At 69.2% G+C, this 56,794-nt stretch carries 51 protein-coding genes and 3 tRNA genes (1 of these 54 cut by a window edge); 30 read left to right on the top strand and 24 right to left on the bottom strand.

Features of this window, described 5'->3' with window-relative positions; genetic code table 11:
• Window positions 1-161 carry the 3' portion of an FAD-dependent oxidoreductase gene (locus tag OKW78_RS12455; protein ID WP_281195476.1) on the top strand. Its footprint begins 1,321 nt before the window's first position, so 161 of the gene's 1,482 nt are visible here — the last part of the coding sequence; its start codon lies beyond the left edge, outside the window; it ends in the stop codon at window positions 159-161.
• Between the two features lie 66 nt (window positions 162-227).
• Here OKW78_RS12455 and OKW78_RS12450 read toward each other — a convergent pair whose 3' ends face one another.
• The gene (locus OKW78_RS12450) at window positions 228-824 is read right to left on the bottom strand and encodes a DUF6149 family protein (protein WP_281195474.1); all 597 of its coding nucleotides are present in this window, start codon (window positions 822-824) and stop codon (window positions 228-230) included.
• 162 nt (window positions 825-986) lie between these two features.
• Here OKW78_RS12450 and OKW78_RS12445 point away from each other — a divergent pair, with 162 nt between their 5' ends.
• From OKW78_RS12445 to OKW78_RS12425, 5 genes are all read left to right on the top strand, one after another.
• Window positions 987-2,228, top strand: coding sequence for an NAD(P)/FAD-dependent oxidoreductase (locus OKW78_RS12445; RefSeq protein WP_281195473.1), 1,242 nt, complete (start codon window positions 987-989; stop codon window positions 2,226-2,228).
• Window positions 2,229-2,358: 130 nt separating this feature from the next.
• A complete protein-coding gene (locus OKW78_RS12440; RefSeq protein WP_281195472.1) occupies window positions 2,359-4,557 on the top strand; it encodes a PAS domain S-box protein in 2,199 nt (732 codons plus the stop codon).
• A 69-nt stretch (window positions 4,558-4,626) separates the two neighbouring features.
• Entirely contained in the window at window positions 4,627-4,815 is a 189-nt protein-coding gene (locus OKW78_RS12435; RefSeq protein ID WP_122104522.1) for a hypothetical protein, read from the top strand.
• A 109-nt stretch (window positions 4,816-4,924) separates the two neighbouring features.
• Window positions 4,925-5,338, top strand: coding sequence for a hypothetical protein (locus tag OKW78_RS12430; RefSeq protein ID WP_281195471.1), 414 nt, complete (start codon window positions 4,925-4,927; stop codon window positions 5,336-5,338).
• 54 nt (window positions 5,339-5,392) lie between these two features.
• On the top strand, window positions 5,393-6,037 hold the full coding sequence (locus tag OKW78_RS12425) for a molybdenum cofactor biosynthesis protein B (protein WP_281195470.1): 645 nt from the start codon (window positions 5,393-5,395) through the stop codon (window positions 6,035-6,037).
• Window positions 6,038-6,091: 54 nt separating this feature from the next.
• On the opposite strand, the gene OKW78_RS12420 is transcribed toward OKW78_RS12425, so the two are convergent.
• The gene (locus OKW78_RS12420; RefSeq protein ID WP_281195469.1) at window positions 6,092-6,298 is read right to left on the bottom strand and encodes a hypothetical protein; all 207 of its coding nucleotides are present in this window, start codon (window positions 6,296-6,298) and stop codon (window positions 6,092-6,094) included.
• Window positions 6,299-6,355: 57 nt separating this feature from the next.
• A complete protein-coding gene (locus tag OKW78_RS12415; RefSeq protein WP_281195468.1) occupies window positions 6,356-6,673 on the bottom strand; it encodes a BolA family protein in 318 nt (105 codons plus the stop codon).
• Window positions 6,674-6,888: 215 nt separating this feature from the next.
• On the opposite strand from OKW78_RS12415, the gene OKW78_RS12410 reads away from it, so the two are divergent.
• Window positions 6,889-9,294 carry an amino acid permease gene (locus OKW78_RS12410; RefSeq protein WP_281195467.1) on the top strand — a complete coding sequence of 802 codons (2,406 nt, stop codon included), beginning with the start codon at window positions 6,889-6,891 and terminating at the stop codon, window positions 9,292-9,294.
• A 19-nt stretch (window positions 9,295-9,313) separates the two neighbouring features.
• Here OKW78_RS12410 and deoC read toward each other — a convergent pair whose 3' ends face one another.
• The 3 genes from deoC to OKW78_RS12395 form a co-directional block, all read right to left on the bottom strand.
• Entirely contained in the window at window positions 9,314-9,952 is a 639-nt protein-coding gene (gene deoC / locus OKW78_RS12405; protein WP_281195466.1) for a deoxyribose-phosphate aldolase, read from the bottom strand.
• A 92-nt stretch (window positions 9,953-10,044) separates the two neighbouring features.
• Complete coding sequence (locus OKW78_RS12400) at window positions 10,045-10,965, bottom strand: DMT family transporter (protein ID WP_281195465.1); 921 nt, start codon at window positions 10,963-10,965, stop codon at window positions 10,045-10,047.
• A 70-nt stretch (window positions 10,966-11,035) separates the two neighbouring features.
• Window positions 11,036-11,695 (bottom strand): ArsR family transcriptional regulator, encoded by a 660-nt coding sequence (locus OKW78_RS12395; RefSeq protein WP_281195464.1) that lies wholly within the window; start codon window positions 11,693-11,695, stop codon window positions 11,036-11,038.
• A 197-nt stretch (window positions 11,696-11,892) separates the two neighbouring features.
• On the opposite strand from OKW78_RS12395, the gene gpmI reads away from it, so the two are divergent.
• Both gpmI and OKW78_RS12385 read left to right on the top strand, forming a co-directional pair.
• A complete protein-coding gene (gene gpmI, locus OKW78_RS12390) occupies window positions 11,893-13,476 on the top strand; it encodes a 2,3-bisphosphoglycerate-independent phosphoglycerate mutase (RefSeq protein ID WP_281195463.1) in 1,584 nt (527 codons plus the stop codon).
• A gap of 63 nt (window positions 13,477-13,539) precedes the next feature.
• Window positions 13,540-14,682 (top strand): thiolase family protein, encoded by a 1,143-nt coding sequence (locus OKW78_RS12385; protein WP_281195462.1) that lies wholly within the window; start codon window positions 13,540-13,542, stop codon window positions 14,680-14,682.
• Between the two features lies 1 nt (window position 14,683).
• On the opposite strand, the gene OKW78_RS12380 is transcribed toward OKW78_RS12385, so the two are convergent.
• The 3 genes from OKW78_RS12380 to OKW78_RS12370 all read right to left on the bottom strand — a co-directional run bounded on the left by OKW78_RS12380 (window position 14,684) and on the right by OKW78_RS12370 (window position 17,184).
• On the bottom strand, window positions 14,684-15,724 hold the full coding sequence (locus OKW78_RS12380) for a dipeptide epimerase (protein ID WP_281195461.1): 1,041 nt from the start codon (window positions 15,722-15,724) through the stop codon (window positions 14,684-14,686).
• Window positions 15,721-16,776 (bottom strand): DUF1611 domain-containing protein, encoded by a 1,056-nt coding sequence (locus OKW78_RS12375; protein ID WP_281195460.1) that lies wholly within the window; start codon window positions 16,774-16,776, stop codon window positions 15,721-15,723. The genes OKW78_RS12380 and OKW78_RS12375 overlap by 4 nt, the downstream gene beginning before the upstream one ends.
• Window positions 16,777-16,866: 90 nt before the next feature.
• The gene (locus OKW78_RS12370) at window positions 16,867-17,184 is read right to left on the bottom strand and encodes a DUF5785 family protein (protein WP_122104260.1); all 318 of its coding nucleotides are present in this window, start codon (window positions 17,182-17,184) and stop codon (window positions 16,867-16,869) included.
• Between the two features lie 157 nt (window positions 17,185-17,341).
• Here OKW78_RS12370 and OKW78_RS12365 point away from each other — a divergent pair, with 157 nt between their 5' ends.
• Together OKW78_RS12365 and OKW78_RS12360 are read left to right on the top strand one after the other, a co-directional pair.
• Window positions 17,342-19,858, top strand: coding sequence for a methyl-accepting chemotaxis protein (locus tag OKW78_RS12365; protein WP_281195459.1), 2,517 nt, complete (start codon window positions 17,342-17,344; stop codon window positions 19,856-19,858).
• 129 nt (window positions 19,859-19,987) lie between these two features.
• Window positions 19,988-20,470 (top strand): hypothetical protein, encoded by a 483-nt coding sequence (locus tag OKW78_RS12360; protein ID WP_281195458.1) that lies wholly within the window; start codon window positions 19,988-19,990, stop codon window positions 20,468-20,470.
• A 33-nt stretch (window positions 20,471-20,503) separates the two neighbouring features.
• Here the strand turns inward: OKW78_RS12360 and OKW78_RS12355 are convergent, their stop codons facing one another.
• The 3 genes from OKW78_RS12355 to OKW78_RS12345 all read right to left on the bottom strand — a co-directional run bounded on the left by OKW78_RS12355 (window position 20,504) and on the right by OKW78_RS12345 (window position 23,396).
• A complete protein-coding gene (locus OKW78_RS12355; RefSeq protein WP_281195457.1) occupies window positions 20,504-22,012 on the bottom strand; it encodes a PQQ-binding-like beta-propeller repeat protein in 1,509 nt (502 codons plus the stop codon).
• Between the two features lie 125 nt (window positions 22,013-22,137).
• A tRNA-Glu gene (locus OKW78_RS12350) sits at window positions 22,138-22,212 on the bottom strand.
• A gap of 119 nt (window positions 22,213-22,331) precedes the next feature.
• Window positions 22,332-23,396, bottom strand: a complete 1,065-nt coding sequence (locus OKW78_RS12345; RefSeq protein WP_281195456.1) for a M20/M25/M40 family metallo-hydrolase — start codon at window positions 23,394-23,396, stop codon at window positions 22,332-22,334.
• A 139-nt stretch (window positions 23,397-23,535) separates the two neighbouring features.
• On the opposite strand from OKW78_RS12345, the gene OKW78_RS12340 reads away from it, so the two are divergent.
• The 3 genes from OKW78_RS12340 to OKW78_RS12330 all read left to right on the top strand — a co-directional run bounded on the left by OKW78_RS12340 (window position 23,536) and on the right by OKW78_RS12330 (window position 25,460).
• Window positions 23,536-23,832 carry a hypothetical protein gene (locus tag OKW78_RS12340; protein ID WP_281195455.1) on the top strand — a complete coding sequence of 99 codons (297 nt, stop codon included), beginning with the start codon at window positions 23,536-23,538 and terminating at the stop codon, window positions 23,830-23,832.
• A 127-nt stretch (window positions 23,833-23,959) separates the two neighbouring features.
• Window positions 23,960-24,919 (top strand): zinc-dependent metalloprotease, encoded by a 960-nt coding sequence (locus OKW78_RS12335; RefSeq protein WP_281195454.1) that lies wholly within the window; start codon window positions 23,960-23,962, stop codon window positions 24,917-24,919.
• 85 nt (window positions 24,920-25,004) lie between these two features.
• Window positions 25,005-25,460 carry a pyridoxamine 5'-phosphate oxidase family protein gene (locus OKW78_RS12330; protein WP_281195453.1) on the top strand — a complete coding sequence of 152 codons (456 nt, stop codon included), beginning with the start codon at window positions 25,005-25,007 and terminating at the stop codon, window positions 25,458-25,460.
• A gap of 4 nt (window positions 25,461-25,464) precedes the next feature.
• On the opposite strand, the gene tgtA is transcribed toward OKW78_RS12330, so the two are convergent.
• The 9 genes from tgtA to OKW78_RS12285 all read right to left on the bottom strand — a co-directional run bounded on the left by tgtA (window position 25,465) and on the right by OKW78_RS12285 (window position 33,685).
• Entirely contained in the window at window positions 25,465-26,946 is a 1,482-nt protein-coding gene (gene tgtA / locus OKW78_RS12325; protein WP_281195452.1) for a tRNA guanosine(15) transglycosylase TgtA, read from the bottom strand.
• A 112-nt stretch (window positions 26,947-27,058) separates the two neighbouring features.
• Window positions 27,059-27,829, bottom strand: coding sequence for an SIMPL domain-containing protein (locus OKW78_RS12320; protein ID WP_281195451.1), 771 nt, complete (start codon window positions 27,827-27,829; stop codon window positions 27,059-27,061).
• Window positions 27,830-27,964: 135 nt separating this feature from the next.
• Entirely contained in the window at window positions 27,965-28,729 is a 765-nt protein-coding gene (locus OKW78_RS12315) for a Nif3-like dinuclear metal center hexameric protein (RefSeq protein ID WP_281195450.1), read from the bottom strand.
• Window positions 28,730-28,805: 76 nt separating this feature from the next.
• On the bottom strand, window positions 28,806-30,161 hold the full coding sequence (gene hemA / locus OKW78_RS12310) for a glutamyl-tRNA reductase (protein WP_281195449.1): 1,356 nt from the start codon (window positions 30,159-30,161) through the stop codon (window positions 28,806-28,808).
• Window positions 30,158-30,820, bottom strand: coding sequence for a bifunctional precorrin-2 dehydrogenase/sirohydrochlorin ferrochelatase (locus OKW78_RS12305; RefSeq protein ID WP_281195448.1), 663 nt, complete (start codon window positions 30,818-30,820; stop codon window positions 30,158-30,160). Before OKW78_RS12305 ends, hemA begins: the two co-directional genes overlap by 4 nt.
• Before the next feature lie 34 nt (window positions 30,821-30,854).
• Window positions 30,855-31,940, bottom strand: coding sequence for an Lrp/AsnC family transcriptional regulator (locus OKW78_RS12300; protein WP_281195447.1), 1,086 nt, complete (start codon window positions 31,938-31,940; stop codon window positions 30,855-30,857).
• A gap of 45 nt (window positions 31,941-31,985) precedes the next feature.
• Window positions 31,986-32,453 (bottom strand): hypothetical protein, encoded by a 468-nt coding sequence (locus OKW78_RS12295; RefSeq protein ID WP_281195446.1) that lies wholly within the window; start codon window positions 32,451-32,453, stop codon window positions 31,986-31,988.
• A 9-nt stretch (window positions 32,454-32,462) separates the two neighbouring features.
• Complete coding sequence (locus OKW78_RS12290) at window positions 32,463-32,849, bottom strand: 30S ribosomal protein S6e (protein WP_281195445.1); 387 nt, start codon at window positions 32,847-32,849, stop codon at window positions 32,463-32,465.
• 116 nt (window positions 32,850-32,965) lie between these two features.
• Window positions 32,966-33,685, bottom strand: coding sequence for a lipoate--protein ligase family protein (locus OKW78_RS12285; protein ID WP_281195444.1), 720 nt, complete (start codon window positions 33,683-33,685; stop codon window positions 32,966-32,968).
• Between the two features lie 93 nt (window positions 33,686-33,778).
• On the opposite strand from OKW78_RS12285, the gene OKW78_RS12280 reads away from it, so the two are divergent.
• The 7 genes from OKW78_RS12280 (at window position 33,779) to OKW78_RS12250 (ending at window position 39,591) form a co-directional block, all read left to right on the top strand.
• Window positions 33,779-35,542 (top strand): histidine kinase N-terminal 7TM domain-containing protein, encoded by a 1,764-nt coding sequence (locus tag OKW78_RS12280; RefSeq protein ID WP_281195443.1) that lies wholly within the window; start codon window positions 33,779-33,781, stop codon window positions 35,540-35,542.
• 2 nt (window positions 35,543-35,544) lie between these two features.
• A complete protein-coding gene (locus OKW78_RS12275) occupies window positions 35,545-36,432 on the top strand; it encodes a hypothetical protein (protein WP_281195442.1) in 888 nt (295 codons plus the stop codon).
• Between the two features lie 253 nt (window positions 36,433-36,685).
• Complete coding sequence (locus OKW78_RS12270) at window positions 36,686-37,144, top strand: PaaI family thioesterase (RefSeq protein ID WP_122104243.1); 459 nt, start codon at window positions 36,686-36,688, stop codon at window positions 37,142-37,144.
• A gap of 65 nt (window positions 37,145-37,209) precedes the next feature.
• Window positions 37,210-37,293 (top strand) — tRNA-Ser (locus OKW78_RS12265).
• 256 nt (window positions 37,294-37,549) lie between these two features.
• Window positions 37,550-38,149, top strand: coding sequence for a superoxide dismutase (gene sod / locus OKW78_RS12260; RefSeq protein ID WP_142985492.1), 600 nt, complete (start codon window positions 37,550-37,552; stop codon window positions 38,147-38,149).
• A gap of 204 nt (window positions 38,150-38,353) precedes the next feature.
• Window positions 38,354-38,662: a DUF5827 family protein gene (locus OKW78_RS12255; protein WP_281195438.1), complete on the top strand. Its 309-nt coding sequence runs from the start codon at window positions 38,354-38,356 to the stop codon at window positions 38,660-38,662.
• The gene (locus OKW78_RS12250) at window positions 38,659-39,591 is read left to right on the top strand and encodes an ATPase (RefSeq protein WP_281195437.1); all 933 of its coding nucleotides are present in this window, start codon (window positions 38,659-38,661) and stop codon (window positions 39,589-39,591) included. Before OKW78_RS12255 ends, OKW78_RS12250 begins: the two co-directional genes overlap by 4 nt.
• Window positions 39,592-39,635: 44 nt before the next feature.
• On the opposite strand, the gene aspS is transcribed toward OKW78_RS12250, so the two are convergent.
• A complete protein-coding gene (aspS, locus tag OKW78_RS12245) occupies window positions 39,636-40,940 on the bottom strand; it encodes an aspartate--tRNA(Asn) ligase (protein ID WP_281195436.1) in 1,305 nt (434 codons plus the stop codon).
• Window positions 40,941-41,112: 172 nt separating this feature from the next.
• Complete coding sequence (gene larC, locus OKW78_RS12240) at window positions 41,113-42,627, bottom strand: nickel pincer cofactor biosynthesis protein LarC (RefSeq protein ID WP_281195435.1); 1,515 nt, start codon at window positions 42,625-42,627, stop codon at window positions 41,113-41,115.
• Between the two features lie 267 nt (window positions 42,628-42,894).
• Between larC and malA the strand changes: the two genes are divergently transcribed.
• From malA to pyrF, 6 genes are all read left to right on the top strand, one after another.
• Entirely contained in the window at window positions 42,895-44,883 is a 1,989-nt protein-coding gene (malA, locus tag OKW78_RS12235; RefSeq protein WP_281195434.1) for an alpha-amylase MalA, read from the top strand.
• A 220-nt stretch (window positions 44,884-45,103) separates the two neighbouring features.
• The gene (locus tag OKW78_RS12230; protein WP_281195433.1) at window positions 45,104-47,326 is read left to right on the top strand and encodes a CDC48 family AAA ATPase; all 2,223 of its coding nucleotides are present in this window, start codon (window positions 45,104-45,106) and stop codon (window positions 47,324-47,326) included.
• 84 nt (window positions 47,327-47,410) lie between these two features.
• Entirely contained in the window at window positions 47,411-47,944 is a 534-nt protein-coding gene (locus OKW78_RS12225) for a DUF5815 family protein (RefSeq protein WP_281195432.1), read from the top strand.
• A gap of 124 nt (window positions 47,945-48,068) precedes the next feature.
• The gene (locus OKW78_RS12220; protein WP_112080075.1) at window positions 48,069-48,275 is read left to right on the top strand and encodes a hypothetical protein; all 207 of its coding nucleotides are present in this window, start codon (window positions 48,069-48,071) and stop codon (window positions 48,273-48,275) included.
• A 181-nt stretch (window positions 48,276-48,456) separates the two neighbouring features.
• Window positions 48,457-51,681, top strand: a complete 3,225-nt coding sequence (gene carB, locus OKW78_RS12215) for a carbamoyl-phosphate synthase large subunit (RefSeq protein ID WP_281195431.1) — start codon at window positions 48,457-48,459, stop codon at window positions 51,679-51,681.
• A gap of 229 nt (window positions 51,682-51,910) precedes the next feature.
• Window positions 51,911-52,741 (top strand): orotidine-5'-phosphate decarboxylase, encoded by an 831-nt coding sequence (gene pyrF, locus OKW78_RS12210; RefSeq protein ID WP_281195430.1) that lies wholly within the window; start codon window positions 51,911-51,913, stop codon window positions 52,739-52,741.
• Between the two features lie 18 nt (window positions 52,742-52,759).
• Here pyrF and OKW78_RS12205 read toward each other — a convergent pair whose 3' ends face one another.
• Window positions 52,760-52,972, bottom strand: a complete 213-nt coding sequence (locus OKW78_RS12205) for a hypothetical protein (protein WP_281195429.1) — start codon at window positions 52,970-52,972, stop codon at window positions 52,760-52,762.
• Between the two features lie 50 nt (window positions 52,973-53,022).
• Between OKW78_RS12205 and trmY the strand changes: the two genes are divergently transcribed.
• The 3 genes from trmY (at window position 53,023) to OKW78_RS12190 (ending at window position 56,588) form a co-directional block, all read left to right on the top strand.
• On the top strand, window positions 53,023-53,619 hold the full coding sequence (trmY, locus tag OKW78_RS12200) for a tRNA (pseudouridine(54)-N(1))-methyltransferase TrmY (protein WP_281195428.1): 597 nt from the start codon (window positions 53,023-53,025) through the stop codon (window positions 53,617-53,619).
• An 83-nt stretch (window positions 53,620-53,702) separates the two neighbouring features.
• Window positions 53,703-53,775, top strand: a tRNA-Pro gene (locus OKW78_RS12195).
• Window positions 53,776-54,101: 326 nt separating this feature from the next.
• Entirely contained in the window at window positions 54,102-56,588 is a 2,487-nt protein-coding gene (locus tag OKW78_RS12190) for a heavy metal translocating P-type ATPase (protein ID WP_369335038.1), read from the top strand.
• Window positions 56,589-56,794 lie beyond the last annotated feature (206 nt).

Here is a 56,794-nt window from a genome sequence, read left to right as displayed (position 1 = left end):
GGGTCGCGGCCGCCGAGACGGTGATTGATTCGGGAACGTCGACGGACGCCGGAAGGGTAATGGACGCCGAAACGGCGACGAATTCCGGGACGGTGGCGGATTCCGGGACGACGGTGGATCCGGCGAGCGAGCGGGACGGATCCGGCTTCGAGTGGGGCTGAGAAGGACTAGGAGAGGGACCGTCGATTCGCCCCGAGAGTTCTGCCCGGGTGCTGGCTTCGCCCCGATCAGGCGCTGGCTTCGTCCTCGTCGAGGCCGGGCGCGGCGGCGGGGTCGACCTCCTCGGGCTCCTCGGTGTCGCCGCCGACGACCGTCTCGCCGTCGTCGGTCTCCACGTACACGTCGTCGGCGAAGCCGGCGAGCGCGTTCTCGTACTCCGGCGTCTCGAGTCGCTCCGGGGTCTCCGGCGCGTCCGAAACGCCCTCCGTCGGGCGGAACTCCCCGAGCGGGTCGTCGATCGTGATCCCGTATCTCGAGAAGAACGACTCGTACCGGCGGTAGTGCTCCTCCAGCTCGTCGCCGGGGATCTCCATCATCTCCGTCCAGCCGTGGTTGAAGAAGTCGAAGTTGGCCTGCACGTGGGTGATCTCGCGGGCCTCCGCCTCCGGGAAGCCGGCCTCGAGGGCGGCGACGTAGGCGTCCATCGTCGCGTCGAAGAAGTCGTCGAGGTGTTCCCTCCGCTCCTCGCGGCGCTCCTCGTCGGCCTTGTTGAGGAAGATGCTCGTGTGGAGGTCGACGAGCTTGTCGTTTGCGACGTCGCCGACCACCGGGGTCGTGAGCGCCTTCTTCGCGGCCCAGTGGCGGATGTTCTGCCGGATCTTCATACCGCGTGTTGGGCGGCGACGACCTTGAATCTGTGGCGACCGCGGCGGCTACGGGACGCGGCTTCCGGACGAAGGGGACGGTCGCGAGGGGCGAGCGAGGGACTGTCACGGTTCTGAACGCGGATGACAATCCACATTAACCCCCAATCCGAAACGCCGCCCATGAGCGATTCGTACGTGATCATCGGGGACGGGATCGCGGGGGCCTCCGCGGCCGAGACCCTCCGCGAGGAAGCGCCTGACGCCGAGATCACGGTCATCACCGAGGAGGGCGAGTCCCTCTACAACCGGATCCTGATAAAGGAGTTCGCGAAGGGGAAACTCCCCGAAGCGCCGATCTCGATCCACGACGAGTCGTGGTACGACGACCACGACGTCGACCTCCGGTTGAACACGCTGGTCGTCGACATCGACGTCGAGAACGATGCGGTTCGGACCCACGAGGACGAGGTCATCGAGTACGACTCGCTTCTCCTGGCGATCGGGGGAACGCCCCAGCAGCTACCGGTCGAGAACGCCGACGCCGAGGGGATCCACCACTTCTGGACGTTCCAGGACGCCCGGCGGATCAAGGAGAGCGTCGAGGGCGCCGAGCGGGGCGTCATCGTCGGCGCGGGACTGCTCGGCATCGACTTCGCGGCGATCTGCGGCGCGCAGGACGTGGAGGCGAAGTACCTGATGCGCGGCGACTCCTGGTGGCGGTACGCCCTCTCCAACGAGGGCGCGGAGATCATGCACGAGGCGATGCGCGAGCGCGGCGTGGAGCCGGTGTTCGACTCCGGCGTGGACCGCTTCGAGGTCGACGACGACGGGCGCGTCGAGGCGGCCGTGGACCCGAACGGCGAGCGCTACGAGTGCGACTTCGCGGGCGTGGCGATCGGGTTGAACATGAACACGGAGATCGTCGAGGACACGCCGATCGAGACGGACGACGGGATCGTCGTCGACGAGTACATGCGGACGAACGTCGACAACGTGTTCGCCGCCGGCGACGTCACCACCTTCGAGGACCTCGTGCTCGGCCAGCAGGCCAAGAACGGGTCGTGGGGGTCGGCGAAGGAGCAGGGGACGATCGCCGCCCGCAACATGACCGAGTACGGCAGCGCGGAGTTCGAGTGGGTCTCCTCGTACTCCATCACGCACTTCGACTTCCCCTTCCTCTCGTTCGGGCATCCGACGCTCGGCGACGACTCGGTGGAGGCGACCACCGACGAGGGGGAGTGGCGTCGCGTCGCGCTGAAGGACGGCCGGATCGTCGGCGGCGTGCTCATCGGCGACCTCTCGCCGCAGTCGGCGTTCAAACAGCTGATGCGCGAGAAACGGGACGTGAGCGACCAGACGGAGCTCTTGATGGAGCCCGGCTTCTCCGTCGACGACCTGGCCGCGTCGACGACGGAGCACTGACCGGCCGGCCGAGTACCACACTGACCGGCCGGGAGTCAGGGATCGCTCGCGAAGCGGTCTCCCGCGCCGCCTTCCCACCTTCTCGAAGGGAGCAGTACCTTTTCACGTCGTGACGACCTGCGGATCGGTAATGTCACGCCACACCCCCGATGACCGGCCGGACTCGTTCGACGACGGGTTCCTCGCGTCGTTCGTCGAGGGGAGTTCCGACCCGGTGATATCGCTCGACGACGGGGGAACGGTCGTCTACGCGAACCCGGCGGTCGAATCCGTGCTCGGGTACGTCGCCGACGACCTCCTCGGTCGGCGGATCACGTCGCTGATCCCCGACGAGACCGCCGAGCGGCGCGCGCGTTCGCTCCATGCGCGTCTCGAGAACCCCGAGCGACTCGTCGGAGCGGGTGACGTCACGATCCCGCTCGCGTCCGACGACGGGGCGGTCCACTCCTTCTCGGCCCGGTTCCACGACCACGAGGTCGACGGAGAGCGCGTGTACACCGGCACCTTTCGGGAGCACGCCGAGGGCGACAGGCGACGGACGTTTCGGACGTTTCGAAACCTGGTCGAGCAGGCGGGCCACGCGATCTACGTCACCGACGCCGACGGAACGATCGAGTACGTCAACCCGGCGTTCACCGAACACACCGGCTACGAGGCCGACGAGGCGATCGGCGAGACGCCGGCGATACTCAACTCCGCGAGGATGTCCGACGACTACTTCGAGTCGCTGTGGGAGACGATCCGAGCGGGCGAGGTGTGGGAGGAGGAGATCGTCGACCGGCGGAAGGACGGCGAGTTGTATCACGCCCACCAGACCATCGCGCCGGTCCTCGACGAGGCGGGAACGGTCTCGCGGTTCGTCGCGATCCAGACGGACATCACGGAGCGGAAGGCGGCCGTGGGACAACTGGAACGGTATCGTGCCATCGTCGAGCAGTTGGAGGAGCCCATCCTGTTACAGAACCTCGAGGGCGAGTTCGAACTGCTCAACGAGGCCGTAAGCGAGTTCGCGGGCGTCCCGCGGGAGGAGTTGTACGGGAACGACGAGTTCGCGTTCATGGATCCCGAGACGGCGACGACGATCGACGAACGTCGGAAGGACGTGCTCGAGACCGAGGAGACGGCCGAGTACGAGGTCTCTCCGACGTTCGAGCGGAGCGGGCGCGGGGCGACGTTCAGCACGCGGCGGTACCCGTACTACGACGACGGCGAGCTGACGGGGACGTTCGCGATCTGTCGGGACGTGACCGACATCAAGGCCCGTGAGCGAGAGTTGGAGCAGTTCAAACACGCCATCGACGGCGCGACGGACCTGATCGCCGCCGTCGACCGGGACGGACATTTCCTATTCGCCAACCGACAGTATCGGACGTACCACGGGATCGAGGAGACGGACGTGAGCGGCCTCACGGTCGGCGACGTCGTCGACGACGAGCAGTATCCGGACGTGAAACGTCACGTCGACCGTGCGCTTCGGGGGCATTCGATCGAGTACCGGACGACGCGAACCCACCCGGACCGGGGGACTCGCACGTTCGACGTGCGCTACTACCCGCTGGAGGGCTCCGAGGAGGGCGACGACACGGCCGGAGTCGTCGGCGTCCTCCGGGACGTGACCGACAGCGAGAACCGAAGCCGGCAGCTCCGCGTCGTCGATCGGGTGCTACAACACAACCTCCGGAACGCCCTGACCGTGATCCGCGGCCGAGCGAAACAGCTCCTCGACCGGGAGGCGGGGACGACCACCGGGACGGACGTCGCCGATCTCGCCGAGCCGGCGTCCGCCATCGTCTCTCGTGCCGACGACCTCCTGACGACGAGCGAGAAGGCCCATCACATCACCGAGGTGTTGAGCGATCCGGCGGACACGGAGCCGGTCGACGTCGGCGAGACGGTCGATCAGCTCGTCGCGGCGACGACCGCGGAGTTCCCCGCCGCGACGGTCTCGGCGTCGACGCCGGCCGAAGGCGAGGCGGTCGCGTCCGCGACCGAGTGGATCGATCGGGCGATAGAGGAACTGCTCCACAACGCGCTCGTCCATCACGACCGGGACCGACCGTCCGTCGAGGTCTCCGTGGAGACGACGGCGGAGACGGTGGTGATCGAGGTCACGGACGACGGGCCCGGACTGGACGGGATGAACCGCGACGTGTTGGAGACCGGCCGGGCGGTCGACGCGCTGTATCACGGCAGCGGACTGGGCCTGTGGCTCGTGTATTGGGTGCTCCAGCAGTCCGGCGGGTCGGCGACGGTCGCGGACGCCGACCCCCGAGGAACCGTCGTGACGGTCACGCTGCCGCGCCGCGACGTTCGCGCCGACGGATCGTGATCGTTCAAAAGAGTTAACAAACACCATGATAAATAATACCATATGGCGTTCCGAGACGAGGGACGACGGATGCGGCTGCGTCGCACCGGGAGAGTGCCACCCGACGCGCGGGTCCGTCACTACGACGAGCTCGACGAGGCGACGCAGGCGGCCGTCGCCGAGCTGGCGGGGCGGCCGCGGACCGCGCCTGAGTCGGCGGACCTCGAGGACGGCGACGTGGTGAAGTTCACCGACTACTACCGTATCCGCGCCCGGTGAGCCGGCGGCGACCGCCCCGGTCGTTCGCGTTCGTTTCTCGGTCGGAGTCCTCGACCGCGGCTCACGCGAGAAGCGAAGTCGTTTTCGCCCGCGACGCGAAACGTGAGGCATGGACAGCGGCGGATCAACCGACATGACGCTGGCGTTCGAACTCGAGGCGCTGAAGACACTCGCCGACCCGAACGCGGTGTTCAGCGGCGCCCGACAGTGGACGGAGTACGTCGGAGTCGTAAGCGAGAAGCCGACGTACGTCGTCACGAACTTCACCCGGAAACACCGCGTGCGCCAGGACTTCTTCTCCGGGCCGCGCGGCGTCGAGGAGAGCCTGGAGAACATCAAGAGTCAGTTCGACACCGACCGACACGTCTTCGTCGGCGTCGACGAGGACGACGCCGCGGTCGCCGAGGCGACCGGCTGGGAGTTCCTCGACGTCCAGGACGCCGCGGAGGCCGCGGGGTGGACCCTCGCGACGCCGGAGGAGGACGAGGAGCCGGAGACGGCCTCCCCCGACGACTGGCCCTGAGAGCCCCCGTCCGCGACGAGTGACGTTTTCACGTCCCCGGACGAACGGTCGAGCATGAGCGACGACGATCACGATGCCCACGATCACGGCGGCCACGATAGTCACGACGATCACGGCGACCACGACCATCACGCACACGACGCGGCGACGGTCGCGGTCGCCGTCGTCACGGTCTCCTCCTCCCGATCACTGGACGAGGACGCCTCCGGCGACCGGATCGTGGAGATCTTCGAGGACGCGGGCCATGCGGTCGCCGTTCGCGAACTCGTCGATGACGACTTCGACGGGGTTCAGGGGACCGTCGACCGGCTCGCGCGACGCGAGGACACCGACGCCATCGTGACGACCGGCGGCACGGGAGTGACCCCCGACGACGTCACGCCCGAGGCGGTCGACCCGCTCTTCGAGAAGGAGTTACCCGGCTTCGGCGAGCTGTTCCGCCGGCTCTCGGCCGAGGAGATCGGCACGCGAACGGTCGGATCGCGCGCGACCGCGGGCGTGGTCGACGGAACTCTGGTCTGTTGTCTCCCCGGCTCGGAGAACGCGGTTCGCCTCGGCGTCGAGGAGATCATCCTCCCGGAGGTCGGTCATCTCACTGGGTTGGCCGATCGGGGCGCGGAACCGTCCGACGGTGACGTCGACGAGGAAAGCCACGACGACGGTGATGGCGACGCCGACGCGGACGCCGCCGATCGCTGAACCGGCCTCCTCTCTTCCGGGTCGAAGATCCCCCGTCGCCCCCGAACCACGGCGTCAGTCCCGCTCCCGGCCCGCTGCCCATCCGCCGAGTGCGACGAGCCCGCCGTTCATGACGAGGAACGCGACGACGACGAGGCCGAACGCGGGATCGATCCGGCTCGCTCGGCGGTACACGCCGGCGAGAAGGAGGAGGACGAAGGGCATCACGACCGGCCAGGAGGCGTCTCGGAGCCGATCGAGCGTGGAGGGTGACGGGCTCATGAGAGGACCGACGATCGCGGGGACCGAAAGCCTCCCGGAGGTCGCACCCGCTCGACGCTATTCGACCGGGAGCAGCCCGGCCGTCCGGAGGTCGTCGTCCAGGTTCCCGTCGCCGTGTTCGGCGTACGCCTCGGGCGTGTACGTCTTGATCTCCAGCGCATGGACCGAGCGGGTCATGTGGTCGCCGACGGCGTCGTACACCCGCTGGTGTTGGTCGACGAGCGACTCGCCATCGAAGGCGGGCGAGACGACGACCGCCGCGAAGTGGGCGTCCTCGTCCTCGTCGTCGTGGATCCGCGGGGTCGACACCCGCGCGACCGCGTCCGGGATCCCCGACTCGATCAGCTCCTCGATCGTCGTCGTGTCGATGGTCATGGTTCTCCTTCCGTCGTGTACGGGCAAAAACCGACCGGGATCGCCCCGGCGGGGACGCCTCACGAGACGTCACGCCGGCTCGCTCGTCGTCCGGCCGCCGGAACGATGAACGAACCGACTAAATCCCTTGCCGAGAGAGTGTACTCCATGACCCCGCGTATCTCGAGGCGAGTCGTGTCGATCGTCGACGACGACGTCACGACGGAGGGGCGCACGTGAGCGGCGACGAGGAACTCGCGAAGGACCTCGGCCCGCTCGCGGCGCTCACGATCGGTATCGGGACCATGATCGGTGCCGGCATCTTCGTGTTGCCCGGCACCGCGGTCGCACGTGCCGGCCCGCTCGCGGCGGCCACGTTCGTCCTCGGCGGCGTGATCGCGCTGTTCACGGCGCTTTCGGCCTCGGAACTCGGCACGGCGATGCCGAAGTCCGGCGGCGCGTACTTCTACGTCAATCGAGCGCTCGGGCCGCTCTTCGGTTCGATCGCCGGCTGGGCGAACTGGCTCGGCCTCGCGTTCGCCTCCGCGTTCTACATGTACGGCTTCGGCGAGTACGTCAACGCGCTCGTCGGGCTCGGCTCGGTCGGTGTCGGCCCGCTCACGCTGGAGGCCGCCCAGGTGATCGGGCTCGTCGGCGCGCTGCTGTTCATCGCGGTCAACTACTTCGGCGCGAAGGAGACGGGCGGGCTCCAGATCGTCATCGTCATGTCGCTTCTGGGGATCCTCGCCGTCTTCACCGTCGTCGGACTGTTGAACGCCGACATGGAGTCGTTGCGACCGATCGCGCCGCCGGGCACGACGAGCCAGGTGCTCCCCGTGACGGGGATCATCTTCGTCTCGTATCTGGGGTTCGTCCAGATCACCTCGGTCGCCGAGGAGATCAAGAATCCCGGACGGAACCTCCCGCTCGCGGTCCTCGGGTCGGTCGTCATCGTCACCGTCGTGTACGCGCTGTTCCTCGTGGTGTTGCTCGCGGCGGTCCCGAACGAACTCGTCGCGAACAACGAGACCGCCGTCGTCGACGCCGCGAGGCTGCTGTTCGGTAACTACGCGGTGTTCGGCTACTCGCTCGGCGGGATCGGGGCCGCGATGCTGCTCATCGGCGGCCTGCTCGCGACCGCGTCCTCGGCCAACGCGTCGATCCTCTCGTCGTCGCGGATCAACTTCGCGATGGGTCGCGAGAAGATCGTCACCCCGAAACTCAACGAGATCCACGAGCGATTCGGGACGCCGTACAAGTCGATCGCGCTCACCGGCGGGCTCATTCTCGCGTTCCTCGTCGCCGGCGGCGTCGAGTCGCTGTCGACGATGGGGTCCGTGCTCCACCTCATCGTCTACGGGCTGTTGAACCTCGCGCTCATCGTGATGCGCGAGTCGGAGGTCGAGGGGTACGACCCCGACTTCGAGGTGCCCTTCTACCCGATCGTTCCGCTCATCGGCACGGTGTCGTCGTTCGCGCTGATCGCGTACATCAACCCCCAGATCATCCTGCTCTCGGCCGGGTTGGTCGTCTTCGCCGCCCTCTGGTACTTCGGGTACGCTCGCTCGAAGGTCGAAGCTCGCGGCGTGTTGGGAACGTGGATCCTCGACCGCTCGGAGGAACTCCCCGAAGCCGCGGTGTCGGCCGCGACCTCCCTCCAACCCAGCGGCGGCGACTACCGCGTGATGGTGCCGATCGCGAACCCGCGGACGGAGGAGCACCTGATCACGCTGGCGTCCGCGATCGCCAAGCAGCGCGACGGAACGGTCGTCGCGATCAACATCGCGAACGTGCCGGACCAGACATCGCTGGAGGCCGCCCGCGACCGCGGCGCGCACGACGCGGCCCACGACCTGCTCGACCGGGCCAAGGAGGACGCCGAGACGTTCGGCGTCGACGTGGAGACCCACGTCGTCCTCTCACACCGCGTGTTCGAGGAGGTCTTCGACGCCGCGCGGACCTACGGCGCGGACCTGACGGTGATGGGATGGGGCGAGAACTCCCACGGCGCGCCCGGCCGTGCCGAGTCGGCGGTCGACGAGCTCGCCCACTCGCTGCCCTGTGACTTCCTCGTGTTCCGGGACCGCGGGTTCGACGCCTCCCGGATCCTCGTTCCGACCGCGGGCGGCCCCGACTCGGAGCTGTCGGCGGCGGTCGCTCGAACGCTCCAGCTCGAGTTCGATTCCGAGGTCACGCTGCTTCACGTCGCCGACGACCGGGCGGCGGGCGAGGCGTTCCTCGAGTCGTGGGCGGTCGAGAACGGCCTCACCGACGCGGAACTCCGCGTCGAGTCCGGCGACGTGGAGTCGCGGATCGCCGAGGCCGCCCGCGACGCGACCCTGCTCGTGATCGGCGCGACGGAGAAGGGACTGCTCTCGCGGCTGGTCCGCGGCTCGCTCGTGCTCGACGTGCTCTACGACGTCGAGTGCTCGGTGTTGCTCGCGGAGAAGCGGCACGACCGCGGCCTCCTCGACCGGCTGTTCGGGTCCGGCTCCCGCGACCGCGACGACTCCTACGCGGAGGTCGGCGTGGAGTCCGAGCCGAACACGCCCGCGGTCGACGACGCGTCCGAGGGCGACGATGCGTCCGAGGGCGACGATGCGTCCGAGGGCGACGACGAGAACGCCCGCGACGACCGCTAGTCCCCTCCTCCTCCCGCGTTCACTCCGGTGCGCCCTCGACGATCGCGACCCCCGAGGAGGCGCCGATCCGCTCCGCGCCGGCGTCGAACATCGCCATCGCCTCCTCGTAGGAGCCGACGCCGCCGGAGGCCTTCACCGGGAGATACTCGCTCATCAACGTCACGTCGGGGACGGTCGCGCCGCCGTCTGCGAAGCCGGTCGACGTCTTCACCATGTCGGCGTCGGCGTCGACGGCGGCCTCACAGGCCCGGCGTTTCTCGGCGTCGGTCAGGAGCGCGGTCTCGATGATGACTTTCACCGGGACCGGCACGGCCGCGACGACCTCCGCGAGTTCGGCCGCGACCGCGTCGTCCTCGCCGGCCTTCAGGCGGCCGACGTTGATCACGAGGTCGATCTCGTCGGCCCCGTCGTCCCAGGCGTTGACGGCCTCGTCGCGTTTGGTGCCCATCGACGACTGCCCGTGCGGGAACCCCACGACGGTCGCGATCGTGTCCGGGGTCGCGTCGTGTTCGGTCGCCTCCGTGAGATAACACGGCGGAATACAGACGTTCATCCCGTGCGTGTCGGCCTCCCTGAGGACGCGTTCGACGTCCTCGAACGTCGTCGTCGGGCCGAGGACGGTGTGGTCGATCCGGGCGGCGATCTCCTGTCGGTTCATACCGGCGACTCGTGTGGACGCGACAAAGGCCTGCTGGGTCCCGACGGGCACGGCAGGTCGTTTCCGGTCGTCCGGCCGTCACCTCGACGGGACTACGCCACCACGCCCCGGCGCCGGAGCTCCTCGCGGATCGCCGCGCGCTTGACGAGCGCGAACCCGCAACAGATGAGCAGGAAGCCGGCGACCGTGTTCGGCGTGAGCCCCTCGTTCAACACGAGCCAGCCGGAGAGCGCCGCGAACACGGGCGCGACGTAGGAGACGAGGTTGATCTCGATCGGCCCGACCCGGTCGAGCAGGTGGAAGTAGACGAGGTAGCCGAAACCGCTGGCTACCACCGCGAGGTAGCCGAGTGCGAGCAGCGCCTCCGTCGTCCAGACGACCTCGGCCATCGACTCGCCGAGCCCGAACGCGACGACGTGCATGATCGCCGCGCCGAACAGCATCGACCACGCCTCCATGGTCTCTATCTCCATGCCCACGTCGAGCGCGCGGGTGAGCACCGACCCGAGCGCGAACGACGCGGCCGCGAGGAACACGAGGAACTTCGCGACGGTCCCGCCCGCGGCGAGGTTCGAGGGGTCGGGCGCGGCCAGCACGCCCGCGCCGGCGAGCCCGATAAGGAGGCCGAGGACGCCGAGGGCAGTCAGGCGTTCGGACGGCAGGAACGCCCGCGCGAACACCGTGGTCAACACCGGCGAGAGGCCGACGGTGACGGACGCGACCGCGCTCGTCACCTCGGGGTCCGTCTGGCCGACGAACAGGAAGGCGTGGTAGGCCGCGATGAGGAGCACCGCGCCGACGGCGACGAGCTTCCACTCGCCGCGACCGCGGGGGATCGGGTCGTCGACGACGTACGCCGCGTAGGCGAGCATCACCACGCCGGCGACGTCGTACCGAACGGCGGCGAACAGCACGGGCGGGAAGTACGCCAGCCCGGCGTTTATCGCCATGAACGCCGAGCCCCACACGGCGGCGAGGAGGAGGAACAACGAGAGGTTACGGTAGCGGCTCACGTCGGAGGTGGGTCGGCGGCCGGTCAAAAGCTTCCGAAAGCGGCCGCCGCCGCCGGCTGCCGGAACGGCCTCACCGGATCCGGAATCGCTCGCCGTCGCGGGTGACGACGCCGACGTCGGCGAGCCGCCGAAGGGCGTCGACGACGGCGTTCTCGGGTGCGCCGACCTCCTCGACGACGGCGTCGACGGAGCCGTCGGTCTCGGCCAGCGCGGCGAGCACGGCGGCGTAAAACCGGCTGTCCGCCTCGGTGCCGAGCCGTTCGTCTATCTCCGCGAGCGCGTCCTCGACGCGGCCGTGGACCCACCGCTTGGCGACCGACAGCTCCCGGTCGAGCTCGCGGAGCCGCCCGTACTCGGCGGCGAGGTCGGCGATCTCGTCCGTGCCCTCGCCGCCGTCGGGGACCTCGATCGAGAGGTGCGGACACCGTCCGGACATGTCGAGGCCCTTGCTGGCGGGGTACGCGCTCTTCGCGCCGAACCCGTAGGGAGAGACGCTCACCTCGAGCCGCAGGCTCCGGGTGATACGGAAGTACTTCCGCCGCTGGTCGTCGGTGGTCGATTCGATCAGCCCGGCCTCCTCCAGCTTGCGGAGGTGGTCGATGACGGCCTTCGGGCTCACGCCGAGGTACTCCGAGATCTCCGTGACGTAACAGGGTTTCTCGGCGAGCAGTCGGAGGATGCGTCGCCGGTTCTCGTTCCCGAGGAGATCGAGCAGTACCGCGGAGTCCATTAACGTGTGGTTAGCGTCGGACGGACAAAAGGTTGGCTTCCCGCGATCGGCCGATAGCGACGGGCCGAGCCGCCCCGAACGACGGACTCCGACCCGAAGGAGCCGTCGTGGGTCGTGGGGCGTCGTGGGGAGTGGGTCGCGTGGCGTCACCGCGTCCGGAGCGAAGGGTAATTACCGCGCGACTGGGTGGATGAGGTATGCGGACAGCACTCGTCGTACTCGACGGCTGGGGTCTCGGCCGCGACTCGCCACACCGGACCGGGCTCGAACCGGTCGACCCCCACGTCCCGGATTCACAGGGACGTGACGCGGTCGCGACCGCCGACACCCCGACGTTCGACGCCGCGGCCGAACGGGGGGCGTACGGGTCGCTCGTCGTTCACGGTCGGCGCGTGGGGCTCCCCGACGGGCAGATGGGCAACTCGGAGGTCGGCCACCTCAACATCGGCGCGGGTCGAGTCGTCAAGCAGGCGTACACCCGGATCACGGACGCGCTCGCCGAGGGGTCGTTCCTCGACAACGACGCCATCGCCTCGGCGTTCGAGCACGTCGCGGCGACCGGCGGTCGCGTCCACTTCATGGGGCTCGTCTCGGACGGCGGCGTCCACTCGCACGTCTCGCACCTCGAGGCGCTGATCGACGCGGCCGCCGAGGCGGGCGTGCCCGCGACGACTCACGCGTTCACCGACGGCCGCGACACGGCCCCGGAGATCGCGGACGAGTTCCTCGCGTCGGTGGGGGAGCACGCGGCCGAGCGCGGCACCGGGACGGTCGCGACCGTGGCCGGCCGGTATCACGCGATGGACCGAGACGAGAACTGGGAGCGGACGAGGCGAGCGTACGACGCGATCGTGAACCGCGAGGCCGACCACGAGGCGGAGTCGGCGGTCGCGGCCGCCCGGGAGGCGCACGCCCGCGGCGAGACCGACGAGTTCGTCGAGCCGACCCTCGTCGCGAGCGAACCCGCCCTTGACGACGGCGACGCCGTCGTCTTCTTCAACTTCCGCGCGGACCGCGCGCGCCAGCTGGTCCGGATGCTCACCGACACCGAACCGGCGTGGGGGTTCGAGTTGGATCAGCCGGAGATCGAACTGGTGACGATGACGGAGTACGACGAGACGTTCGCGTTCCCCGTGGCGTTCCCGCCCGAGCTCCCGGCGAACACGATCGGCGAGGTCGTCTCCGCGGCCGGCGGGACCCAGCTCCGGATCGCCGAATCGGAGAAGTACCCGCACGTCACCTACTTCCTCAACGGCGGTCGAGAGGTCGAGTTCCCCGGCGAGTCGCGTTCGATCGTCGAGAGCCCGGACGTGCCGACCTACGACCTCGAACCGGAGATGTCGGCTCGAGAGCTCACCGACGAGGCGATCCGCGTGATCGAGACGGACGACCCGGACATGGTCGTGTTGAACTACGCGAACCCGGACATGGTGGGCCACACCGGCGACTTCGAGGCGGCCGTCGAGGCGGTCGAGACGGTCGACACGCAGCTCTCCCGGCTGCTCGAGTCGGTCGCCGACGCCGGCGGCCACGCGGTCGTCACCGCCGACCACGGCAACGCCGACGACATGGGCACGCCCGAGGACCCCCACACCGCACACACCTACAACCCCGTTCCGTTCGTCTACCTCACTCCCGACGGCGACGACGGCGGTCGCACGGTTCGGGCGGGCGGCTCGCTCCGTGACGTCGCCCCGACCGTGTTGGACCTCATGGAACTCGACCGGCCGGCGGAGATGACCGGCGAGAGCCTGCTCGGATCCCGGAGTAGTAAACGATAAACTTCGGGAGGGTTCTCCACGGTTCCACGCCCATTTAAGCCCGTCACGGGTCTCCGATCCCACATGACCGACGCCACGACGCCGGTGATCGCGGCCGCGTATCGAACGCCACAGGGGAGAGACGGGGGCGTCTTCGCGGACGTTCGGAGCGAGGACCTCTCGACGCGGCTCGTCGACCACGCGCTCGCGGAGACGGGGCTCTCGAGCGGCCACGTCGACGACCTGATGTGGGGGGTCGCCCAGCAGCGGACCGAACAGGACAACAACGTGGCCCGGGTGATCGCGCTGCTCTCCGAGCTCGGCGAGTCGGTGCCGGCGACCTCGATCAACCGCTGGTGTGCCTCCTCGATGCAGGCGATCATTTCCGCGGCCGACGCGGTCGCCGCGGGCAACCGCGACTGCGTGATCGCCGGCGGCGTCGAGAACATGAGCCGCGTCCCGATGGACGGCGACTCCTACCAGCATCTCCATCCGGAGCTCTCCGAGCGGTACAACGTCTTCCAGCTCCAGATGGGGATGACCGCCGAGAAGGTCGCGGACGAATACGGCGTGAGCCGCGAGGCCCAGGACGAGTACGCCGCCCGAAGCCATCGACGCGCGGCGGAGGCGACCGACTCGGGTCGCTTCGACGACGAGATCGTTCCCGTAGAGACCGCGGACGGCCTCGTCGAGTCGGACGAGGGGATCCGACCCGACACGACTCCCGAAACGCTCGCCGAGCTTCCGCCGGCGTTCACCGGCGACGGGACCGTCACCGCCGGGAACGCCTCGCAGATCTCCGACGGCGCGGCGTTGACGGTCGTCACGAGCCGAGCGTTCGCCGAGAATCACGGACTGGACGTGCTCGCGGAGGTGGGAACGAACGCGGTCGCCGGCGTCGACCCCACCGTGATGGGGATCGGACCGGTCCCCGCGACGCGGAACCTGCTCGACCGCGCCGGGACGACGATCGAGGACTACGACCTCGTCGAGCTCAACGAGGCGTTCGCCTCCCAGTGTGAGTACGCCCGCCGCGAGCTCGGGATCGAAGAGGCGATCTACAACGTCAACGGCGGCGCGATCGCGATCGGCCACCCGCTCGGGGCCTCCGGCGCGCGGCTCCCCGTCACGCTGCTCCACGAGATGGAGAAGCGGGACGCGGAGCGCGGGCTCGCGACGCTCTGTGTCGGGTTCGGACAGGGGGCCGCGGTGGAGTTCCGGCGGTAGTTCACCGCTCGACCGCGCCGGTTCCGTCACGGTCGACGTCCGCGAGCGGGATCGCGCCGCCCGCGAGGTCCGGGCCGTCGAAGGGGTCCTCGGCGAGCAGCAGCGAGCCGTCGAGGTCGGCGTAATCCAGGAGCGGCGCGAGGTGGGTCGCGGCCGCGATCGAGGCGTTCGACTCGACCATACAGCCGAGCATGACCTCGAGCCCGTGCGATCGCGCGGTCGCGATCGCCCGTCGCGCCTCCAGCAGCCCGCCCGTCTTCATCAGCTTCAGGTTCGCGATGTCACACCGGTCGGCGATCCGTGGGATATCCGCGGCGGTGACGCACGACTCGTCGGCGGCGATCGGTAAGGCCGAGCGCTCGTAGGCGAACTTCAGTCCCTCGGGGTCCTCGGCCGGAACCGGCTGCTCGATGAACTCCACGCCCAGCTCCGCGAGCCACTCGCTCTTCGCGACGGTCTCGCGGGGCGTCCACGCCTCGTTGGCGTCGACGCGGATCGTCGCGTCGGGCGCGGCCTCCCGGACCGTCTCGACGATCTCGCGGTCGCGGTCGCCGCCGAGTTTCACCTTCAGGACCGGGTAGCCGGCGTCGGCCGCGTCGGCCGTCTTCTCGCGCATCCGCTCGACCGAATCGATCCCGATCGTGAAGGAGGAGTCCGGAGTCGACGAGGCCTCGAGCCCCCACAGCCTGTACAGGGGAACGTCGAGCCGCTTCGCGGCCAGGTCGTGGAGCGCGATCGAGACCGCACAGCGGGCGGCCGGATTGTCGCGGACGACCTCCTTCATTCGCCCTTCGATCGTCGTCAGCGCGTGCGGGTCGCCAACGTCCTCGACGACCGAGAGGAGCTCCGGGAGCACCGCGGCGACGGTGTCGGCGGTCTCGCCGTAGTGTCGAGCGGGGGCCGCCCCGCCGACGCCGGTCGTCCCCTCCTCGTCGCTCACGCGGACGATCAGGTTCTCCGCCTCGGTCTGGGTGCTCCGAGCGATGGTGAACGGCTCGTCGAGTTCCATCGAGACCCGCTCGAAGGTGGCCTCGAGGCTCATCCCTCGAGCACCTCGTCGACGATCCCGTCGACGATCCGGTCGGCCCCGTGGCGGACCGGGTCGGCGGCGGGCACGCCCACCTCCTCGCCGAACGCGTCGACCACGTCGGCCGCCTCGTCGTCGTCGCCGACGTCCTTCGTGTTGACCGCGCCGGCGACGACGGAGGTCTCGTGGACCGGCTCCGAGAGGTCCTCGTAGAGGTCGACGTAGTCGGCGAACGGCGGGAGATCGAACCCCTCGTAGCCGTGGATCGACTCGCGGCCGGCGGCGTGACAGAGCACGAGCCCGTCGGCCATCGACCCGTGGAGGATCCCGCAGGTGACCGCCGAGTAGGCGGGGTGGATGATGGTCCCCTGGCCCTCGACGACGAGCAGGTCGTGGTCGTCGCCGATCTCGAGGAGCATCTCCTCGACCGCGCCGGCGGTGAAGTCGGATACCACGCGATCGATCGGGTTCCCCCAGCCGGCGATCATGATTCCCGTCTGGCCGGTGGGAACGAGCGCGGCGTCGATACCGCGGTCGCGGGCGGCCTCGACGATCTCCAGGGAGGCGGTCATCTTTCCCACCGAGCAGTCGGTTCCGACCGTGAGCACCACGTCGGCGTCGACGTCGTCGGAGCGGCCGGTCGCGACGCCGAGGTCCTCGGGAGGCTTTCGAACGTCGCGGAGTTCGACGCCGTGTTCGGCCGCCAGCTCGACGAACTCCTCGTCCTCGTTAAGGAAGTAGTGGAGCCCGCTGACGACGTCACAGCCCGCCGCGATCGCGGCGCGAACGTCGTCGCGCCAGGTCTCGTCGAAGCCGCCGCCGATCGGCGCGATGCCGATGTAGAGCGCGTCGACGCCGCCCTCGGCCGCGGCGAGCGCCTCCTCGAAGGAGTCGACGATCGGCGCGTCGGCGAGGTCGGGTTCGTGGTCGGCGACGCGGTCGCCGGCGCGGTCGCGGTCGAGGACGGCCTCGACCGTCTGATCGCCGTACCGCATCACGCCGAGCGCGGTCTTCGCTTCGTCCGGGAACTTCTCGTGGGCGAGAACGACTATCCGTTCGCTACTCATGGCGGGTCCGTCACTCCGGGACGGCTTAAATGGGACGGAGCCGGATCGCTCGATCGAGCCGGATCGTCGGTCGGCGTATCCGTCGGCGAACTACGCGGATCCGCCGACGAACCGATCCGCGCCCTCGTAGAACCAGTAGCCGTTCTCGCGCATCGCGCGGCCGAGCTCCTGGTGGAACTCGACGAAGTCCGCGAACTCCTCCTTCTCGACGCCCTCGAAGATCTCCTCGACGGAGACGACCGTCTCGTAGTCGATCCGTATCGGATGGTCGCCGTACTCCTCGACGTAGTCGGCCGCCGAGAGCGGGAAGTCCTCCTCCTCGTCGATCTTCTTCGCGAGCACCGCGTGGCCGTACTGCCGCATGCCCTCGCTCCCCTGTTCGCCGTCGGGGTCGTGTGGCCAGTCCATGCCCGCAGGTTCGGCGAGGGCGGGGATAGTGGTTACGAAAACCGGGACGCGGTGGCATGGGACTCGCCCGGCGATCGCACACCTCGATCCGCTCCGAATATCAGTACCAATAACCAGCTGGATGGCTTTATCACCCAGTCGGAAAAACGGCGTAACAATGCCTACTGACGACGGACCGGGCGTCCTCCGACGTCTCTACGATCGGCTTCGTGGCCGCTACTTCTTCAAGATCGCGGGCGCGATACTGGTCGTCGCGGCGGTGTTGCTCGGTGCCGGCGCGCTGACGTTCGATCAGGTTCAAGCCAGCGTCGAATCCGACGCGCAGAACACGCTGATCTCCTCCGCCGAACGCGAGGCGGAGGGAATCGAGGGGTTCATCGACGAAGGGGAGGGACACGCGGCGCGGATCTCGTCGTCCCGTCAGATCCGAACGTCGAACCAGCACACCATCCAACAGGAGCTCCGAAACAACGAACGGGCCCTCCCCGAGTACGTGGTCGACGTCCACTATTACGACCTCTCGACCGACGAGATACTGGTGAGTACCTCGCCGATGAAGGAGGGAACGATACACACGATCGCCGATCGACCGTGGGCGGTGGACTCCAGCGCGTTCGAGAGCCACGAGGACGCTCGCTCGTTCGAGCCCTACGCCGTCGAGGGCGAGAAGCGCATCGGCTTCGTCACCCCGGTCACCACCGATACGGACAGGGCGATCGTGGTCACCGCCGACCTCTCACGACGCGGAGCGCTGTTGACGTCCCCGGTCGAGGGCGGAAACGTGGAGATCGTCTCGACCCGGACCGGCCGGGTCGCGCTCGCCGCCGACGGAGACGCGATCCTGAACGACTACTTCCTCGTCGAGGAGCTTTCACACCTGCGGTCGGACGTGACCGAATCGCGGGTCGACGAGGTGTCCGACGCGGAACAGGACGTCGTCGACGCGAACCGGCTCGTCGCGGCCACCGTCCCGGTCGACGGGAAGCCGTGGGCCGTCGTCGTCGCGGCACCCGAAGGGGCGGTGTACGGCACCGTCGACGACGTGACTCGGAGCGTCCTGTTGCTGATCGGAATCGCGATACTCGGACTCCTCGCCGTGGGGATCCTGATCTCGAGGGACGTGAACCGCTCCGTCGACGAGCTTCGTGGCTACGCTCGGGCGATCGAGTCGGGCGACCTCGAGGTCGACATCGACCGATCGCGCGTCGACGAGTTCGGCGAACTGTCCGGGCTCATCGACCGCATCCGTCGGACGCTGCGCGAGCAGATCGCGGCCGCCGAGGAGTCCGCCGAGGAGGCGGCCGCTACCCGCGAGGAGGCGGAGGCGTTCTCGGCGCACCTCGAGACGAAGGCGGACGACTACGGCGAGACGATCGACGCGGTCGCCGACGGCGACCTCACTCGTCGGCTCGATCCCGAAAGCGAGAGCGAGGCGATGGCCGAGATCGCCGAGTCGTTGAACGAAATGCTCGACCGGATGGAGGCGCTCGTCGTCGCCATCCAGGACGCTGCCGAGGCCGTGGGCGAGCAGAGCTCCGAGGTGACCGCCTCCAGCGAGGAGGTGGAGTCGACGAGCGTCGACGTCGCCGAGAGCGTCGAGGAGATCTCCGTCGGCACCGAACGACAGGAGCAACACCTCTCGACCGCGGCCGCCGAGCTCAACGACCTCTCGGCGACCGTCGAGGAGATCGCCTCCTCGACCGACGAGCTGGCCGGGCGGTCGGCGGAGACGGCGACGGCGGGCGAGGAGGGCCGCGAGAGGGCGAACGAGGCCATCGACCACATGGACCGGATCGAGTCGGAGATGGGCAGTACCGTCGAGGAGATGACGGCGCTTCGCGACGAGGTCGAGCGGATCGGCGAGGTGGTGGGGCTGATCGACGACATCGCCGAGCAGACCAACATCCTCGCGCTCAACGCATCGATCGAGGCCGCGCGAGCCGGCGAGGCCGGCGAAGGGTTCGCCGTCGTCACCCGCGAGGTGAAAGAGCTCGCCGAGGAGACCGCGGAGGCGACGACGGAGGTCGAGTCCCTCATCGAGGGCGTCGAGGACTCGACTCACTCCGTGGCGGACGACATGTTCGCGATGGAGGACGACGTCGAACGGGGACGCGACGTGGTCGACGAGACGGTCGACACGCTGGAGACGATAGTGGAGGAGGTCTCCGACGTCAACGCCGGGATCCAGTCGATCAACGACGCGACCGACGACCAGGCGGACTCCACGCAGGAGGCGGTCTCGATGATCGACGAGGTCGCCGAGGTGAGCGTCGAGACGGCGAGCGAGGCACAGAACGTCTCGGCCGCGGCCGAGGAACAGACCGCGGCGCTCGCACAGATCTCGACGAGTGCGGAGTCGCTCTCGACACGCGCCGACGAGCTCCGGACCCTGGCCGAGGAGTTCGAGGCCCGCGAGGAGCGGGAGGACGGCTTCGAGTTCGAGACCGACGTGGCGGGCGACGCCGGCGGTTCCTCACTCGCTGACGCCGACGACTCGGCCGGATCGGCCGCAACGCCGGGATCCGGCGGTCCTTCGAGTTCCGCGGTCGAGACCGACGGCGGCGACGACGCGTTCCGGTCGGAGGAGCGTGACGACGGTTTCAGACCGCCCGACGACTTCAGGCCGGATGACGACTTCAGACCGGACGACGCGGTCGGACCCGACGACGACTGAGCGGCGACTCGGTCGTCCCGGCGGTGGATCGGATTCGACGGTGGATCGGGTTCGACGCCGGGTCCGTTCCGATGTCGACACGGTCGATCGCACACAAGACACTTGGTCGATTCTCGCTATCTTCCGCGCATGCGACGCAGAGCCCTCCTCGCGGTCGCGGCGACCGTTCCGCTCGCCGGTTGTCCGACGCCTCCGTGGGGCGACGTCCCCGAACGGGTCGACGGAGCGGAGGTGATCCTCCGCCGCGAGCACGCCGGCGGGTTCGATCCCGAGGTGGAAAGTCCACGGGACGCCGCGGAACTGTATCGAGCGCTCGAGGCCGACCCGCCGCGTCTCGTCGTCAGGGGACGGTTGCTCGACGGCGCACGGGAGTGTTACCGCGTCGACCTCGTCGAGGCCGACCTGACGGCCGACCGACTCCTGTTGCGGCTGACGGCGGAGGACGACCCCGACTGGGAGGGAGAGGCGTGTCCGGACGTCGGCGAGGCCCATCCCTACGAGGTCGACGTCGCGTTCGTCGACGCGCCGGTCCCCGAGCGTGTGGTCGTTCGACACGGCGACGAGACGGTGCTCGACGGGACGGCGCTCGACGGGACGGCGACGAACGGGTGAGACCGAGCGCGCCGGCCACGACGTGCGATACGGTCACTTCTCGGAGCGCGCGGCGACGCGGATCGCGCCGTACAGCGCGCTCGCGAGCGACGTCGTGATCACGATGATGCTCTCGATCACGGACAGGGACGGGAGGTCCCAACCGGAGTCGTCGGTGGTCGCTCCCGACTCGTCGGTGGCCGAGGAACCTCCGTCGGTCGTCGAGCCACCGTCGTCGTCCGTGGCCGTCGATCCGCCGTCTGACCCGCCGTCCTCCGTGGACGTCTCCTCGGATGTCCCCTCCGCCGTCGAGTCCGTCTCCTCGGCGGAGCGGCCGTCGAACGCCCCGGTGGTGACCAGCCGTGAGGACGTGCCGTCGGGAACGAAGATGCCGTCGGGAACCGGCACGGGCCCGTACCCGATATTCGGGTTTTCCACGTCGAGCGAGAACCGTTCGAGGCCGTCCTCCAGGCCGACGCCGACGACCGTCCCGCTTCGCGAGCCCGTCGTCGCCACGAAGTACACCATCCCGCCGGCGATCGTCGCGCCTCCGCTTCGCCGACCCTCCTCCAGCGAGTACCGCCACCGGAGCTCGCCGGTCTCGAGGTCGTACGCGTTACAGCGAAGGGCCTCGAACGGGTCGTCGTCGACGACCGCGACGAGGCCGTTTCCGGCCGCCAGCGGGTGATGTGCCTCTCCGCGGAGGTCGACCGCCCACTGCTCGACGCCGCCGGTCGACGACACGAGCCGAAGGTGTTTCTGCGTCTTCACGACCACCCCGCCCTCCGTGACCGCCGGCGGCGACAGAACGCTGGCTTCGATCGAATGCTCCCATTCGACCTCGCCCTCGAACGAGAGCGCGACCAGGCGTGAAGGAGGTGCCTGCGAGTCGGGAACGTTGACGTACAGCGACTCCTCACCCACGGCGACCGTCGGGAGCAACAGCCCCGGGGCGTTGTTCCCGTCGGTATCGAACCGCGCGTCCAGCGCCTTCGACCACTCCAGTTCGCCGGACGACGTCGCGAACGCGTACACCGTTCCCTCCGAGTCGGCCACGTACGCCGTTTCGTCACGGATCGTCGGCGAACCCGGTTGGCCGCTCACGCCGAGCGACCACCGCTCCTCGCCGGTGTCCCGATCGACTGCCAGAACCGTCCCCTCGGTCGTGACCGCGATGACCGACTCCGCGCCGACCGCCGGCGAAGCCATGAACGGTTCCTCGCCCCTGAACGCCCAGTCGCCGGCACCGGAGGCCAGATCGGCGGCGATGAGGTCGCCGTCGCTGCCCGCGTACGCCGTCCCGTCGTCGACGACCGGCACCGTCGTCCGGTCGTTTCCGCCGAGCGAGTACGCCGACTCGGCGGTCGACTCGATACCCTCGATGGCCGTCACGCCGGCGAGTCGTCGCCCGCCGTTCAACGTCGGCCACGAGAACTCGTCGAGATCGGTCGATTCCTGCGCTGTGACCGGAGCCACGGTCCCGGCGGACGCCAACGCACCGCCCGCGACGGTCGTCGTTACCAGCCGAAGCGCGTCCCGTCGAGAAACGGACGGTCGGGACATCAACTATCCGAACGTAACGGGCAGGCACAATAAACTCCCCGGAGAGCGACGGTTTCGGATCGTCGAAGGCGTCGAGCCGTCGCTGCTGGTTCGTGGCGGCATCGGGAAAACGCGACGGAGTTGGATGCTCCGGCAGGGATTTGAACCCTGGTCCTTGCCGTGAGAGGGCAAGATGATTGGCCGGACTACACCACCAGAGCGTGCGTCCGCGTTCCGTCGCAATTCCGGGTAGGGTGTTCCACAGTAAAACAGTTCCGTTTCGACCCCGCCGTGTCTCGGTTTGTCGCGATCGAGACGGCCGATCACGCCGCTCGCGCCCTCAGAGATCGACCGCGAACGAGTCGACGTCCTCGGCCGCGTCGGCGACGGCCGCGAGCAGGTCGGCGACGCGATCCAGGTCCTCGAGGTCGACGACCTCGACGGGCGTGTGCATGTACCGGTTCGGGATCGAGACGGTGAGCGACGGGACCCCGCCGCGGGCGGTGTAGAACGCGTCGGCGTCCGTGCCGGTCCGCGTCCCGGCCGCCTGGAACTGGACGTCGATCCCGGCGTCGTCCGCGGCGTCGCGCGCGAGATCGACGAGGACCGGGTGGTTCGCGCTGCCGCGGGCGACGACCGGGCCGGACCCGAGTTCGACGGGCCCGCGATGTTCGGGGTCCACGTCGGGGTTGTCGGTCGCGTGGGTAACGTCGACGGCGACGAACGCGTCGACCGCCGCGAGGTCGTACCCGACCATCCGCGCGCCCTGGAGTCCCACCTCCTCCTGGACGGTCGAGACCGCGTAGACGGTGGCGTCGACGTCGGCCGCGGCGGCGCGGCGCAGCGCCTCGGCGGCGACCCAGATCCCGGTCCGGTCGTCGATCCCGCGGGCGGCGATCCGGGACCCGACGAGCTCCTCGACCCCGCTCGAGAAGGTGACCGGATCCCCGACAGAGACGTGTTCGCGGGCCTCCTCCGCGTCGGTCGCGCCCACGTCGACGAACTGTCCCTCGATCGCCTCGTACTCGTCGTCAGCGGGGTCACGGAGGTGGATCGCGGTCTGTCCGACGACGCCCTGGACGGGTTCGTCGGCGTGGACCGTCACGTGCTGGCCCTTCGAGACGGTGCGGTCGGAGCCGCCGACCGGCGCGATCCGGAGGAAGCCCTCCTCGAGGACGTCCCGGACGATGAATCCGATCTCGTCGGCGTGGCCCGCCAGGGCGACGGTCGGCGCGTCCGGGTCGCCCTCGTGGACCGCGACGGCGTTGCCGTACGCGTCGGTGCTGACGTCGTCGGCGAACGCCGAGACGTAGTCGATCCAGACGCGCTGGGCCGCCGTCTCGAACCCGGAGGGGCTCGGCGTCGCGAGCAGGTCGTCGAGGAACGCTCGGCGAGACTCGTCCATGCGTCCCCGTTCGTGTCGGAAGAAAAGAAGGCCGTGGTTCCGTCCGTAGATCGATCGAACGACGAGGTCCTCCTCACTCGGGAGCGCTCTCGCCCCGATCGACGCCACGGTTAAGCGGTCGGCACGAGAACGGTCGACCATGAGCGAGAAGTCACTCACGCTGCTCGAGGTCCACCTGGACGAGGGAGCGATCCGGATCGGGGAGAACGGTCTCCTCGGGGGGAGGAAACCGGACGAGAAGGCGGACGAAGCCGAAGCCGACGACGCCGACGGGAGCGGCGACGGCTCGATCCTCCGCTGTGGGTGCTCCGCGAGATCGATCGGGGCGGCCCTGGCGGTCGTCGCGCTCCTCGCGGCGCTCGGCGTCGCGGCCGCGCGCCTGCTCGGCGACGGCGACCTCGATGACGCCACGGAGATCGACGAACTCGGAGCGTGAACGCGGGCGAATCGAGGCAGGGTGAAGGTGGACGAATCGAGACAGAGTGAAGCCGGGAGAGTCGACCCGGGGCGATGAAAGGGTCGGCCGACACAAGCGACTTGAGGGCGGCGCGCTTCCCCTCCACATGGACATCCTCCGAAGCCTCCGTGCGGTCTCCGAGGCGTCCGGGACCGGCGTCGTCGACTGGACGAAGGCCGGGGAGGCCGCGAGAGCGAGCACGGAGCCGGGGACGCTCGATCTGACGCCCGCCGACCGGCGGGGCTACGCGACGGACGTGCGGGACGCGCGCGACCGGCTCCGGGAGGTCGCCGGCGTCGACTTCGCGGTCCCGGACGCCATCGAGGTCCAGAACCGACACCACTGGATCGACGCGAACCTCGAGACGTTCCGAAACGTGATGGGGCCGATCGAGTCGGCGGCGACCCCGGCGATGCCGGGACTCTCGCGGGTCGTCAACACCGGATCGATGGCGTTCGCGCTGGGATTCCTCGCGCGAAACGTGCTCGGCCAGTACGACCCCCTCCTGTTGGCCGACGAGCCCGACGTCGACCACGGACTCTACTTCGTTCACCCGAATGTCGTCGCGGTCGCCGCGGACCTCGACGTGGCGTACCCGCGGTTTCGCCGATGGATCGCCTTCCACGAGGTGACCCACGCCGCAGAGTTCGGCGCGGCCCCGTGGCTGTCGGGATACCTGGAGTCGCGCGTCGAACGCGGCATCGACGGCCTGAGCGCGAGCGGGCTCGATCCCGACGCGTTCGTCGAGCTTCAGACCGCCATGACCGCGGTCGAGGGGTACGCGGAGCTGTTGATGGACCGCGCGTTCGACGACGAGTACGCCGACCTGCGCCGAAAGGTCGACGAGCGGCGGGGCGGCGGCGGGCCGGTGACGCGGATCGCCCGGCGTCTCCTCGGGCTCGGGCTCAAACGCCGGCAGTACGAGCGCGGGGCCGCCTTCTTCGAACGGGTCGCGGACGAGCGCGGGCTGGCCGCCGCGAGCGCGGTGTGGGAGCGCCCGGAGCACCTCCCGACGGACGGGGAGATAGACGACCCGGCGGCGTGGCTGGCGCGGGTCGACCCGTGACCCGTTCGGGTCGGACGGCGGAGCGTCCGAACCGGCTCGTGCGATCGGACGGTGGTTTTAGGCCGATTCCGCCCGGATCGATCACATGAACCTCACCGGCCCGTGGGACCGGTCGCGCGTCGACGAGTTCCTCGCGGACGCGCGGATCCCGGTCCGCATCGGGTGCCGGACCCCCGCGGGCGACCCCTGGATGGTGTCGCTGTGGTTCCGGTGGGACGGGACGATCCACTGTGCGACCGGCGCGGACGCCGACGTGGTCGGGTTCCTCGAGTCCGACGACCGCGTCTCGTTCGAGATATCGACGAACGACCCGCCGTACATGGGCGTCCGCGGCCGCGGCCGGGCGACCGTGACCACCGACGGGGACAAACGGGTCCTCCGGTCGCTCCTGGAGCGGTATCTCGGCGGAACCGACAGCGAGCTCGGCGACCGGCTCCTGCGGCCGGACCGCGAGGAGGTCCACGTTCGGATCGACCCGGAGCGGCTTCACTCGTGGGACTTCACCGGACGGATGCCCGCGGGGCCGGACCGGACGGACTGAGCGCCTACCGCCCGATGTCACGGAGGTCGTCGACCTCGACGCGGTCGGGGACGCGGTCGAGCGCCGTCGCCGCCCACCCGTCGTGGCCGAGCGTGATCGCGGTCCCGGGGTTGGCCTCGGCGAGCCGGCGAACGCCCTCGGCGGCCGCGGTCTGGGCCGCGGCGTCGACCCGGTCGGGGATCTCGGCGGTAAGCGGATACGTCTCCGAGAGCGCCCGCGGGAAGGGGCCGAACGGCGGCTTCACCCGCCAGACCGCGTCGTGGTCGTGGCTCGACGGCGGCTTCGATTCCGTGAGAAGCAGATCCTCCGGGGTATCGAGACGCGCGAGACGGTCGTGGTGGCGGCCGACCTCCGGACGACGCGCGGACTCGTGGGAGGTGTAGAAGAAGGCGTCCTTCGAGACGGGGTCGGTCGCCTCGAGCTGGTCCGCGTGGTCGAGCAGGGCGCGGTACCCGTCGAGCATCGCCGGATGTCCGCGGGCGCGCCGATCGACCAGTTCGAGGAGCGAGCCGTCGCGGATGGCGGCTTTGATCCGACGGACCTCCTCGAAGGTGACGTGGAGGTTGTGCTCGGCGAGCAGCCGCTCGGCCCGGTCGTCGTCGCCCTCGCGGAGGTCCGCGGGCGTGTGCGCCGAACACACCGGACACGAACACGGGAAGTACGACAGCTCCTCGAGGTGCTCGGTCCCCGACACCGTGAGGTAGCGGCCGTCGCGCGCCATCAGCGCGTAGGCGGCCGAGTCGAACAGGTCACAGCCCATCGCGACCGCGAGCGCGAGCATCATCGGGTGGCCCGCGCCGAACAGATGGACCGGACAGTCCGGGTCGAGCCCGCGCTTCGCGGCCGTCACCGCCTCGACGACGTCGTCGTAGCGGTAGCCGTTCATGAGGGGAACCATCGCGCCGACCGGGAACACGTCGAGGTCGGTGCCCGCGGCGTGGCGGCCGGCCGCCTCCCGGAGGTCGGGGTACGTCGACCCTTGGACTGGGGCGTTAACGAGCATCTCGCCGGTGTCGGCGGCTTCCGCGTCCGCGAGCGCCCGCTCGGTCGTCTCGAGCTCGCGCTCGGCGCGGTCGCGGTCGACGTCCGGCGGGGTGGGCACGTCCACGGGCGTCGCCACGTCGCTGCCGATCCGGCGCTGGAACTCGAGGATCTCCGCCGTGGTGACGTCGATGTCGCCGTATTCGGCGAGCTGGAACGACCCCGAGTCGGTCATGATCGCGCCGTCGAACCCGAGGAAGTCGTGGAGGCCCTCCTCGAGAACGCGGTCGCGGATCCGGTCGGTGCTCCGGATGATGTAGGAGTTCGTGATCAGCATCTCCGCGCCGAACTCGGTCCGGAGCCGCTCCGGCTCGACCGTGAGCACGTTGGGGTTGACGACGGGCAGAAGCGCCGGCGTCTCGACGGTGACGTCGGCGCGAGGGACCTCGAGCCGACCGATCCGCCCGGCGGCGTCGTGGTCCCGTATCTCGAAGTGATCGCGCATACCCGGACTGCGGGCAGCCGGGCGGTAAGGGTTGCGTTCGGGCGGGAAGTGGATCGGGAAGCGGATACCTCCGCGCCGACGACTACCCGACTACTGCCCGGTCGACGTTCGCCTACGCCTGATCCGCGCCGAACACGACCCGAACGGTGACGGTGACGTCGACGTCGCCGACCTCGATCCCGGTACCGGCCCCGCCCGCGGCGTCGTCGGCCTCGGCCGCGAGGGCCGTACTCGTGTACGGGCTGGTTCGGACGTTCGTCGTCGAGATGGTGTAAACGCCCGTCACGTCGAGGTCCGCGTTGGCGGCGAGCGTGTCGGCCTCGGCGTGGGCGTTGTCCATCGCGTCGCCGAGCGCCTCCTCGCGGAGCTCATCCTCGCGTTCGTCCGAGAGCCCGAACCGGACCTGCTGGACGCTGTCCGCGCCGGCGTCGACCGCGACGTCGATGACCTCGCCGACCGCGTCCGCGTCGCCGATGCTCACGGCGTAGACGTGGACGCCGACGTACTCGCTGCGGTTCGCGTCCGGGCGCGTCTCGCGCGTCTGCCGGATGTCGTAGCGCTCGGTTCGGACGTCGTCCTCGCTCAGCCCCCAGTCGTAGAGGCCGTTCCGGAGCGCGTCGTCGCTCTCGGCGAGGTCGTTGCGGACGGCTCCCGCGTCGACCGCGGTCGACTCGACCGCGACGAACACGGTCGCGCGATCGGGCTCCGCGGACGCCTCGCCGTTCGCGGCCACCTCGATGGACCGCTCGAGGTCGTCGGCCTCCGTCATCTCCGGTCCGTCCGAGTCGGTGTCGCCCAACGTTCCCGTGACTCCCGAACAGCCGGCCAGGAGGACGAGGAGCGCTACCCCGACGCCGGCGACGAGCCGTTTCCGTCGTGTCATACAGTCGGGCACGCCGGGAGAGGGCTATAACGTAGCGAATACACAAAGAACCGTTTGTCCGATCGCTCCCCTCGAATCGTCGAACCGCCGAGACTCCTCGCGGAGACCTCCTCGTAGAGGCCTCCTCGCCGCGCCTCAGAGCCCCGTGGGATGGCTCACGTACGTCGTCTCCAGTCCCCACTCCTCGACGAGCGACTGGAGGGACCGAACCCCGAACGTCTCCGTCGCGTAGTGGCCCGCGAGGAACACCGTGACTCCGGCCTCCCGCGCGTCGTGGTAGACCTGCTGTTTCCCCTCGCCGGTGACGAGCGCGTCCGCGCCCGCCGCGGCCGCCTCGTCGAGCCAGTCGGCCCCGGAGCCGGTGACGACCGCGACGCGCTCGATCCGGTCCGGGCCGAACTCGAGGACGCGAGTACCGCCCGTGCTCCCCTCGAACCCGTCGAGACGGTCGCGGATCGTTTCGGGCGGGAGCGGCTCGCCCGTCCCGCCGAGCGTCCCGATCGTGACCGGGCCGAGCGCCCCGAACGGTTCCCGATCCGCGAGTCCGATCGCCTCCGCGACGCCGGCGGCGTTGCCGAGTTCCGCGTGTCCGTCCAGCGGGAGGTGTGAGACGTACAGTGCGAGGTCGTTCTCGACGAGCGCGGCGATCCGGTCGTACGTCATCCCGGTCACGTGGTCGATCCCGCCCCACGAGACTCCGTGGTGGGTGACGAGGACGTCCGCGCCGGCGTCGGCCGCCTCGTCGATCGTCGCCGTCGCGGCGTCGACCGCGAACCCGACGCGCTCGATCGAACCCGAGTCCGGGCCGATCTGGAGGCCGTTCGCGCTGGCGTCGACGTCGGCGTACGCGTCGGTGTCGAGTCGGTCGTCCAGTCGATCGACGAAGGTCCGAAGGTCCATGCGCGTCAGTACGGGCTCCGACCGAAAAGCGTTCCCGTCGGGTGGAAACGGTTCCGTCGGTCCGAAGGGCGTCCCGTCAGTCGTCGAGCTCCTCGGCCGCCGAGTCGGGGATCGCGCCGAACGGCGCGCCGGACGGTGCCTCCGTGGGCTCGTCCGCGGATCCACCTTCTCCGGGCGTCTCCGGGGGCGCGTCGAACTCGGGGTCGAACAGCTCGAGGGCGGTCCGGATCGTCTCCCAGTCGTCCTCGCCGGCCGCGTCCCGGAGCGACCGGGTCGGGGCCGCGAGCAGCTGGCCGACCAGCGCGTCCGCCATCGCCTCGACCGTCTCGCGCTGCTCGTCGGTCAGTCCACCCTGTGCGTCGAGCTTCGTGAGCGCGCGGTCGAGCTCGCGGGCCTTGACCCGGTCCGCGCCGGCGTACATCGCCGAGATGGCGTCGTCGGCGCGCTTCCGCTTGTACGACCGGAGGATCCGGTCCAGCTCCTCGTCGATGATCGACTCGACCTCGCGGGCCTCCGTCTCCCGCCGCTTCCGGGTCTCGTGCGTGACGTCCTCCAGGGCGTCGATGTCGTACAGGGAGACGCCCGACAGGTCGCCGGTTTCGGGGTCGACGTCGCGCGGCTGGGCGATGTCGATACAGACGACCCGGTCCGCATCCGTGAAGGCCGTCGGGTCGAGCACGGGCTCCGGGCTGCCGGTCGCCGTGATCACGAGGTCGGCCTCGGGAACCACGGCCGGCAGGTCGCTCAGGTGGACGACCGACGACTCGGTGTCCACCTCCTCGGCGACGAACGCCGCGTTCGGCACCGTCCGGTTCGCGACGACGATCTCCGAGACGGCGGTGTCGTCGAGCGTCCGCGCCGCGAGCGTCCCCATCTCGCCGGCCCCGACGACGACCGCGGTACCGTCGGTCAGGTCGATCTCGCCGGCCGCGAGTCGGACCGCCGCGGAGCCGAGCGAGACGACGCCCTCGTTGATCGCCGTCTCCGTGCGGGCGCGCTCGCCGACGTGAAGCGCCTTCGTGACGGCGTCCTCCAGGACCGGGCCGATCCCGCCGGCCGACCGTGACTCCTCGTAGGCCTCACGCATCTGGCCGATGATCTGGTCCTCGCCGAGCACGAGCGACTCGAGTCCGGATGCGACTCGCATCAGGTGTTCCAGGCTCCCCTCGTGGTCGAGCCGCCGAACGGCCGCCCCGCGAACCGACGGCGCGAACGACTCGAGCGCCTCACGGCCCTCGGTGGTCCGGTCGGTGACGACGTACGCCTCCGCGCGGTTGCAGGTCCGGACGGCGAACGCCTCCTCGACCCCGTCGCGCGCGAGGAGGTCCGAGACGGTTCCTCGAACGCTCTCGCCGCCCGCCGACTCGATCTCGTCGATCGTCGCGGCGCCGTGGGCGACGCTCACGCCCGTGATGGCACCCGGCTCCTTCATCGGTCGACGACCTCCTCGATCACGTTTTCTGCCTCTCTGCGAGCGTTGGATCTCCCCTTTTGTAAACCCTTCCAAACCCCCTCGGACCGCACGACTCGACGGATCGCCTCCCGTCGAAGCATCGGGTCGACGCCGGCCTCCGAGAGCTCTTCGCGAAGCTCTCCGGAGAGCTCGGCCATCGCGCCCGCTCCCTCGATCTCCGCGCCGATCCGCTCGCGGAGCGCCTTCGAGAGCGCGGGGCTCCGCCCCCCCGTGGAGACCGCCACCCGGACCGGGTCGTCCGCGACCGTCGCCGGAACGACGACGCTTTCCGGGTCTCGGCCGCCGGAGACGTCGGTTCGGTTCACGAGGACGCCCGCATCGAGCGCCGCCGCCTCCGCGGCCGCGTTCACCGCCCGGTCGTCGGTCGCGGCGACCACGAGCGCGGGGGAGACGCGGTCGATCCACTCCGGAACCGTCGCCGCGTCCGGGGCGGCCCGGACCAGTTCGACCGAGGTGTCGCCCTCGGCGACCGCCTCGCACAGGCGGTCGTCGAACGCCGGACTGACGACGACGACGCGCGCCTCCTCGGCGAAGCCGAGCGCCTTCCGTCGGCCGACCGCCCCGCCGCCGACGACGAGAACGGTCTCGTCGGAGAGGTCGTGATACAGTGGGATCATCTGATCGCCCTCGTAGACGCGCGTCCCATGCGTCTCATGCCGTGTTGCTGTCGGCGCGCTCGGCGATCCGGATCCCGGTCTTCTTCAGGATCCGCGTCGAGAACAGCGTGTCCCAGTCGTCGGAGCCGACGTCCCAGTAGTCCGCCATCGTCTCTCTCACCTCCGCGACCCGACGTTCGCTTTCGGCCTCGGTTCGGCCGTGAGTCATCGCGAAGAAGTTGTACTCCCAGACGCCGGCGTGGCGGGGACGCTGGTAACAGTGGGTGACGAACTCGAGGTCGGCCACGGCGGGTCCGACCTCCGCTAAGACCTCCTCGGGCACGTCCCAGACCGTCATTCCGTTCTCGGTGTACCCGAGCGCGTAGTGGTTGGGGATGACGCCGACCCGGCGAACCTTCCCCTCGAGTCGGAACCGCTCTATCGTCTCGATCACCCAGTCGACGTCGGCGTCGAGCGCGGCCGCCACGTCCGCGTACGGCGTCTCGGTGATCGGCAGCCCGCCCTGGATCTCGACGACGAGGTCGCGCTCGTCGGGGGTCAGCGTCGACCGACCGGACGGCTCGACGTCGGGGGCCACCCCCGAGAGGTCCACGTCGCCGTCGGCGACCGGACCGTCGACGAGGAACCTCGCGCCGACGTGGAACTCCCGGAGCTTGGGGAGGTTGTACGTTTCCTGGCCGGTGGCCGCCTCGATCTCCGCGAGCACCTCCTCCACCCGGTCGTTCCCGTCCTTGTCGGGGTCGGGGTGATCGGCGACGCTCACGACGAACCACATGTTGAGGTGGGGGTGCTCCCGCTCGTAGTTGTGTGCCACCGCGGTGAAGTCGTTGACCGTCTCCGCGATCTCCTCGTAGCGGTCCTCCGGCGCGTGCATCGCGACGAGCGACGCCGCGCCGCCGATCTCCTCGGCGTTGACGAGCGCGCCGAACCGCGAGAGCACGCCCGACTCGTCGAGCTCCCGGACCCGCTCGCGGAGCTCGGGACCGGACACCGCCAGGCCGTGCTCGCGAAGCGCGGCCGCGGCGGGCTCGAACGGGCGCGTCGTCACGGGAAATCCTCCCTGGAACGCGTTGATGATGCCCCGGTCGAGCGCCGTCAGGTCCGCGTCGACCTCCTTCATGTCCGGAGATCGGGGTCGCGAGAGAATAAGGGATCCGGCCCGCACTCAGCCGTCGAGGTCCTCGGCGATGTCCGCGAGCGACGACCGGGGGCCGCGACGGGCGTCGTAGACGGTCCGCTCTCCGGGGATCCGGAGCCCGTACTGGTCGCCGGGGACGACCACGTCGAGGACGACGCTGTCTCCCGGCTCACGGTCGTGTTCGGCGAGCCACTCGACCAGCCGGTTCTCCCCGTCTCCGGGCGTCCGTGCCAGCCGCCGGGAGTCGAACGTCCCGCGGATAAGCCGGCCCGTCGCGTCCCCGACGATCCGCGTGTGGTACTCCTCGCGGTCGACGACGATCCGGATTACGTCCCCGCCCGCAAGCGAGAGCGACGCGCACGACCCCGACTCGACTCGTCCCTCGAGATCGTCGTCGTCCGGGAGACGGACGCAGGGGCGCCGGGTACCGCCGCTGCGGGCGACGTCGACGCGAACGGACGCGACGCTATCGTCGTCGGAGGGAACCCGGACCATGAAGGGGGATTACTCGTCGTCGTCCTCGAACGCGGCGGCGACGTCGCCCTCGCCGTCGACGACGGAGACGTTGATCTGGGCCACGTCGTCGGCGATCTCGCGACCGCGGACGGTGATCCGCTTGCGCTCGCCCTCGCGCGAGGGCTGGAACCCGACGCCGCCCTCGAGGAGCAGCTCCTTCAGACGGGTTCCGGAGACGTCCTCGCGCATCGGACGGCCCGTCTCGTCGGAGCCGCCGGTGATCTCGACGGTGAACTCGGAGAGACCGACGGCGTCCCCGCCGATCTCGTCGCCCACGTCTCGACCGAGGAACCGGTTCGCGTCCTGTCCGTCGATCTCTCGCTGGAACGTCTCGCCGGTCTCGGGATCGGCGACGACGACTTTGAATTCGGCCATGGGCGGACCGAGACGCCCGCGAATAAAAAGCACGTCGAAAGCACGACACGCCGATAGTGCGGGGAACCACCGACTCACACCCGTCGGCGACCGGCCCGGTTCGGGATCCCGCCGGATCACCACGGCTCGGGACCCACGCGCTCGACCCGATAGGAGCCGCCGGCACGCCGCTCGACCAGCGCGTGTTCGACCGCGCGGGCGATCCGACGGGCGTCGCTCGGTCCGCCGGCCGCCGCGACGCTTCCGACCGAGCCCGGGTCGAACGGGACGTCGAGAGCGTCGTACACCGGATCGAGGACGGTCGCGATCGCGTGCGCATCGTGCCGTGAGACCACGACACAGCCCGCGACGAGCGCGGCGTCGGAACGAACCCGCTGGGCGATCCCTGCCAGTTTTCCGCCCTCCGACTCCCCGCCGCCGACCCGGAGGGAATGGTCTCCCGGACAGAACGAATCCGGCGGCTCGCCGGACGAGATCCCGGCTCCACTCTCCTCGAGTGCCGATCGAACTGCGCGAGTGACCGTCGCGTAGCGCTCGTCGATGCTCCCTCGGTCGCCGTCGATCGGGAGCGCGACCGCGAACGCGAGGGTATCGCCGGTGTACGCGACCGCCCGCCCGCCGACGTCCCGCCGGATCGGATCGAACCCCGCCGTCCCGGCGGCCCGGCGAGCCCGATCGTGTCCCGGCTCCCGCACGTCACGCCGGCCGAACGCGACGTGCCTGGGAGGTGCCCAGACCCGAACGCCGGCGAGACCCTCGGCCGCATTGGCGAGAAGCCGGACCGTGTGGTTGCGGTCGGTCCGGGGAGACGCGTCACGACCCCGGAGCACCTGCATGGTTCCCGGGAGGGGGTCGACGACCAAACCGCTTGTGCCCGGGACCGGAACGGCGCAAAGGTTTTGCCGGTCCTACGGTTCGTTCCGGTATCGATGAGTGACCCGTCCGTACTGCCGGTTCAGGCGTACCTCCTCGCCTGTCTGCTCGCCGGGGTCATCGGACTCCTCCTCGGTCGCGTCGCGTGGATCGAGCGCGACGAGCCGGGCGGACTCGAGGTCTCGCTCTACCTGGGCTGTGCGGGCGTCCTCGCCCTCCTGTACGCGATCAGAGTCGCGAGCGCCGATCCGCTCGTGATGATCGGGGCGCTCCAGATCGCGACCCCATTTCTCGCCGCGATGCCCGTCCTCTGGATCGCCTTCGCGTTCGCGTACGCCGGGGTGGACGAGTGGCGGACCGAGCGCCGGCTGATCGGGCTCGCGACGCCGGCGTTCCTCTGGGTGCTTCTGGCGTGGTCGAGCCGGACCCACGGGCTGGCACGGGTGTCCTTCGAACCGATCGTCGAGGGCCCGTTCACGCTCGTGGAGACCGGGATCGGTCCCGTGGGGCTCGCCTTCGTCCTGTACGCCTATGGATTGTACGCCGCGGGAATACTCGTGATCGTCGACCTCTACCGCCGGACCGGAAACCGGTACCGACTCCAGACGTTCGTCGCCCTCCTCGGAACGCTGTTCCCGCTTCTCGCCGGAGTTGCGACGGTCGTCGACCTCGGGAGCTACTCGACGGTCGACTGGACGCCGGCGGCGTTCGTCGTCCACGGCGTGTTCCTCTACGGCGTGGTGTTCTGGCTCGGCACTCTCGACGCCGCGGTGGTCGCACGGGACACGGCAGTCGAGGTCATGCAGGACCCCGTGATCGTGGCCGGCTCAGACGGCCGGATCCGCGATCTCAACCCCGCCGCGGAGCGGATCCTCTCCGACGACGCGGTCGGTGAATCGCTGTCGACGTCGTTTCCCCGCTTGGAGTCCGGCGACGAGCATCCGATAACCATCGACGGCCGGCAGTTCGACATCCAGGAGGACCCGATCACCGACCCCCGCGGGACGGACCGCGGCCACGTCTTCCTCCTGCGGGACGTGACGGCACGGGAGCGTCGGCAGGCGGCTTTGGAGCGAAGAGAGACACAACTCGAACGCCAGAACGAACGGCTCGAGGACTTCGCGGGCGTCGTCAGCCACGACCTCCGGAATCCGCTCGCGGCCGCGACCGCGGCCGTCGAACTGGCGCGTCACGGCGACGGCGACGCCGACGCGCTGGAACGGGCCGCGGACGCCCACGAACGGATGGACGAGCTGATCGAGGGACTCCTCTCGCTCGCGACCGCCGGGAAGGCGGTCGACGCCGTGGAGCCGGTTTCGATCGAGGCGGCGGTCCGGACGGTCTGGTCGCGCCTCGAGACCGGATCGGCGACGCTGGTCGTCGAGGACGCCGACGAGACGGTGCTGGCCGACGAAGACCGGCTCCGTCAGCTCGTCGCGAACCTGTTTCGGAACAGCGTGGAACACGGTTCCACGAGCAACCGGACGGGGCCCGGTGACAGCGTGGAACACGGTTCCACGATCAGTCGGCCACAGGCCGACGACGACGTGGCACACGCTGGCGATGGCGTGACCGTCAGCGTCGGGATCGAACGAATTGACGGCCACGTTACCCTCCGGATCGCCGACGACGGCCCCGGGATCCCGGGCGAGGATCGAGAGCGCGTCTTCGAACGCGGCGTCTCGCTCGAGGACGGAACCGGACTCGGGCTCGCGATCGTCGGCGACGTCGTCGAGGCACACGGTTGGTCCGTTCGGGCCGTCGACGGCCCGAACGGCGGCGCGTGTTTCGAGATCGAAGGGATCGAGGTCGCGGAGTGACGATGTCGATCCGACTCCCACCCGGGATCGTCTCCCGGTACCGTCGGTTCTCACGGTTCAACTCCCCGTATCCGGCACACGACGCGGGACACGCGATCGACCTCTATCCGGCCGGCGAGGAGGGGATCTCGCCCGTTTCCGGCGTCGTCCGGGAGACGCATACCGTCGGCTGTCCGGACCGCTCGTACGCCGCGTCGGAGGACCACCTGATCGTCGTCGACCTCGACGAGGAGTGGTGTCGCCGCACGGGAGCGGAACCGGGAACGGTCGCGCGCGTCCTTCACGTGATCCCGAGCGTGGATCCGGGCGATCGCGTCGCCGTCGGCGACTCGCTGGGGCCGATGACGCGTTCCGGCTTCTTCGGCCGGTGGGTCGACGACCACGTCCATCTCGGCTTCCGGTCGCCGGGGGCGAACGCGCTCCGGGCGAGCGGTTCCCTCCCGGTCGACGCGGACGTGAGCGTCGCGAGCGTTCCCTGGGACGGAACCGGGACCGTCGTCGAGCGCGGACCGAGCCACGTCGTGTTGGACGCGCCGACTCACCCGGCTCCCGGCCAGCGGTTCGCGGCGATCGCGAGCGACGAGGGCGTTCCCCTCGACGGCGGACTGGCCCACTACGCGGGCGGCGGCTCGTTCACGGCCGTCGACCCCGACGACGCCGTCTCGTTGTGGGGAACTCGCGTCGGCAGCGCGACCGACCGGGGGATCGAGTGGGAGCCGATCGACGTGACCGTGAACGGAACGCGCGTCACGGGGCTGTCGCTGTTCGCGGCCCGCGACGGCGACTACGGCGCGAAGGTCGTCCATCCGGGCCACGAGTTCGCGGTGGGCGACGCCGTCAGCGTCGGGATCGAGCGGAGCGACGATCCGATCCGACTCGGCGTCGGATGAGCGTCCGACGCCCGGCCTTGGACGGTCGAGGGTAGGGAAGGGGACTCGGCGGTCGACGGTCGAGACGGTGAGACACGTCTGGCGAACAGCCGACACTCGCTGTCCCGCTCCGCGGCGGCGTGTCGGACGCCGGCCTCGACCGCCGCGGACGGCTCGTCAGGTCACGGGGTGACTGCCGCGGCATCACGGATGAATCGACGGATGGTTTGCGGGGATCCCCGGGATACAAACGGGTCGGCGGCGACCTCGGGACATGGACGAAGAGGACGTTGCGGACATGGAGCCGCTTCCCGCGGAGGCGGTATCGCTCATCGAACGCCGGATCGAGGAGGAACACGGCTATCTCTCGTGGCTGAACACGTCGGTCGACGTCGTCGAGCGCGGGCGAATGGTGCTGTCGATCCCGTTCGATCGGAAGCTGACGAACGCCGACGGGCGGACGATCCACGGCGGCGTCGCGGCGACGCTGATCGACACCGCGGGGGGGCTCGCCCAGCGGACCGCGTTCGAGGACCCGCTCTCGGGTGGGGTGGCGACGGTGAACCTCAACACGAACTACCTCCGGCCCGCGAACGGCGACCTCGAGGCGGAGGCCACGGTCGTCCGGTCGGGCGGCTCCATCGGCGTCAGCGAGATGTCGGTGACGAGCACGACCGAGAACGGCTCCTCGGAGGTCGTCGTCGGCCAGGGATCGTTCCGGCTCTTCCGGTGAAGGGTCCGCCGGAATCGCCCCACACCGACACCCCTTAGTCGGGGGGCCACGACACGTGAACTCGGGGTGGGATGGCAGAGTGGCCCATTGCGCCGGTCTTGAAAACCGGTAGCCTCACGGCTTCCTGGGTTCGAATCCCAGTCCCACCGTCAGAGCCCGCGACACGATTTCGGTCCTTCCATCGTACCGTCGTCTCCCCCGTCGTATTAACTGGTGTTGGTTACGTTTCGACCTCGAACCGATCCTCTCACCTCCGTCGAACGTTTGATTTCTCCGGCCTGAACCGCGAGCACACCGCTCTATTTGGGGGATCCCCGTAACAGTCCCGTCCAGTGACGTGTGGTATCAGGTACCGCATCATCTTTAACAGGAATCCGACCCATTACCCTGATAGGTGATACAGTCATGAGCTACGAACTCGATCCGCTTCCGTACGACTACGACGCCCTCGAACCGCACATCTCCGAGCAGGTGCTCGAATGGCACCACGATACCCACCATCAGGGGTACGTAAACGGCTGGAACTCGGCCGAGGAGACGCTCGAGGCCAACCGCGAGGAGGGCGACTTCTCCTCGTCGGGCGGCGCGATCCGCAACGTGACCCACAACTCCTCGGGTCACATCCTCCACGACCTGTTCTGGCAGAACATGTCGCCGGAGGGCGGCGACGAGCCCGAGGGCGACCTCGCCGACCGCATCGAGGAGGACTTCGGCTCGTACGACGCCTGGAAGGGCGAGTTCGAGGCGGCGGCCTCCGCGGCGGGCGGCTGGGCGCTCCTCGTGTACGACACGTTCTCGAACCAGCTCCGCAACGTCGTGGTCGACAAACACGACCAGGGAGCGATCTGGGGCGGCCACCCGATCCTCGCGCTGGACGTCTGGGAGCACTCCTACTACCACGACTACGGCCCGGCCCGCGGCGAGTTCGTCGACAACTTCTTCGAGGTCGTCGACTGGGAGGAGCCGTCCGCCCGCTACGAGCAGGCCGTCGAGCTGTTCGAGTAACCCGCCGGAACGCGCGACTCGCGCGTCGAATCCCGACGTTTTTTCGCGCCGTCACGTCCGCCAGCGACGGCTATCCGGCCGTGGTGAAGGCAGCCGAACGCCGCGTCGGTTCGGCGGACGAGTCGAAGCGGTCGAACGCGACGGGCGCGTCGGGCTCGGCGGACATCGCCAGCGTTTACGGAACCGCACCCCTACGCGTCGGACATGCCGGAACCGAGATCCGCCTTCGAGGAGACGTTCCCGTGTGACTTCTACGAGCCGGCCGAACTGTTCGAGCCGGACCTGCTGTACACGATCCCGGAGATCGGGCGGCTGCTCCAGGGACTCGATCCCGACGCCGAGATCGACGCCGACACCGAGGCCGTGCTGATCGACTGGGCGATCCCGTGGGTGATGGTCCACGGCGACGACATGGTCGTCGCCGAGCCGCCGACCGACGACAGCCCCGGCTACTACGGGCTCGCCGAGGATGCGGATGACGCCGACGCCGACGACGACGTGGAGGGACGGTGAGCGCGGGACCGTCCGGAAGGGACCATCCGACCCTGCTCGTCGCCGGCGGCACGCGCGTCGACGCCGGAAAGACGACCTTCTCGGTCGGATTGCTCGCGACGCTCGCCGCGCGAACCGGCGACGCGGTGGGCGTGAAGCCCCGCGCCGGCAACGACTACTGGTTCGACCACGACGACGTTCGGATCGCTACCGGTTCCGGGCGGCTGTACGGCAAGGACGCCCGGAAGCTCGCGGCCGCGAGCACGCGCCCGCTCGCCGCGGGCGACGAGAGGGCCGCCCACGCCGACGCGGCCGGACGCGGGGTCGTCATCCCGGAGTCGATCAATCCGCTCCACCGCCTATGGCGGCCGACGCCCGGCCGGACCGGCATGCTCGGGGAGTCGGATCGGACCTTCCTCTGTGACCGGGTCACCCCCGCCGGCGACGATACCGGATCGCGGTTCGTGCTCAACGGCCCGGCCGCGGACGCGGGGCTGATCCCGGAGTCGCTTCGGGCACGCCTCCCGCTCTCCGAGGCGACCCGCGTCGACGACGTGACCGAACTCGACGCGGTGACCGCCGAGACGTACCTCTCCACCTTCGAACGGCTCGCGGACCGCGTCGACGGCGCGACGGTCCCGGTCGTCGTCGAGTCCTACGGGGACGTCGCCGCGCCGCTGTCCGCCGAGTACGACGCCGTGGCCGTCGTGGATCCGGGACGGGCGCGGATCTACGCCGGCGACCGGTACCGCAAGGCCCGCGCGGTCGCTTCCGGGAGTCCCCGGGAGGGTAGCCTCGAGGAGCACACGGGGACGGTGACGGAGATGATCGAACCGCTCGCGACGGTGCCCCTGCCGGCGGTATCCGGCGAGGAACGCGGCGACCCGGCGATCGTGGCGGATCGATACGATCCGGCGTACGAGGCGCTCCTCGACGCGACGTCGCCGTGACGGAGATCCGATAAAAGAGCTCGGACCGCGAGCGAACTCGCGCCCTACGGCTCCAGCCGGTTCGGGTCGCGCGGGAACATGATCGCCTCCTTGATGTTGTCCAGGTCGGCGACCTGCTGGACGAGCCGGTCGATCCCGAGCCCGTACCCGCCGTGCGGAGGCGTGCCGAAGCTCAGCGCCTCGATGTAGAACTCGAAGTTCGCCTGCTCGACGCCCTCCTCCTCCATGACCTCGACCATGCGGTCGACGTCGTGCTCGCGCTGGCCGCCCGAGGAGAGCTCCTGGCCCTCGTAGATGAGGTCGAACTTCCGCGAGGCGATCTCGTCGCCCTCGACGTCCTGCATGTAGTAGAACTTCTCGTCGGGGTAGCCGACGACGAAGAAGGCGGGATGACCCTGCTCCGCGAAGTGCTCGCCGAGCAGCTTCTCGCCCTTGGTGTCGAGGTCGGTCGGGTCCTCGGGGAAGTGGCCGAACTCGGTCTCGAGCAGGTCGAGCGCCTCGTCGAAGGTGATCCGCGGGAAGTCCTCCTCGGGGACCTGAAGGTCGACGTCGAGCAGATCGAGTTCGCGTTCGGCCCCCTCGGCGACCGCCCGGATCGCGTGTCGGAGCGACTCCTCCTGGACGTCCATCACGTCGTGGTGGTCGTCGATGTAGGCCAGCTCGACGTCGAACATCGCGATCTCGGAGACGTGTCGGGAGGTCGCGAAGTCCTCGGCCCGGAACGCGGTACCGGTCTCGTAGACGGCCTCGTAGCCGGCCGCCATCAGGATCTGCTTGTAGAGCTGCGGGCTCTGTGAGAGGAACGCGTCGCGGTCGTAGTAGAGGATCGGGAACAGCTCCGCGCCGCCCTCCGCGCCGCCCTTCGAGATCAGCGGCGTCTTGATGTCGACGAACCCCTCCTCGTCGAACCAGTCCTCCATCGCGGTCATCAGCTTCGAGCGCAGCGAGAACACCGCGAGCGTCTCCGGCTTGCGGAGGTCGAGCGCCCGGTTGTCGAGCCGGGTCGAGAGGTCGACGTCGACGTCCTTGGAGATCTCCAGCGGGAGCGGCGAGTTCGCCTCGTCGAGCACCTCGTACTCCGTCGGCGCGAGCTCGACCCCGCCCGGAGCCTGGTCGCTCTCGAGGGGTTCGCCGACGATCCGGACGACGTCCTCGGATCCCGCGTCCTGAACGGCCTCGAACAGCTCCGGCTCGCGCTCCTCCTTGAAGACGATCTGGATGAGTCCCTCCCGGTCGCGCACGATGAGGAACACCAGTCCGCCGAGGTCCCGGATCTCGTGGACGTGGCCCGCGATCGCGACCTCGTCCGCGTCCGGGTCGACCTCCGACGTGTGGATACGCTCGATCATAGGTTAGCTTACCTCCGAGTGGCCGGGCGTCGGTCATAGGCCTGTCGTCTTCGCGTCGGCGGTCCGGCGTCCTCGCGCCGGTGACCCCGTCGTACTCGCGGATCCGGGACGCCTCCCGCGAACCCGGCCGACCGCGTCGTCGATCCGCCCGTTCCTCGCCGACCCGGCCGACTCACTCGCCCGCGTCGGCGTCCGTGCCGACGTCGTCGAGTTCGTCGCGGACGCTCGCCTCCGCCCGTCGGAGCACGTCACGAACCGGCACTCCCGTCTCGGCGGCGACCGCGGCCGCCTCGTCGTACTCGGCGCTCACGTCGTAGACCTCGCCGTTCGCGGTCGCGGCCACCTTCACCGACACCTCGTGGTCGGCTCCGTCGACCGAGACGGTCGCGGTCTCGAAGGAGCGCTCGGCGATCCACCGGTGACTGGCTCCACCCTCCCGTACGCCGAGGGTGCCGGTCTCCCGGGCGAGTCGCTCGGCCACGGCCTCCGCGTCGGCCGGCTTACAGATCACTTTCACGAGATGGCCCGGCCGCGACTTCTTCATCGTCGTCGGCACGATCGTCACGTCGCGAGCGCCCGCCTCCGCGAGAGACTCCTGAAGGCCGCCGAGCACCTCCGGCGTGGCGTCGTCGAGGTTGGTCTCGAGGACCGCTATCTCGTCGTGAACGAGCCCCTCGGAGCCGTGTTCGCCGACCGGCGTTTCCCCCTCGTCGCCGTCATCGCCTCCGCCGCCCTCGCCGACGACGGCGCGAATCACGTTCGGGTGTCGGTCGAACGTCGCGTCCCCGGCACCGTAGCCCGCGCCGTCGACGCGAAGCTCCGGAAGCGCGTCGACGCCCTCGGCGACCGCGCCGAGGATCGCGGCGCCGGTCGGCGTCAGGAGCTCGCGGTCGATCGGGCCGCCGACGAGCGTGAGGCCGGCGCGTTCGGCGATCCCGACGACGGCCGGAGCCGGGATCGGGTAGACGCCGTGGCTCATCTCGCGTTCCCCGCCACCCACGGCCAGGGGCGTGGTGACGACGCGGTCGACGTCGAGGTCGTCGAGGAGCAGCGCCGCGCCGACGACGTCGGCGACGGCGTCGTCCGCGCCTACCTCGTGGAACGCCGTGTCCTCGAGGTCGGTCCCGTGCGTCGACGCCTCGGCCCGACCGAGCAGTTCGAAGGCGTCGAGCGCGGTCGTCTCGACCGCCTCGGGAAGACCCATCGACTCGACGATGTCGACGATCTCCGGGTAGGTTCGGTGGACGCCCGCTCCCTCGGCGTGCGTGTGGTCGTGGGTGTGGTCGTGGTCGTGAGAGTGGTCGTGGGTGTGGTCGTGGTCGTGAGAGTGGTCGTGGGAGTGGTCGTGGTCGTGAGAGTGGTCGTGGGTGTGGTCGTGGTCGTGAGAGTGGTCGTGGTCGTGAGAGTGGTCGTGAGAGTGGTCGTGAGAGTGGTCGTGAGAGTGGTCGTGGGTGTGGTCGTGGCCAGGACCGTCGGTATCGCGAGCGTCCCGCTCGTCCTCCTCGAGGAACACGTCGACGGTCGTCGCCCGGATACCGTTTCTCGTCGTCTCGCCGACCCGGTAGCGGACCGGAAGCCGTTCCTCGACCGGATCGAGCACCGTGGCGTCGGCACCGGCCGCGATCAACGCGGCACAGATCATGTCGCCGGCCGCGCCGGTTCGACCGTCGAAAGCGAGCGTACGCATGGGAACACGAACGCAGTCGACGAATAAAGAGCCGTTCCACTCGACGCCGGCGACGGCGGTCGGTGATCGGTTCGTCATTCGAAACGGATCGAACCCCACTACACCCGGTATCAATCAGATCTCGAGAACGACGGCGGATGCGTGACCGTCGACGTAACGCCGAATCGAGCCGGTTTCGACACGTCCATCCATCAGGGTCGTTCCGTATGTCTACCTACTGTGATTTCCGAACACCTAAGCCCGAAGTGGCCGAGTCGGGAAGTAACGATGGACCATCCAGGCCCCCCACAGTTCGTCGCCGTCGGCGACGTGGTACAGTTAGCGCCTCGTGACCCGGACCCCGAGGCCACCTACCGGTGGTCGGTCACCGAGGCCCCGATCGCGAGCGAGGCGGCCGTCGGCGACGAGGCGGTCGAGGAGTTCGTTCCGGACACGCCCGGACGGTACAGGATCACGCTTGCGACCCCCGAGGAACGCCATCACCTGACGGTCCGGGTCTTTCCGGGCGACCACAGGCCCACCGGCGAGGGGGCCGGGACCGCCGGAATCGCCGGGAGAAGCGGCTACAGCGGCTATAGCGGGCACAGCGGGCGGAGCGGATCTGCCCGCGGGAGCGGCGGCGAGAGCGGCTTCGCCTCCGGCTCCGGGTCGGGCGCGCGCACCGAGCCCGCCGGGAGCGAGGACGGCCGTCCCCGAGTCCGGCTCGACGCGGAGATCGCTGGCGACGTGGCGATCGTTCGCGCGACGCCGACGCCGCATCCGGACTCGTCGCGAGACGCAGGCGACCTCGACGTGGAGTTCCTCCTCGACGACCGCGACGGCGTGACCCGCGGCGACGTGACGGTCGACGACCGCGAGCTTCGGATCCCGCTCGCGGCGATCGACGAGCGGATTCGCGTCCACGGCGTCGCCGTCGGCGCGAGCTACAGCGTCGCCGACGCGGTCAGCGTCGATCGGCTCGGCGACGGCGAGGGATTCGGCGTCACGCGACTCAACGAGCCCCCGGCGTGGGCGACGGACGCCACGCTGTACGAGATCTACGTTCGCGGGTACGCGGCCGACGACGACGAGGCCGAGACCACCTTCGAGGCGCTCGAGAAGCGGCTCGAGTACCTCGACGACCTCGGCGTGGACACGCTGTGGCTCACCCCCGTCCTCCAACACGACGGCGCGCCCCACGGGTACAACATCACGGACTTCCTCTCGATCGCCGACGACCTCGGCGACCGCGAGGACTACGAGGCGTTCGTCGACGCGGCCCACGACCGCGGGATGCGGGTGCTCTTCGACCTGGTCTTGAACCACTCCGCGCGCGATCACGACTGGTTCCAAGACGCCTATCGGAACCCCGAGTCGCCGTACCGCGACCGCTACGAGTGGCAGGAGTCCGGCGAGCCGGGGACGTACTTCGACTGGGAGCTGATCGCCAACTTCGATTTCACCAGCCTCGAGGTCCGGCGTCACCTCCTCGACGCGGCCGACACGTGGGCGGCGGTCGCCGACGGCTTCCGGTGTGACATGGCGTGGGCGGTGCCGGAGTCGTTCTGGAAGGAACTCAGGGAGCGGCTCAAAGCCGAGGACCCGGAGTTCCTGCTTCTCGACGAGACGATCCCGTACATCGCCGACTTCCACGAGGGGATGTTCGACGTCCACTTCGACACCACGCTGTATTTCACCCTCCGGCAGGTCGGTCGCGGTCACGAGCCGGCCGACGCGGTCCTCGACGCGATCGAGGGTCGGGCGAGCTCGGGCTTTCCGGACCACGCCGCGTTCATGCTCTACCTCGAGAACCACGACGAGACGCGGTACATCGTGGAATGCGGCGACGACGCCGCGAAGGCCGCCGCCGGCGCGCTGTTCACCCTTCCCGGGATCCCGATGCTCTACGGCGGCCAGGAGCTGGGACAGCGGGGCAACCGCGACCCGCTCGCGTGGGACCACGCCCGCGAGGACGTTCGGTCGCATTACGACGACCTGCTCGCACTCCACGACGAGCATCCGGCGCTCGGATTCCACGGCGACCTCGTTCGCGTCGAGTACGAGACGGCCGGCGAGGCCGACGCCGACGACGTCGTCGCCTTCGGCCGTGAGGGCGAGGACGCGAGCTACGTCGTGCTGCTCAACTTCGGATCCGACCCCGTCGCCGTCGGGATCGACGAGACGGTCGACGCGACCGACCTCGTCTCCGGCGAGTCGCGGGCGGCGGAAGGAGGGCTTACCGTCGAGGACGTCGCGGTCTTCGAGACGGCGGATTGAGCGACCGGATCGACGGCGCGGCGGTCGAACGGAAACCCGCTTCCCCGGCGAAAACGCACGGTGGCGACGGGGTTTTAAACGAGGACGGCTTACCATGAGATAAGATGACACACTGCATCTCGGGCGGGCCATCGATCGCCCGGCTGGCGGGATCGATCCCTCGGAGCAACAGGCTTATTCCCGAACCGAGTGCAGGTACGGCTATCCCCCGCGAGGAACCATGAACGAAGTCCAACTCGAAGTGGCGAAGGCGTACCCGAACGACTCGGGCCGAGGTATCGCGCGGCTCGACCCCGACACCCTGCTCCACCTCAAGCTCTCGCCCGGAGACATCATCGAGATAGAGGGCGCGGAGACGACCGCCGCGAAGGTGTGGCGCGCCGACCGACAGGACTGGAACACCGACACGGTCCGCGTCGACGGGTTCACGCGTCAGAACGCCGACGTCGGCATCGGCGAACGCGTCACCATCCGGAAGGCGGAAGCCGAGAAGGCCGACAAGCTCGTGTTGGCCCCGCCCGAGGAGGCGTCCGTCCAGTTCGGATCGGACGCGGCCGGCATGGTGAAACGCCAGATCCTGAAGCGCCCGGTCGTCGAGCGCGACATCGTTCCCGTGATGTCCTCGACGAACCACCCGTTCATGCGCTCGCCGGGCCAGGCGATCCCGCTCATCGCGGTCGAGACGGAGCCCGACGGCGTCTGTCTGATCACCGAGGACACGGAGGTCGAACTCCGCGAGGAGCCGATATCCGGGTTCGAGAAGACCGGAAGCGGGATCACCTACGAGGACATCGGCGGGCTTCAAAACGAGATCCAGCGCGTCCGGGAGATGGTCGAGCTCCCGATGAAACACCCGCAGATCTTCTCGAAGCTCGGGATCGAGCCCCCGCAGGGCGTCCTGCTTCACGGTCCGCCGGGCACGGGGAAGACGCTGCTCGCGAAGGCGGTCGCCAACGAGACCTCGGCGTCGTTCTTCTCGATCGCCGGCCCGGAGATCATCTCGAAGTACTACGGCGAGTCCGAACAGCAGCTCCGCGAGATCTTCGAGGACGCCAAGGAGGAGTCGCCCTCGATCGTCTTCATCGACGAGCTCGACTCCATCGCGCCGAAACGCGAGGACGTGACGGGCGAGGTCGAACGGCGCGTCGTCGCCCAGCTCCTGACGATGATGGACGGTCTGGAGACCCGCGGCCAGGTGGTCGTGATCGGCGCGACCAACCGCGTCGACAGCGTCGACCCCGCGCTCCGTCGGCCGGGGCGGTTCGACCGCGAGATCGAGATCGGCGTCCCCGACGAGGTCGGTCGCAAGGAGATCCTCCAGATCCACACCCGCGGCATGCCGCTCTCGGACGACGTCTCCCTCGACCACCTCGCCGACGAGACGCACGGGTTCGTCGGCGCCGACGTGGAGAGTCTCACGAAGGAGGCCGCGATGAAGGCGCTCCGTCGGTACCTCCCCGAGATCGACCTCGACGAGGAGGAGGTGCCCCCGAGTCTCATCGACCGGATGATCGTCAAACGCGACGACTTCTCGGGCGCGCTCACCGAGGTCGAACCCTCCGCGATGCGGGAGGTCCTCGTCGAGTTGCCGAAGGTCTCCTGGGAGGACGTCGGCGGCCTCACCGAGGCGAAACAGCAGGTACAGGAGTCGGTCGAATGGCCGCTCACGTCCCCGGAGAAGTTCGAACGGATGGGGGTGGAAGCCCCGAAGGGCGTGCTGTTGTACGGTCCGCCGGGGACGGGCAAGACCCTGATGGCGAAGGCGGTCGCCAACGAGACGAACGCGAACTTCATCTCGGTCCGCGGTCCGCAGCTGCTCTCGAAGTGGGTTGGCGAGTCGGAGAAGGCGATCCGCCAGACCTTCCGGAAGGCCCGGCAGGTCAGCCCGACGGTGATCTTCTTCGACGAGCTCGACAGCCTCGCGCCCTCGCGCGGTCAGGAGATGGGCAACAACGTCTCCGAACGCGTCGTCAACCAGCTGCTGACCGAGCTCGACGGGCTCGAGGACATGGGCGACGTGATGGTGATCGGCGCGACCAACCGGCCGGACATGATCGATCCCGCGCTGATCCGTTCCGGCCGGTTCGACCGGCTCGTGATGATCGGTCAGCCCGACCAGGAGGGTCGCGAGCGGATCCTCGAGATCCACACCGGTGAGACCCCGCTCGCGCCCGACGTGAGCCTGCGCGAGGTCGCGGAGATCACGGACGGCTACGTCGGCTCCGATCTCGAGGGGATCGCCAGGGAGGCCGCCATCGAGGCGCTGCGCGACGACGACGACGCCGAGGAGGTCGAGATGAAACACTTCCGGCGGGCGATGGAGTCCGTCCGGCCGACGATCACCGAGGACATCATGTCCTACTACGAGGAGGTCGAACGCGAGTTCAAAGGGGGCGGTCGAGACGCCCTCCGCGACACCGGTAGTCGGGTCGGGTTCCAGTAGCGATCGTCGCGGTACGCGGCCGCGTCGTTACCGGGTCGTGTCCGTTTCCGCGCCTTTTAACCTCCGCAACGGTCAAGACGTTTCATGGCCCAGCCGCGCGTCCCCGGCGACGACGACCACACGCTGGAGCTGCCGTGTGGCGAGACCGTCGGCCTCGGCGAGTTGGACCTCGGAATGCGGGAGTTCGAGTGCGACTGCGGCGAGACACACGCGGTCGTGATGGACGTCCACCCGCCCGAGCGCTTCCTCCCCGACTTCCTCGTCGACGTCCTCCGGGAGGCGATCGAAACGACGAGCGAGGAGATGCCCGAGTTCGATACGCCCCACCTCCTCGGAGTCGTACTGGAGGAGTTTCCCGAATCCGTCGTCACACACGACGCCAGCGGCGACGGGGAGGTCGGTTACGCGATGGTGTGGGTGACGGACTTCGACTCCCGTCGGCTTCACGAGGTCATCGTCGAGCTCGTCGTCGAGCTGATGGAACACGCGGTGAGCCACGCCGAGGACGACGGCGCCCTCTCACGGTTCGAGCGGGAGATGATGGAGTTCGACGTCGGCGAATTCGTCGACCAGTACCGCGCGGAACGTGACCTCGAGGCCGAGGACCCGTACGCGTAGATTGGTCACCGAACCCGCCGATAGGCAAGCGTCCGGATCGGCCGATAGCGGGTCCCTGTGTCCGACACGCGTCCGACTCCTGTCTCACTGAAGCCTATACCCTCGGCGGCCGTACGTAAGACACATGCACACCCACGAGTACGAGCGGATCCGCGGTGTGCTCGCCGACGCCGAGGAGCCGCTGACGGCGCGGGAGATCCTGGCGCTCTTGGAGGAGACCGAGGGGATCGACAGCCCGCATCGCGTCGCGACCGTGTTGGGACGGTGGGCGAAACGCGGCGAAGTGGACGTGATCGCCGGGAGACCGTACCGCTACGAGTTGAACACGTAGCGGTCGACGTGTACGAACCGTTCGCTGCCGAACGCGTCGTCCGACGCCGACCGAATAGCCGCGGCCGACCGAATCGACACCATGTCGTGTGTGGACGCGTGTCTTGCGAAAATCGCAAATCGCCTGCGAGATTCGTACTTTATCGTCGGCCTTATTACGATGAGCGTACTCCGTCGCGACAATGAGCGAGGACCGCACCATACTGCTCATCGGTAGCGGGCCGATCCAGATCGGACAGGCGGCGGAGTTCGACTACTCCGGGGCGCAGGCGTGTCGCGCGCTTCAGGAGGAGGGCGCACGAGTCGTCCTCGTGAACTCGAACCCGGCGACGATCATGACCGACCCCGAGACCGCCGATCGGGTGTACATCGAGCCGATCACGCCCGAGGCGATCGCGGAGGTCATCCGGATCGAGGAGCCTGACGGCGTCATCGCCGGACTCGGCGGCCAGACCGGGCTCAACGTCACCGCCGAGCTCGCCGAGCTGGGCATCCTCGAGGAGTACGACGTCGACGTGATGGGCACGCCGCTCGACACCATCTACGCGACGGAGGACCGCGACCTCTTCCGGCAGCGGATGGAGGACCTCGGTCAGCCCGTTCCGAAGTCCACGACCATCTCGCTCGACGAGGACGAGTCGGTCGCCGCGCTGACCGACGAGGACCTCGTCGACCGCGTCGAGGCGGCCGTCGACGCGGTCGGCGGCCTTCCGGTCATCGCCCGGACGACGTACACGCTCGGCGGATCCGGGTCGGGCGTCGTCCACGAGTTCGACGAGCTCGTCGAGCGCGTCCGCAAGGGGCTCCGGCTCTCGCGGAACAGCGAGGTGCTGATCACGGAGTCCATCGCCGGCTGGGTCGAGCTCGAGTACGAGGTGATGCGCGACGCCGACGACTCGTGTATCATCATCTGTAACATGGAGAACATCGACCCGATGGGGATCCACACCGGCGAGTCGACGGTCGTCACTCCCTCGCAGGTCATTCCTGACGACGGCCACCAGGAGATGCGGGACGCGGCGCTCGAGGTCATCCGCGACCTGGGCATTCAGGGCGGCTGTAACATCCAGTTCGCGTGGCACGACGACGGCACGCCCGGCGGGGAGTACCGCGTCGTCGAGGTGAACCCGCGCGTGTCACGCTCCTCGGCGCTCGCGTCGAAGGCGACCGGCTACCCGATCGCCCGCGTCACCGCGAAGGTCGCGCTCGGCAAGCGGCTCCACGAGATCGACAACGAGATCACCGGCGAGACGACGGCCGCCTTCGAGCCCGCCATCGACTACGTGGTGACGAAGGTGCCGCGCTGGCCCATCGACAAGTTCGACGACGTCGACTTCGAGCTCGGGACGGCGATGAAGTCGACCGGCGAGGCGATGTCGATCGGTCGGACGTTCGAGGAGAGCCTCACGAAGGCGCTACGCTCCTCGGAGTACGACCCCGCCGTCGACTTCGAGGCGGTGTCGGACGGGGAACTCGAGACGGAGTACCTCGAGCGGCCCAGTCCCGACCGCCCGTACGCGATGTTCGAGGCGTTCGACCGCGGCTACGACGTCGACGACGTGGTCGAACTCACCGAGATCCATCGGTGGTACGTCGAACGGTTCGAGAACGTCGCCGACGCGACCGCGGCGGCCGCCGAGGGCGACTTCACCGCGGCCGCGATGGCCGGCCGGACGAACGCCGAGATCGCCGCGGTCGCGGGCGACGGCGGTACGGAGGCCGCGGTCGGCGACGTCGAGTCCACGGTCCCCGACCGTACCTTCAAGCAGGTCGACACCTGCGCGGGAGAGTTCGAGGCGTCCACCCCGTACTACTACTCCGCCCGTCTCCCCGAGTTCCTGGCGGGTGCCGACACGGCCGGGGCGTCGAACGAGGTCCGCGTCGATCCGGACGTCGAGAGCGTGGTCGTCGTCGGCGGCGGCCCGATCCGGATCGGGCAGGGCGTCGAGTTCGACTACTGTGCGGTCCACGCGGTCCGCGCGCTCCGCGAACTCGGGATCGACGCCCACGTCGTCAACAACAACCCCGAGACCGTCTCGACCGACTACGACACCTCCGACGGGCTCTTCTTCGAGCCGATCTCCGCCGAGGAGATCGCCGACGTGATCGAGACGACGGGCGCGGACGGCGTGATGGTCCAGTTCGGCGGCCAGACGTCCGTCAACGTGGGCGAGCCGCTGAAGGACGAGATCGAGCGTCGCGGCCTCGACTGCGAGGTCATGGGGACCAGCGTCGAGGCGATGGACTTAGCCGAGGACCGCGACCGGTTCAACGTCCTGATGGACGAGATCGGCGTCGCACAGCCCGAGGGCGGCACGGCCACGAGCCGACAGGAGGCGCTCGATCTGGCCCACCGGATCGGCTACCCCGTGCTCGTGCGCCCCTCCTACGTCCTCGGCGGACGTGCGATGCGGGTCGTCGACGACGACGCCGAACTGGAGGAGTACATCGAGGAGGCGGTCCGGGTCTCCCCGGACAAGCCGATCCTGATCGACGAGTTCCTCGACGACGCGGTCGAACTCGACGTCGATGCCGTGGCCGACGGGGAAGACGTCCTTATCGGCGGCGTGATGGAGCACGTCGAGAGCGCGGGGGTCCACTCGGGCGACTCCGCGTGTATGATCCCGCCGCGCTCGCTCGAGGATGCGACGCTCGAACGGGTTCGTGAGGTGACCGAGGACATCGCCCGTGCGCTCGACACGGTCGGGCTCCTCAACGTTCAGCTGGCGGTGACGGGCGTTCACGACCCGACGACGACCGCCGAGGTGTACGTCCTCGAGGCGAATCCCCGCTCCTCGCGGACCGTTCCGTTCGTCTCGAAGGCGACGGGCGTCCCGATCGCCAAGCTCGCGGCGAAGGTGATGACCGACGACGTCACGCTCGCCGATCTCGACGTCGACGAGCAGGTCCCGGAACACCTGAGCGTGAAGGAGGTCGTCCTCCCGTTCGACCGCTTACCGGGATCCGACCCCCGTCTCGGCCCCGAAATGAAGTCGACGGGCGAGGTCATGGGCACCGCTCGCTCGTTCGGAAGGGCGTACGACAAGGCCCAGGACGCGACCGGCAAGCCGATCCCCGAGTCGGGTACCGCCGTGGTCGACCTCTCCGCGGAGGAGTTCCCCGATCCCGACACGGACGAGGGCGAGGCGCTCGTCGAGGGATTCTCCGAGCACTTCCAGCTGTCCACGGCGACCGACCTCATCGAGGCGGCGCGTCGCGGCGAGATCGACCTCATCGTCTCGCGCCAGCGCGAACTGTTGGAGGTGGCCGTCGAGGAGGAGATCACCTACTTCTCGACGCACGCGAGCGCGAACGCGGCGCTCGAGGCGCTCGACCACGCGAACGACGATCTCGACGTGATGGCGGTATCCGACCGCCCGAAGCGCGTCGAGAACTGGGGCGAGTAGCGCCGCTCGAGCGGGACGATAACGAACAGGCGGCGTTGCGATCCTCACGGTATCCCACGCTAGCTCGCCACACACCCGCCTTGACCACCGTGGGGCGGTCCTCAGGTCACGGCGAGCGTGGCGCGTCATGTCTTTTGAACGGTCGTATCGTTCCCCGGAGACGGGAACTGCCACGGGACCGGCTGGAACGGAACACAACGTTTAGTCTGGACCCCGTCCCACACCGAGTATGCGCTTCTTCGACCGTCTCGCGGACCGGATCGAACGGACCGACAGCGTCGTCTCGGTCGGGCTCGACCCGGACCCGGACCGGATCCCGGCGTTCCTCTCCGACGCCGACCTGCCGCGATGGGCGTTCAACCGCCGGATCATCGACGCGACTCACGAGCACGCCGCCTGCTACAAACCGAACGCGGCCTTCTACGAGGACGCGGACGGCTGGCGCGCGCTTAAAGAGACCGTCGCCTACGCGGCCGGCAAGGACGTCCCGGTGCTTCTCGACGCCAAACGCGCCGACATCGGCAACACCACCCGGCGGTACGCCGAGGTGCTTGAGTGGGTCGACGCGATCACCGTGAACCCGTACCTGGGTCGCGATTCGCTCCAACCGTTCCTCGATCGGGAGGAGGAGGGCGTGTTCGTGCTCTGCCGAACGTCGAATCCCGGCGGGAGCGATCTCCAGGACCTCGAACTCGCATCCGGCGAGCCGGTATACGAGCGCGTCGCCGCGCTCGCGGACGTCTGGAACGCGAACGGCAACGTCGGCCTCGTCGTCGGCGCGACGACGCCCGACGAGCTCGCGGCGGTCAGGGAGATCGTCCCGGGGATCCCGTTTCTCGTCCCCGGCGTCGGCGCGCAGGGCGGCGACGCCGAGGCGGCGGTCGAACACGGGCTCGCGGCGTACCCGGACGCCGACGTCGACGTCGGGCTCGTGAACTCCTCGCGGGGGATCGTCTTCGCCGGCGAGGAGGCGACCCGTCCCGACGACGAGGCGACGTACTTCGGGGCCGCCGGCGACGCGGCGAAACGGCTCAAACGGCGACTGAATCGACACCGGTAGTCGCTCGTCGCGTCGAAGTCAGTCGACCCGGAATCCCTCCGGCGGGTCGTCCCCGTCGAAGCGGTCGCCGTCGGTGTCCCGGTCAGTGTCGCCCTTGCCGACCTCCGCACAGGCGGTACACGCGCCGACCGCCTCGTTCCAGTGGTCCTTACAGACCTGTCGTCCGCAGTACCGGCAGGCGTGTCGGGCCGGGGCGTTCTCACAGATCTGACAGAGTCCGGTGACGCTCACGTCCGACCGTCGGTCGCGTCGCTTATGACGGTTCGGGCGGACCGACGCGTATGCGCCAGTTCGTCGTCGTCGGCCACGACGTGCCCACCGACCCGGACGCGATCTCCCTCTCCGACATCCCCGGCGCGGGCCGGCTCGACCTCCTCTGTCGGTGCGTGTCGACGGGCGTCTTCCTCTCGCACGGCATCCGCGAGGACGCCAGGGTCCACCTCGTCTGTGCCGACGAGCTCACCGTCACGTTCGACGCCGCGACCCTCCGTCACCTCCATCCGGACGAGCGGAACGTCGCCGCTCGAGTCCGTGACGCGCTCGCCGCCCGCGAGGACGCGATCGGCCACATGCCGGCCGACGTCTCTCCCGGCGTCGAGCTGCGTCGAATGGGGCTGTCGGCGACGCTCGAGCATCTCGCCGCCGCCGGAACGCTCGTCCAGCTCCACGAGGAGGGAGCGCCGCTCGTCGAGGCCGAACCGCCGGACGACCCGGTGTTCGTCCTCTCGGACCATCACGACTTCTCGGAGACGGAATCGTCCCTGCTCGCGGACGCGTGCGATCGACGGCTTCGCGTCGGCCCCGAGCGTCTCCACGCCGACCATACCGTCTCGGTCGTCCACAACTGGCTCGATACGGACGGCTATACGGCGTACTGAGTTCCGCTCCGCCGCCGGTTGCGTTCCTCCGATCACCCCGTTTTCGGAAGGATTAAAAGAACGAACGGCCTCCCTTGTGATGCGGGCCGGTGGGGTAGCTTGGTATCCTTCGGCCTTCGGGTGGCCGTAACCACGATTCAAATTCGTGCCGGCCCACTTCTCCCGCACTTTCACTCGATGAGCGACGGCCTTCGGGTGGCCGTAACCACGTCCTCGCGGAGCCTCGCTCCGCGGTGATTCAAAATTCGTGCCGGCCCACTTCTCCCGCACTTTCACTCGATGAGCGACGGCCTTCGGGTGGCCGTTCCTCCGTTCCCGTGAGCGAAACGAACGGGAGCCAGCGAGATGGGCGGAGGACGTTCCTCCAGGGGACGATCGCGATCCGTCCGGACGCGAGAGTGGCTCGACCCGACGGATTTCGATACCAGATCCCGAACAGGTTCGTGGATAACGACTCCCGGATGGCCGAACGATCACAGACGATGGCCGACTGTCGGCTCTGTGATCTCCCGGTTCCGAATCCTCCCGTCAGGACGGCCGACGTCGACGGCGAGTTCTGCTGCCGCGGCTGTTTGGAGGTGGCCCGTCGCCTCGGCGAGGTTGACGATGCGGACGACGTCGAAACGCCGCTGGAGGGGGCGACGACCGAAAGCGACGTTTCGGCGATCGAGACGGCGCTCACGTCGGGCGTCACCGAGGCCTATCTGGCGGTCGACGGGATGCACTGTACGACCTGCGAGGCGTTCCTCAGCCTACGCGGCGGAGATCGTGCGGGAGTCCACGCCGTGGAGGCGAACTACGGCACCGAGACCGCCAGGGTCGTCTACGATCCGGAGGAGATCGGACGGGAGGAGCTTCCGGAGGCGCTCTCCGGGTACGGATACACGCTTCGGTTTCGAGACGAGGCGTCGACGGATCTCGGCGTAACCGACGGTGACGAATCTACGGCCCGTCCGGACGACGGGACGATCGAGCGGGTCGTCGTCGGGGGATTCCTCACGATGCTCATCATGCCGTGGTACGTCCTTTCGCTCTACCCGAGCTACCTCGGCGTCGAGACGAACGTCCTCGCGATCGATACGACCACCGTCGTGGGATGGTATCTCCCGCTGGCGTTCATCGCTCTGCTTACGACCGCCCTGTTGGCGTACACCGGTGCACCGCTCCTCCGGGGCGCGTACGTGAGCGTCCGGGCGCGCCGGCCGAACATGGATCTCCTCGTCGCGGTCGCCGCGCTGTCCGCGTACGCGTACAGCACGCTCGCTCTCGCGACCGGGCGAACGCACCTGTACTACGACGTCACCGTCGCCGTCGTGATGGTCGTCTCGCTCGGCCGGCACTACGAGGGACGCGTCCGGTCGCAGGCGAACGACCTGCTCGAGACCGTCACGGCCGCTCGCGTCGAGTCGGCCACCCGGCTCACCGAAACCGGACCGGAAACCGTCCCCGTCACGGAGCTCGAACCGGACGATCGGGTCCGGGTCACGCCGGGCGAACGCGTCCCGATCGACGGCACACTCATCGAGGGGACCGCCGACGTCGACGAGTCCGTGATCACCGGGGAGTCGCTCCCCGTTCGAAAGGGACCCGGAGAGACCGTGATCGGCGGCGCGACCCTGCTCGGTGACGTCGATGGAGCCGACGGACACGGTTCGGACGGCGCGGTCGTGCTGCGGGTCGGCGAGGACGCGGAGAGTACCGCGGATCGCCTCGCCGCCGCACTCTGGGAGGTCCAGACCGCTACGCCGGGGATCCAGCGGTTCGTCGACGCGCTCGCGACCGTCTTCGTGCCGGTCGTGTTGACGCTCGGGCTGCTCGTCGCCGGCTGGCGGCTGGCGACCGGCGGAACGGTCGCCGCCGCGATGCTCGCCGGATTGACCGTGCTCGTCGTCTCCTGTCCGTGTGCGATGGGGCTTGCCACCCCGCTCGCCGTCTCCGGCGGGCTCCGCGACGCGCTCGACCGCGGCGTGGTCGTCACGGACGACTCGGTGTTCGAGGTCGCTCGGGAGGCCGACACGGTCGTGTTCGATAAGACCGGGACCCTCACCGCGGGGGAGATGCGCGTCGGCGCGACGTACGGCGACGATCGGGCGCTCCGGCGCGCCGCCGCGATCGAACGCCGCGCCGATCACCCGGTCGCGGACGCGATCCGGGAGGCGGCGGCCGACGACCGACGGACGGCCGGTAACGACGTCGAGGCGACGACGGTCGAGTCGTTCACCCGTCATCCCGGATCGGGCGTCTCGGGGACGCTCGTCGTCGACGACCTCGACGAGTCCACCTCTCGAACGGCCGGAGTGCGCGTCGCCGTCGGAACTGTCGACCTCGTCGAACGCGAGTGCGGTCCGGCTCCCGACCATCTGCGGGACCGTATCGAAGCCGTCGTCGACCGAGGTGCACTGCCGGTCGTGGTGGGGTGGGATGGCGCGGCTCGCGGGGTGATAGCCGTCGAGGACCGTGACCGCCAGGGCTGGTCGTCGGCGCTCGAAGCGTTCGCCGACCGCGAGGTGGCGGTCCTGACCGGCGACGACGGCCCTCGAGCCGACCGGTTCCGGAACCATCCCGCGGTGGACGAGGTCTTCGCCGGCGTGCCCCCGAACGGCAAGCTCGAGGCGATCCGCGGGTTCGCCGCCGACGGAACCACCGTGATGGTCGGGGACGGGACGAACGACGCGCCGGCGCTCGCGGCGGCCGATCTCGGCATCGCGATGGGTGACGGGACGGCCCGCGCCGTCGAGGCCGCGGACGTCGTGATCGCCGGGGAGGGTCTCGACACGGTCGAAACGGTGTTCGACCTCGCGGCCGGGACGCGGCGCCGCATTCGGGAGAACGTGGCGTGGGCGCTGTGTTACAACGCGGTTGCCTTCCCGCTCGCGGTCGCGGGGATGCTCAACCCCTTCTTCGCCGCGCTGGCGATGGCCGCCAGCAGCGGTATCGTCGTGACGAACTCGACTCGGTCGGTGCTGTGAGGGTCGCTCCGTGAAACAACGGATCGCCGAACGATGTCCTAACTGATGACGGGAGTGGGTATGACAGATCGCCGGCGGCAAGAGGTATTTAAACGACGCCGACTGATGTGACGATCATTTATAAAGAACGATGCGGTGGCGCGCCCCGGTGAGCGGCCCAACGGGCCGCGAACCGCCGGTGCGAGGGAGTCGCTGGCGGCGGCCCG

This window comes from Halorubrum sp. F4 (assembly GCF_027257195.1).
Lineage (GTDB): Archaea > Halobacteriota > Halobacteria > Halobacteriales > Haloferacaceae > Halorubrum.
The sequence above is the reverse complement of the archived record's forward strand: the minus strand, read 5'-3'. Positions and strand labels throughout refer to the sequence as shown.

Excerpts from the sequence above, each read along its gene's own strand:
- OKW78_RS12450 (WP_281195474.1), bottom strand. The coding sequence starts at position 824 with ATGAAGATCCGGCAGAACATCCGCCACTGGGCCGCGAAGAAGGCGCTC.
- OKW78_RS12445 (WP_281195473.1), top strand. The coding sequence starts at position 987 with ATGAGCGATTCGTACGTGATCATCGGGGACGGGATCGCGGGGGCCTCC.
- OKW78_RS12440 (WP_281195472.1), top strand. The coding sequence starts at position 2,359 with ATGTCACGCCACACCCCCGATGACCGGCCGGACTCGTTCGACGACGGG.
- OKW78_RS12435 (WP_122104522.1), top strand. The coding sequence starts at position 4,627 with ATGCGGCTGCGTCGCACCGGGAGAGTGCCACCCGACGCGCGGGTCCGT.
- OKW78_RS12430 (WP_281195471.1), top strand. The coding sequence starts at position 4,925 with ATGGACAGCGGCGGATCAACCGACATGACGCTGGCGTTCGAACTCGAG.
- OKW78_RS12425 (WP_281195470.1), top strand. The coding sequence starts at position 5,393 with ATGAGCGACGACGATCACGATGCCCACGATCACGGCGGCCACGATAGT.
- OKW78_RS12420 (WP_281195469.1), bottom strand. The coding sequence starts at position 6,298 with ATGAGCCCGTCACCCTCCACGCTCGATCGGCTCCGAGACGCCTCCTGG.
- OKW78_RS12415 (WP_281195468.1), bottom strand. The coding sequence starts at position 6,673 with ATGACCATCGACACGACGACGATCGAGGAGCTGATCGAGTCGGGGATC.
- deoC (WP_281195466.1), bottom strand. The coding sequence starts at position 9,952 with ATGAACCGACAGGAGATCGCCGCCCGGATCGACCACACCGTCCTCGGC.
- OKW78_RS12395 (WP_281195464.1), bottom strand. The coding sequence starts at position 11,695 with ATGGACTCCGCGGTACTGCTCGATCTCCTCGGGAACGAGAACCGGCGA.
- gpmI (WP_281195463.1), top strand. The coding sequence starts at position 11,893 with ATGCGGACAGCACTCGTCGTACTCGACGGCTGGGGTCTCGGCCGCGAC.
- OKW78_RS12385 (WP_281195462.1), top strand. The coding sequence starts at position 13,540 with ATGACCGACGCCACGACGCCGGTGATCGCGGCCGCGTATCGAACGCCA.
- OKW78_RS12380 (WP_281195461.1), bottom strand. The coding sequence starts at position 15,724 with ATGAGCCTCGAGGCCACCTTCGAGCGGGTCTCGATGGAACTCGACGAG.
- OKW78_RS12375 (WP_281195460.1), bottom strand. The coding sequence starts at position 16,776 with ATGAGTAGCGAACGGATAGTCGTTCTCGCCCACGAGAAGTTCCCGGAC.
- OKW78_RS12370 (WP_122104260.1), bottom strand. The coding sequence starts at position 17,184 with ATGGACTGGCCACACGACCCCGACGGCGAACAGGGGAGCGAGGGCATG.
- OKW78_RS12365 (WP_281195459.1), top strand. The coding sequence starts at position 17,342 with ATGCCTACTGACGACGGACCGGGCGTCCTCCGACGTCTCTACGATCGG.
- OKW78_RS12360 (WP_281195458.1), top strand. The coding sequence starts at position 19,988 with ATGCGACGCAGAGCCCTCCTCGCGGTCGCGGCGACCGTTCCGCTCGCC.
- OKW78_RS12355 (WP_281195457.1), bottom strand. The coding sequence starts at position 22,012 with ATGTCCCGACCGTCCGTTTCTCGACGGGACGCGCTTCGGCTGGTAACG.
- OKW78_RS12345 (WP_281195456.1), bottom strand. The coding sequence starts at position 23,396 with ATGGACGAGTCTCGCCGAGCGTTCCTCGACGACCTGCTCGCGACGCCG.
- OKW78_RS12340 (WP_281195455.1), top strand. The coding sequence starts at position 23,536 with ATGAGCGAGAAGTCACTCACGCTGCTCGAGGTCCACCTGGACGAGGGA.
- OKW78_RS12335 (WP_281195454.1), top strand. The coding sequence starts at position 23,960 with ATGGACATCCTCCGAAGCCTCCGTGCGGTCTCCGAGGCGTCCGGGACC.
- OKW78_RS12330 (WP_281195453.1), top strand. The coding sequence starts at position 25,005 with ATGAACCTCACCGGCCCGTGGGACCGGTCGCGCGTCGACGAGTTCCTC.
- tgtA (WP_281195452.1), bottom strand. The coding sequence starts at position 26,946 with ATGCGCGATCACTTCGAGATACGGGACCACGACGCCGCCGGGCGGATC.
- OKW78_RS12320 (WP_281195451.1), bottom strand. The coding sequence starts at position 27,829 with ATGACACGACGGAAACGGCTCGTCGCCGGCGTCGGGGTAGCGCTCCTC.
- OKW78_RS12315 (WP_281195450.1), bottom strand. The coding sequence starts at position 28,729 with ATGGACCTTCGGACCTTCGTCGATCGACTGGACGACCGACTCGACACC.
- hemA (WP_281195449.1), bottom strand. The coding sequence starts at position 30,161 with ATGAAGGAGCCGGGTGCCATCACGGGCGTGAGCGTCGCCCACGGCGCC.
- OKW78_RS12305 (WP_281195448.1), bottom strand. The coding sequence starts at position 30,820 with ATGATCCCACTGTATCACGACCTCTCCGACGAGACCGTTCTCGTCGTC.
- OKW78_RS12300 (WP_281195447.1), bottom strand. The coding sequence starts at position 31,940 with ATGAAGGAGGTCGACGCGGACCTGACGGCGCTCGACCGGGGCATCATC.
- OKW78_RS12295 (WP_281195446.1), bottom strand. The coding sequence starts at position 32,453 with ATGGTCCGGGTTCCCTCCGACGACGATAGCGTCGCGTCCGTTCGCGTC.
- OKW78_RS12290 (WP_281195445.1), bottom strand. The coding sequence starts at position 32,849 with ATGGCCGAATTCAAAGTCGTCGTCGCCGATCCCGAGACCGGCGAGACG.
- OKW78_RS12285 (WP_281195444.1), bottom strand. The coding sequence starts at position 33,685 with ATGCAGGTGCTCCGGGGTCGTGACGCGTCTCCCCGGACCGACCGCAAC.
- OKW78_RS12280 (WP_281195443.1), top strand. The coding sequence starts at position 33,779 with ATGAGTGACCCGTCCGTACTGCCGGTTCAGGCGTACCTCCTCGCCTGT.
- OKW78_RS12275 (WP_281195442.1), top strand. The coding sequence starts at position 35,545 with ATGTCGATCCGACTCCCACCCGGGATCGTCTCCCGGTACCGTCGGTTC.
- OKW78_RS12270 (WP_122104243.1), top strand. The coding sequence starts at position 36,686 with ATGGACGAAGAGGACGTTGCGGACATGGAGCCGCTTCCCGCGGAGGCG.
- sod (WP_142985492.1), top strand. The coding sequence starts at position 37,550 with ATGAGCTACGAACTCGATCCGCTTCCGTACGACTACGACGCCCTCGAA.
- OKW78_RS12255 (WP_281195438.1), top strand. The coding sequence starts at position 38,354 with ATGCCGGAACCGAGATCCGCCTTCGAGGAGACGTTCCCGTGTGACTTC.
- aspS (WP_281195436.1), bottom strand. The coding sequence starts at position 40,940 with ATGATCGAGCGTATCCACACGTCGGAGGTCGACCCGGACGCGGACGAG.
- larC (WP_281195435.1), bottom strand. The coding sequence starts at position 42,627 with ATGCGTACGCTCGCTTTCGACGGTCGAACCGGCGCGGCCGGCGACATG.
- malA (WP_281195434.1), top strand. The coding sequence starts at position 42,895 with ATGGACCATCCAGGCCCCCCACAGTTCGTCGCCGTCGGCGACGTGGTA.
- OKW78_RS12230 (WP_281195433.1), top strand. The coding sequence starts at position 45,104 with ATGAACGAAGTCCAACTCGAAGTGGCGAAGGCGTACCCGAACGACTCG.
- OKW78_RS12225 (WP_281195432.1), top strand. The coding sequence starts at position 47,411 with ATGGCCCAGCCGCGCGTCCCCGGCGACGACGACCACACGCTGGAGCTG.
- OKW78_RS12220 (WP_112080075.1), top strand. The coding sequence starts at position 48,069 with ATGCACACCCACGAGTACGAGCGGATCCGCGGTGTGCTCGCCGACGCC.
- carB (WP_281195431.1), top strand. The coding sequence starts at position 48,457 with ATGAGCGAGGACCGCACCATACTGCTCATCGGTAGCGGGCCGATCCAG.
- pyrF (WP_281195430.1), top strand. The coding sequence starts at position 51,911 with ATGCGCTTCTTCGACCGTCTCGCGGACCGGATCGAACGGACCGACAGC.
- trmY (WP_281195428.1), top strand. The coding sequence starts at position 53,023 with ATGCGCCAGTTCGTCGTCGTCGGCCACGACGTGCCCACCGACCCGGAC.
- OKW78_RS12190 (WP_369335038.1), top strand. The coding sequence starts at position 54,102 with ATGGCCGACTGTCGGCTCTGTGATCTCCCGGTTCCGAATCCTCCCGTC.